Here is a 57,671-nt window from a genome sequence, read left to right as displayed (position 1 = left end):
GCCTTTGGCGGTGTTGTGGATTTCGCCCTGACGCGCTGAATCCATCGCGAACAGGTCACCACCTCTGAAGGCGCCGTATTCCTGCGCAAAAGTCTCACGCTGACGGCTTTCCTGCCCGGCGGCGATGATCACTTCATCCACCGCACTGGCATTAATATCGCCGCCCGCCTCAACCTCACTGGCGATCAGTTCGATTGTTTTACCCGACGTGATGTCAATATTGTCGCTGCTCATCATGCCGCTGGCATTGAGCAGCGTTGCAGAGTCCAGGTCGGATTTGTGAGAGCCCGAGAAACCGCCGAAACCTTTTTTGATTTTCTCGTCACGGCTGAAGGTGCGGTATTGCTGGGCATAAACGCCAACGCTGCCGTCAGCTGAAGCTTCAATGCCTTCACCGGCTTTGAAATTGGCACCAATCAGCGTGATATCGCTGTCGCCGCCACCCATCTGCACATCATCGAACTTCTGAGCCTTCACGATGATTTTGCCGCCAGCAGTGACATCGGCACCAACAACCGTTTCGGTCAGCGACTCCTGAATGTGGGTCTCTTTGCGGCCGAAAGATTTTTTCCGGGTGGTTTCGTCGTAGTGATATTCACTGTCATTCACCGCTTGGAAGGTCACATCACCTTTTGCCAGCGCGACCACATCACCATGTGTGATGACCTGGCTGCCGGTTGCTGTGATGTCGTTGCCCGACTGAATGAAAACACCCTCGTTGGCCGCCATCTGCGTCCGCTGATGCTTCTGAAGATGGCTCACAGATTTGCTGCTGCCGGAGGTCTCGCTGCTGAAGCTTTCATTCACCAGGGTATCCAGGGCAACATCCCAGCCCGCAACCATCGCCAGTTTGCCCCTGATTTCCATATCAGATGCGGTAACCGAAATATTCTCACCGGCATCAACACTCAGGTCACCACCTGAAAACACGCTGGATCCCAGCACGGCCACGTTCAGTTGTTCCTGATCGCGCGTTTTCATAGATTCGCGATCGGTTTCAGCGGCCAGAATGATGTCTTTTTCTGCGGTGAAGCTAAGGTCACTTCCGGCAGAGACGTTCGCGGCCGTATTGATAATCGAGCCACCAGCGTTCATCGTCACCTTGCCACGACCACTGATCGTAGCGGTATCGCCAACTCGGGTTCCGGTGTACACCACACCGCTGGCATTCTCTGCCGTGGTGACGGTGCCGTCCTGCGTGATACTGATGCGCTCAACCTCAGTCCGGTTGATGATGTCGCCGTTCTCCGTGGTCAGGGCGATATTTTCCCCGGAAATCGCTCCGCTGATATTCTGAATATCATTCACCGCAACCAGCGCAATATCATCGCCAGCCGTCATGCTGCCGCCCAGGTTGCTGATGCTGTCGTCACTCACCAGATGCAGTTTGCCCTGACTGTCCATCTGGCCGCTGTTGACGATATTACCCGCCTTGGTATACACCTCAGCACCGCTGATCAGTGCACCGCCATCCAGGTTATCCTGTGTCACTTTCGACAGATACAGCTTGGGTGCCAGCACCTGCTGGCCTTTTACCTCAACCGGTTCCCACCAGACAATATCCTGCGTCAGCCCGGCAACCTGCTCAGGTGTGAGCGCAATACCGGCTTGCAGGTTCAGACTGTGTTTCTGCTGACCTGCGTTATCCAGGAGTTGCTGCATCTGAGCGAGATCTGTCCCGACATCGTCATGGAGATAACGCTTGCCCGTTTGTTCGAAAATGGCCGTGGTGATGGTCCGGGTGTCATAGTACGCATCACCCAGCACCTTGAGATCTTTTTCCGGACTGAAGCCGATACTGTCGAAGAAATAATCTGAACCCAGGAACTGATCCAGATTCGTCAGCATCGGATTGGTCTCGATTAAATAGTGGCTGTCGGGACCATTGTTATAGATGAACAGCCCATTTGGCGTGGTTGGCAAACGGAAATCGGGGAAAGCAATCCCACTGCCTTCAGTGTTCAAAATATCTAACTGGCTGCCTGAAGCCGTTGTGTCTGTCAGCTGCTTCGACGGACGGCCAGCATTGGACGAGCCGGTATCAGACTGAATGTGTGAGTTGTTCAGCTTGTTTTTGACATTAAGAACGGTTTTACCACCGGATGAGATGGTGGCGTTAATGAAACCCTTATCATAGGTTTCTTTTTTTACATTAATCCTTTCAAAATCAAAATAAGATCTATTATTGCTGGGCACATAATTATAAGTTGATGTTTCTTTGTTCCCACCTGTTATATAACCAACATTATTTATTTTATTAGCGTTAATGACTGTATTTTGGGCAGAGTGAATCAGGCTTGCATTATTTTCAATTACATTTGATTGAATAAGAGAGTCACCACCTGAAATAATTTGAGAATGTGATGACGAATCAACTAACCGGATATAATTATCTTTTGTAACAAACGAATGAGTCGAATTACCAACAACCCTATAACCTTCTACTTCATTCCCATTATCTTTTCCACCTCCAGTTTTATAACGATAGTGCTCAAGAATAGGTGCATATTGACTACCCCTTCTCACTGTAAAATTTGCATTATTATTATGGGGGGAGACAGTGACATCATCGCCGGTCGAAGTCTTCAGTTCCAGCACCTTCCGTTTGTTAACGATATTCTCGGCCTTCATCTCCAGATCATCACCGGACTGAATCACACCGGACAGATTCTGAACCGACTTCGACAGGGCGCCGCTGGTATCGCCGGCGATCATCATGTTGCCGCCCGTCAGAACATCCCCTTCGGTGTTCACCAGATCGCCTTTCACATAGAAAGAACCGGTATTACCGGCATACAACAGACCTCTGTTCGAGAGATTGCCAGCGACATTCAGGGTTGTGTCCTGCATACCGAGTGTCGCGCCCTGATTGGTGAACTGCGTCAGGGTCGCCATCAGATTCGTCAGGGCCTGCAAGGTCCCCTGATTATTCAGTACATTGGCATTGAGTGTGGTGGAGTTGCCTGAAACCAGGCCCGATGCCTGGTTGGTCAAAGTCCCGCCCGAAGACAACTCGGTATGACCCTGTGCCACCAAGCTGCCTTTGTTGGTGAGCTGATCACCTGCAGTGATCCGGATATCCTTGAGTGACGTCAGAGTACCGTCGTTGATCATGCTTCCGGCATTGATCTGGATCTGACCATCGCCAGAGACATCGCCCTGCTGAGCAAAAACTTGCGCCGTAAGAGATTGATCCCCTGCCGCCTGAACATGACCGGTATTTAGCAGCTGTCCCGAGACTTTAATCTGCTGCGTTCCGACAGATGCCAGCGTCCCTGCGTTTTCAAACGTATCTGAAATGATCTGCTGGCTGCCGGCAGACATCAGCTTGCCATCGTTTGTCAGTGCATCCGCCTGTACCTTCATCTCCGACTGGGCTGTGAGCTGACTTTGATTGCTGATCTGGCTTGCCTGAATTGAAAGTGAGTCTGCACTCACTTTGCCCGATCCTGAAAGCGTCAGCGACTGATCTGAGGCGATTTGCAAGCTTTGCTTCGCGGCAATCTGGCCGTTGTTGATCAGGTTGTCAGCGTCTGTAAATTCCACCTGTTCAGCCGCAATCGTGCTGCCTGCATTCAGCGCCAGCTGGCTGACACCGCTATGAAACTGACCGGAGACCTGAACAGCACTGTCCGACAGGGTTGCCTCTGCCGCCTGAATGCTGACCGTACCAGTATTGGTCTCGCTGCCGTCAGAAGTCACGCCCGCGGTCAGGGTGCTTTGATTCAATGCCAGCGTATCGGCCTGAATCTCAATGTGCTGCGCAGCTGTTTCAGCCTGTGCCAGCGACACCGATTTCGCTTGAAACGATGCACTTTTCTCGGCATTTACCAGACCGTTCAGGTTGATCTGCTCACCAGCGGATGCCTGAAAACGGGTTGCGGAATTTTCACCGTTAAGATGCAGGCTGTCTGCAGCGGCGTATGCAATCTGCTGCCCGGCCTGTTGTGTTCCTGTCGTCGAAACCGACTGGTTCGAAATCACCTTGAGCGATTGCTGGCTGCGGACATCACCCAAGGTGATCTGTCCGTCCGCAGAAAGCTGAATATCCCCGACCGAGCTGAACAGCTTCCCGGTATTGACGCCAACCCCCTGTTCCGTGGCCACCAACGAAATTCGTCCGGCATACATGCCGCCGAGCGCCGAAGAATCAATCGCCAGTGCGGGCTGATCCGCACTGGTATGCGTAGCTGTGACTGTGTTGGTTTGGTAATCGATCTGATTTGGTCCGGTGACGACAGACAAATTGTTTGCATGAATATCCGCGTTGATTTTTGCTGTGCGGGAAAGAATATCGAAATAGTCCTGACCGGTACCGTCCAGCCCCAGTCCACTAATTGTCACATCCCCCTGCCGGATATCAAAACCACTCAGCAAACCATTCTGAAATTGCGGTACGCCAGTGGTTAAAGTTGCACGTGATGTATTGATAAAACCGCAGCCATCACAGGTAATACCGTATGGGTTGGCAACAATCACATTCGCCTGCTGGCCCAAAACTTCCGTATAGCCATTCAGCTGGCTTCGGTTAGCGCCCGTCACTTCATTAAGAATCACTGAAGCCGCCTGACCGTTCAGCTGGGTATTACCCGACAAATAACCGGCCAGCTGAGACTGAGCGAGTTTTTCGGTCGAGTTATTCAGGATCAGCCCGGCTTTACCCACGTCGTACTGATCAAACTGGTTATGAGACAGACCTTTGGCATTTGGGGCTGCAATATTCAGCACCGGCACACCGTTCGCCGCTGAAGTCAGGGTGGCATTATTTGGGCGATTTTGATCCACCTTAATACCGGCCCACACCGGCTGCGTTGCCAGTAACCAGCATAAAACGTAAGTGAAAACTCGCTTAAATCCTTGATGATGCATGCAGACCTCAGACACGGTTTCAAAACTTCAGTGACAAACGGTAATTCAGGCTGTAATCGTCCGCCTGCAACCAGGATGGATGCTCAATCGGCCAGCCAACGGAAACGGAACTCTGGTAAAACGCCGACTGGCTGCGAACCGCCAGTGCACCACCGGTAAGATGGCCGCGCTCAAATGAATCAGGATTATCCGGAGTGCTGTCCGGATGAATCGCTCCCGTATCCAGTGACAGGCCCAGATTGATCTGACCGAGCCAGGGGAACGTCCCCAGGGCATAATTCAGATCATTGCGCCAGTAATAACCCGCATCGCCCGACAGTGACTGGCCTTTAAATCCGCGCACCGAATATTCGCCACCCACACTCAGTCGCGCACTCCCCGGAAGCGAATTGGTTGCAATTTGAGCAAATGCGGTAGTGGACAGAGACCATTCAGGCGACAGCGGATAAGAAAAATTAAGCGTCAACGTGCTTTTATTGAATTCATCATCAGGCTGCCCGGTCGTTGCAGATGATTTTCCCGGCACAGCCAGTCCACGTTCGTATAAAGGAGAGAATGTCAGAAACCCACCCGCCAGACGCGTGCTGTATTCCACCGAAACACTGGCGGACATGCGTTTGTGGCTGCTGCCTTTGAGCTGTGTATCGTCGATGTAGTTTTTCACGCCGTCGTAGTTCAGTGCGAAGCGCAGTGAAGACTTACTGATACTGTCCCGGAAAAACAACCACTGACTATCCAGTCCGTGACTCTGGGTCTCACCACTGGACGCAAAAGAAAAACTCTGGCTTTCGACCGTTGTCAGGTAATCGCTGTAGGCATACCGGTAACCGAAGGTCCAGTAACCCGCAGGGATCCCAACACTGAATTGAAGGCTTTGACTGTCCCGGCCATTGGCAAAGGCTGCACTTTTCGAGCCCGACAAACTCCAGTTGTCATAAATTCCAAAGATATCTTCGGCCACCAGCGTGAGGGACAACTGCTGCTCGCCCGTACTTTCCTGACCGGCATTATTCAGCCCCAGCTCTCCCTGCCACCAGGGGCCGGACTGAGACTGAATGTTCACAATGCTGTCGCCCGGCTCGCTGCCCGGTAATAACTGAACCGTTGCGTTATATCGTGACAGGCGGTTGATCTGATCCAGTGTCTGCTCAATATCCCTTAAATTCAGGATGTTATCTGCTTCTGCAGGATACAGTCGCTGGATACGGGCTGAGGGTTGGCCGTTATTCTTAAGCGCTTGCATCCGGCCTTCCAGAATTTCAATTTCAAGATCACCATCTGATAAATCCTGCGGGAGCAATACGGCCCGGGAAGTCACATAGGCGTTTTCAACATACGTATTGGTGATCACCTTGAGCATATTGTTGATGGCGTGGATGCCAATACAATCGCCCGGGCGAAATGGCAGCGCCTGCAATAACGTTTCTGTTGTGATCACCCGGTTTCCTTTCAGGATCACGGTGTCGACCACAAAGCACTGCGCCTCATCCCCTTCAGACACAGGCAAGGCAGATGGCAGCGGTTGTAATTGTTCCAGCGCTTGTTGAGATGCCTGAATAGATTGCAGCCGTTCTGCCTGTTCCGATTCAATCCCGCTTTTAACGGCAGGCGAAAGTACCACCGCCTGTGCTGGCACACAGGCAGACATCCACAATAAAAATGCGAAGCAATAATGCATAACACCCAATTCGACAGCAATGTCCGGGAGAGACGGCTTCATTTACGGACAGATTCAATCATGTCGCGAAATAACAGAAAAAGCAGAAGCACATTGAGATCCTTTCTCAATATGCAATAAATAGTTCCCGGATGAGTTTGAATAAAAAATGAATTAGAAAATAATAATTTATCTAAATAAAAATTAAGGTTTACTTATTTATTTGGTAATGATGATTCATTACATAAAATTAAATTTATTTACATAGCCGATAAATTCTTGCGACCAGCATCACTTGGGTATGAAATTTAAAGTTAAAAAATGCTTGTAAAAAAACGGCCCCGAGTCAAACTCAAGGCCGTTGGTCAATTCAGAAAATCTTTTTGATTTGATGGACTCAGGCGTGCAGCAGCGCCATTGATTCTTTGGCAATCACCCACTCTTCGTTGGTTGGGATCACCATGGCAACCGGGGTATTCGGCTTGGTAATGATGCCTTTCTCGCCAAAGCGGGCTTGTTCATTCCCCGCGGTATCTTCACGGTAACCAAAAATCTTCAGGTGTTTCAGCACTGCACTGCGCACCGGTAATGAGTTCTCACCAATACCGCCGGTAAAGACGATCGCATCCAGCTCGTCCAGTGCCACCATGTAAGAGGCAATGTATTTCGCAACGCGGTAGGTGAAGATTTCAAAGGCCAGCGTTGCGCCTTCATGGCCCTGTTCCATGGCTTCAACAATACCTCGGCAGTCGCTGGTCAGGCCCGAGACTCCCAAAAAGCCCGCTTCTTTGTTCAGTGCCTGCTGCAAATCCCCCTGGCTCCAGCCTTTGCTCATCAGAAAATCAATGATACCCGGATCCAAATCGCCACAGCGTGTGCCCATCATCAGACCTGCTGTCGGCGTGAATCCCATGCTGGTGTCGACACTTTTGCCATTGCGCACAGCACAAATCGACGCGCCGTTGCCCAGGTGAACTGTGATCACATTGGTTTTTTCAGCCGGTTTACTCAGCTGTTTTGCCGCTTCCTGACTGACGAAATAATGGCTGGTGCCGTGGAAACCGTAACGGCGGATCCCATAGTCCTGATACAGTTTTTGCGGCAAAGCATAATGATAAGCTTTGGCTGGCATGCTCTGGTGGAAGGCGGTATCAAACACTGCATATTGAGGCAGGAACGGGAAGGCGCTCATCGCCGCACGAATGCCGATCACATGTGCCGGATTATGCAGCGGGGCCAGTTCACTCAGCGCATCAATCTGACTAAGTACGTTCTCATCAATTTTCACTGTTTCACTGAATCGCTCACCGCCGTGTACCACCCGATGGCCAATCGCAATGATGTCTTGTTTCAGACCCAGTTCCTCCAGGAGGGTCACCAAGCGTTCAATGGCCTGCTGGTGATGGTTTCCTGTGGCTTCCAGCGCACAGCTTGCTTTCTCACCGTCATATTTCCAGCTGACAGAAGCGTTGCTGAGACCAAAACACTCTCCCAGTCCGGTCAGACGGGCATCGCCGCTCACGGCATCGATCAGGGCAAATTTAAGCGAGGAGCTTCCGGAATTAATCACTAGTACTAAAGAATGGCTCATGGGGTTCCCACCAGAAGATTATCGGCTGATTTGGCACAGAGTGCCGCCTGACAACAAAGGTTGTCGAGCACAGATGCTCAGAAATTGATGTGGAGCAACAGGTTCAGAGCATCTTGTGCTGCCCCCATATTACTCAATTTTTTTTGATACATTCAACTCAACATTCAATTAAAGTGTAAAAAATTCAAACTTATTTGCAATGCATCAAAAAATATTGAGCAAAGCATCAACAAAATGTTGAGATGAGAAACAGTACCTGAAATAGCAAACAGGAATCGGGAGAGCCGCTTTCCGGCTACTCCGAAAAAGAAAGGAATCGCTGATACAAGGTATCCACGTCATGGCTGCACATAACATCCATATTGGCTTTCAGCGTCGATAACGGCCAGTCCCACCATTTCATTTCAAGCAGCTTGGCTACATCTTCCGCATTAAAGCGGGTTTTGACGACGCGCCCCGGGTTACCGACCACAACACTGTATGGCGGCACATCTTTCGTTACGACGGCTCTGGCCCCGATGACGGCACCATCGGCAATGTGAACGCCGGGCATGATCACACACTCAGAGCCGATCCAGACATCATTGCCAATGACCGTATCTCCGACCCGGGCAAAGCCCGTTTTCACCTTATCGCCAAATTCGCTGACATCAAACGGGTAAGAAGATATCCAGTCATGTCTGTGTCCCTGATTCCCCGCCAGCATAAACACAGCGCCAGAGGCAATGGAGCAGAATTTGCCGATAATCAGCTTATCCACATCCCCAAAGATACCTGAATCCCACACGGCCTTGGTGCAGTGATCCCCCATCAGATAACGGACACAATAATCCTCGAAATGTTTATCGTGGTAATAACCGGAATAATAAGTAAAGTCGCCGACAATGATGTTCGGGTTTGTAATTTTCTTATTGAGCTCGTATCCGCCGAGCCAGGAGGGAAAGATAGTTGCCATGGCTACCTCTAGACTATCTTGCGCCAAAGTACTGCATAAGTATAACGTAGCGGAATGAGCCAGCCGCGCTTTACTGTCCATCAACTAAGACAGACCTCTGGCGCGGCTGGAAAAAACGGGGTCAGGATGTGAAGGATTCTGTCGTCACCATGTCTCCGCTCCAGTTTGTCGGAGCAGAACCGGTTCCCCCAGACTGCGCAGGCGCAGCGGGTGCCGCGGTCTGATAATCCCCTTGATCTATATCTTCATTGATGCGGCCCAGTGCGCCGTCCAGCTCTGCGTCGGTCGGACGGTATTTAGAGCGGTCATACACTTTATCCAGCAAGTCCATAATGGCATGTTCAGGAACTGGCGGATTATGCACCAGCTTATAAATCTGCTTCGCCACTTTCTGTACATTCAGAATAGATTCGATCCCGACATGCTGTACCGCCATGTCCCGTTCTTTCTTGGCATCCTGATAGCCAGATGCAAAAGCAACGGAGAACCAGATATAAGCAACAGCCGCATCCGTCACATTGGTGACAGGCTGGTCATAGTTCAGATGCATTTTGCCCGCCAGGTATTGTGCTTCCACACTGCCCAGCTCTGTGGCTTTTTCCAGCCAGTAAATTGCACGGCGACGATCTTTGGCTACGCCAATTCCCGTCTGGTAACAATAGGCCACCTTAATACAGCCCTTCGGATCTCTGTTCACGGCTGATTTCAGCCGCCAGAAGAAGGCACTGCGGGGTGATGGAGACGGATTCGATTCCACCACATACCAGTCGCCGAGAAACAGCTGCGCCGGCACATAATCCATTTCTGCCGCCTGGATCAGATGTCCGACACCCGAAGCGGTATTGATGGCAGTGCCGTATCCCCGAATTTCATAACGGCCCAGCTCAAACAAGGCTTCCGGGTCATTATGATTTGCTTTGACAATACAAGTCCAATAGCGAGACCTGGCCTCACCATGCGGATCATCAACATCCTGACGGCATAATCTTGCCAGCGCATTCTGTCCAATTTCGTTACCAAGCTCAGCGGCTTTCTGGTACCAACTGACTGCTTCACGGAGATTGCCAATTTCATTTTCCTTCGCTAACGACAGAATGCTTGGAATATGACCTGACTGAGCCTTTCTGACTTTTTCTTCGTGTTCAACAGCCTTTGCCTGTTCTAATACCTGGCGGTATTTTTCGTCCCTGCGAGCCTGCTCTCTGGCTGCCTCGCGGACTTCTTTCATCAGAGCAAAATACCGGGAAACCGCCACAATCAGCAATACAATACCAAGGCAGACGCCTAAACCGAGTTGTGACATAACCCCTCTTGAGACAATTCTTTCTTCTTCTTAATAACGGCATCTTGAGAGAAATCTAAAGTTAAATTTTCTCTGATTTTGAATCTGGTCAGATCAGCGATTGAAAACAGGAGGGAATATCCCGGTTTCAACGTACCGGGATATGAACAGATGGCAAGGTCACCAGCCGTATTTAGTTCAGTGAAATACCATTCACTTTCAGGCCCACGGCAACGTTACCGCTGACAGCATTGGAATATGGACAAACCTGATGCGCCGCTTTCACCAGCGCAATCGCGGCCTCGTTTTCCATCGCCAGTTCCACCTCAAGATCGACGGCCAGAGCAAATCCACCGTCCTCTTTGGCCAGCAACTGCACCTGCGCCGTCGTGGGTGCTTCTTTCAGAGCCAACTTTTGCAGACGGGCAATGTGGAGCACAGCATTCGAAAAACAGGCCGAATAACCTGCAGCGAACAGCTGCTCAGGATTGGTCGCTTCACCGGTTCCGCCCAGTGCTTTCGGGTAACTCAGCGATACACTCAGTAATCCGTCATCGGTTGCTACCTGACCATTGCGACCCGCCAGTGCTTTTGCTGAAGTGGTATAAACTGTTTTCATCGTATTTCTCCCGGATTAATTAAATTGCACACAATTAAGTTGCGAGCAATATTAGATCGATCCAAATATTGAATGCAAGTATATTGTGCGCAATTTAATTGAAAGCGATCGATTCAAGGTGACCCACCATGTCTGATGCCCCGCAAATTCCAGCCAATATCACGCTGGATGACATGATCTGTTTCTCCCTTTACAGTGCTTCAAACGCCATGATCCGAGCCTACCGGCCGATGCTGGATGCACTGAACCTGACCTATCCGCAATACCTGGTCATGCTGGTCATGTGGGAAAGAAAATGTCTCAGCGTGAAAGCGCTGGGAGAAAAACTCCACCTGGATTCAGGCACATTAACGCCTTTACTGAAACGACTGGAGAGCAAAGGACTGGTCATTCGCCGGAGAAGCGAAACGGACGAAAGGGTTCGTGAAATCAGCCTGACGGACGAAGGAAAGGCAATGCAGCAGCAAGCCGCACAAGTCCCGGCGTCGCTGCTGTGTAAAGTCGACATGCCGCTGACATCACTCAAAACGCTGAAAGACACCTGCGATGCACTGTATGCGGCGCTGTCCGGGCTGGAGTAACCCAATAATCACTACCACAGGCGGTGGTTGAGGGATGACAATAAAAAATGCGCAGCCTGGGCTGCGCATTTCGTTCAGACAAATGAAAGCAGTAATTAATCGAACGCTTTCAGGTTTTTCTCGAACGTAGCATGCTGTTCGTGCAGGTCTGAAGACGCACCGCCAGTGGCCTTGCTGACAGCCACAATAGAAATCAGAGCGAAAATAAATCCGGGAACGATTTCGTACATATCGAAGATACCGCCGGTCAGCTGTTTCCAGATCACCACAGTCAGTGCACCCACAATGATACCTGCCAATGCACCATTCCGATTCATATCTTTCCAGAACAGGCTCAGCAGCAGCGCAGGACCGAATGCCGCACCGAATCCGGCCCAGGCATAAGAAACCAGACCCAGAACCGTACTGTCCGGATTCATCGCCAGAATCAGGGCAATCACTGACAGTACAATCACAGCCACACGGCCGACCATCACGATCTCTTCTGTTGAAGCATCTTTGCGGATCACTTGCTTATAAAAATCTTCTGCCAGTGCAGACGAAGAAACCAGCAGCTGAGAATCCGCCGTACTCATAATTGCTGCCAGAATAGCCGCCAGCAGAATACCAGCCATCACCGGGTGGAAGATGGAGTTCACCAGCAGCATGAAGATTTTTTCACCATCGGCCAGATCGCCGGCCAGCTGGTTATCCACATACAAAATGCCGACCAGACCAACCAGAATCGCCCCCGCCATGGACAGTGCAGTCCAGGTCACGGCGATACGGCGAGCCGTACCAATGTCTTTGTTGGAACGGGTCGCATTGAAACGCGCCAGGATGTGTGGCTGACCAAAATAGCCCAGGCCCCAGGCCGCCAGAGAAATAATACTGATTGCCGTCAGCGGCTGACCTTTCACGTCGTTGAAAATAGTCATCAGATCCGGGTTCTTCGCTTCCAGAGAAGCAGCCAGATCCCCGAAACCGCCCTGCATTGCAGCGATAGGTACAATCAACAGTGCAGCACTCATCAGCAGGCCCTGAACAAGGTCAGTCCAGGATACCGCCAGGAAGCCACCAAACAGCGTATAGGAAACGACGCAAAGCGTACCGACAACCACAGCAATTTTGTAGTCCAGACCAAATACGGTTTCGAACAGTTTACCGCCTGCGACCAAGCCGGAACTGGTATAGAAAAGGAAGAACATCAAAATGAAGAAGGCTGAAATTGTCTGGATTAACTTAGAGTTATCCTTGAATCGATTCGACAGATATTCAGGAATCGTGATCGAATTATCGGCAGTAATTGTGTAGGTACGCAGACGCTTGGCACAAATCAGCCAGTTTAGCCATGTACCCAGCAGCAAGCCACCAGCCAGCCACAGCGACTCCATACCGGCAGCAAAAGCATAGCCGGGCAGACCCAGCAGCAGCCAGCCACTCATATCAGATGCACCGGCAGACAATGCCGCAGGCCACGGGCCCAGTGAACGACCGCCCAGGAAGTAGTCTGATGAATCTGCTGTGCGTTTATAGGCGTAATACCCGATTGCCAGCATTACAATCAGATACACAATAAACGTACCTGTGATAGCAAAGCTATTTTCTATCATGATTGAGTTCCCTCATTTTGGTTGCTCCCGTCACAGCAGGAGCTTATTGAATGGTGCTGATCCTTTTCAGCCTTTTGGTCGTCTGCCCACTGCTCCACCACGTACAACGTACCTTCAGATTTGCCGTGTGCCAGCAAACCCTTATCCTGTTTAAAAAAACCGCCGGTCAACCGACCCGCGGTCTAGGTCACGAGTTACAGGTAACAGTATTCAGCGACTTAATGTACTTCTTCGCCGCTCCCCAACTCCAGCAGTGTCGCGTTACCGCCAACTGCCGTGATATTGATGGTTCGCGTTCTTTCTGTCACAAAACGCAGCGAATAAGTCGGGCTGCCAATCACCGGGTAAGACTCGAAGTCAGACTCAGCAATCAGCTGACCCAGCAGCCCGTCTCGGGCTGCCAAATCACGGGACAGCGACAGCGCTGCCTCGCGTTTTCCTGCATAAACCACACCGGCAACAGCGGTATGGCGTACAATGTCATCAAGTTTGTCGGCACTGACCGGCAGCACAACGCCCTTCGGCAGTTCAGCCTGCTCCAGTTCAGACACCATTTGTTGCGCTGATTTCGCAAAGCCTTCCGGCAGGCACAGCAACACGGTATTCCCGGTCACCAGCGCTGCCGTCAGCTGACCGGCAACCGCAACCAAAGGTGTATCTGCATCAGCAGTGACCACAAAAATGCCGCGGCCAGCACAGTACAGTTCATTGGTTTCACCCGTGGGTCCTGGCATCAGTTCCGTTTCAGCAACATGTGCATTGGCGTTCCGGCACTGAAATGCCACCATGGCCGCTACGTCAGATTCCAGCTTGCTGCTCCACTGAGTCAGCTGAGTGATCCGTTTTTCAAAACCCAGGTTATTCCAGTTTTCCCAGGCTGCATTGCTCTGATCGACCAGTGCTTGAATACTTGTTGTCATCTTTAATTCCTTCCCAATTCCGGCAGCCATTACGCAGTGAACACATCTTTTGTGAAACGATACAGGTAGTGCGGACCACCTGCTTTCGGGCCTGTACCAGACAGTCCCTGTCCACCGAACGGCTGAACACCGACCACAGCACCCACCTGATCACGGTTGATATAGCAGTTACCGACACGGGCACGACGCTCAATATGGCTGTAAGTACGCTCGTTACGGCTGTGAACACCCATCGTCAGGCCAAAGCCGGTCTGGTTGATCTGATCAATCACCTGATCCAGCTCACTGGCCTTGAAGCGCACGATATGCAGAATCGGACCAAAGTTCTCGTTTTGCAGCACATTGATACCGCGAATTTCAAACGCTGTCGGCAGTACGAAGTCACCATGGGCGCAATCCGCGCTGGCCGATGCCTGCGCAACCATTTTGGCCTGGTTCTTCAGGGCGCCAATGTGCGTCAGCAGCTTCTGTTTCGCAGTTGCGTCAATGACCGGACCAACATCTGTGCTGTGCAGCTCAGGACGGCCAACCTTCAGTTCCGCCATCGCTCCTTTGATCAGGCCGACCACGCGGTCTGCAACATCTTCCTGCACAAACAGAACGCGCAGCGCTGAACAACGCTGTCCGGCAGATGCAAAGGCAGAGCGAACAACATCACGGACGACCTGCTCCGGCAGCGCGGTACTGTCGACGATCATGGCGTTCTGGCCGCCGGTTTCTGCGATAAACGGCACCGGATCGCAATCACGCGCCGCCAATGTGCGGTTGATGCGCTGTGCAGTCTCTGTTGAACCGGTAAAGGCAACACCGGCGATTCGGGCATCTGAAGTCAGCACTGAACCCACTTCTGCACCGCGACCCGGAACAAACTGAATCGCACCCGCCGGAACACCGGCTTCCAGCATCATCTGAATAGCACGGAATGCAATCAGAGACGTTTGCTCTGCCGGTTTACAGACCACAGTGTTCCCTGCCGCCAGTGCCGCAGACACCTGACCGAGGAAAATGGCCAACGGGAAGTTCCATGGGCTGATACAGGCGAAGACGCCACGTCCCTGATAGGTCAGTGTGCGTTCCTGTCCGTCAAAGCCCACCACAGGTTTCCCTGCCGCAAATTCAGTGGCAGCCTGATACGAATAGAAGCGCAGGAAGTCCACCGCTTCACGGATCTCGTCAATACTGTCCTGAATTGTTTTACCGGCTTCACGATGACACAACGCAACCAGCTCACCGGTATTGGCTTCCAGCAGATCCGCCAGACGCTGCAGGCAGGCACCGCGCTCAGCAGCCGGGGTCGCCGACCATGCCGGGAAAGCTTCAGCAGCAACATCAATTGCTTTCGCCACCAGCTCGCTGCTGGCAAAGGCAACCTCACCGACCGATTCACGACGGTCATAAGGTGCAGTCACTTTGTAAATGTCACCGCTCTGCACTTCGCCGTTCACAATCGCGCCAGCAGTCCAGTGGTGCTCCGCATAAGCTTCAACGGATTCACGGAATGGCTGCCACTCAGAAGCGATATCAATATTGATACCGGCAGAGTTCTTGCGATCAGCACCAAAGATATCGTTTGGCAACGGGATCAGATGGTTATGCAGCGTCGGACGCGAACGCAGCATATCGACCGGATGCTGAACCAGATCCGAAATCGGACAACGGGCATCAACCAGACGGTGGACGAAAGAGCTGTTCGCACCATTTTCCAGCAGACGGCGAACCAGATACGGCAGCAGATCTTTGTGGCTGCCGACCGGCGCATAAATACGGACGTTCACGCCATAGAGCGCCATCACGTGGTTATACAGCGCATCACCCATGCCGTGCAGGCGCTGGAATTCAAAGTCACGGTGCTTGGCCATTGCCAGAATTGCAGTCACCGTGTGAGCGTTGTGGCTTGCAAACTGCGGGAAGATCAGGCCACGAATGTGTGGCGACAACAGGAAGCGCGCACAAGCCAGATAAGACGTATCTGTCGCTTCCTTGCGGGTATATACCGGATAACCCTGGTAACCGCTTTGCTGACACAGTTTCAGTTCGCTGTCCCAGTACGCACCTTTTACCAGACGCAGCGGGATCACATCCCCCTGTTCTTTACTCAGTGCTGCCAGCCAGGCCAGAACAGGCAGTGCACGCTTGGAGTATGCCTGAACGACCAGACCAAAACGGCCCCAGCCTTTCACTTCTTCTGAACGGTACAGTTTTTCAAACAGTTTCAGAGACAGTTCCAGACGATCGGCTTCTTCCGCATCGATCGTGATGCCAACGTTCAGTTCGCGGGCGCGTTTGAGCAGTTCCAGCACGGTGTCAAACATTTCTGTCAGGACACGGTCTTCGTTAGAAACATCGTAACGCGGGTGCAATGCAGACAGTTTGATCGAGACGGTCGGGCAAGGTGAATTGGAATGCTTTTTGTTGTTCAGGCCAACGGCTTCAATCGCTTCAATGTAATCGTTGAAGTATTTCTTGGCATCGTCCTGCGTCAGTGCCGCTTCACCCAGCATATCGAACGAATAGGTGAACCCTTTATCGCGCTTCGACTGACCATTTTTCATGGCTTCGCCAATGGTACGGCCCAGCACGAACTGGTGGCCCATGATTTTCATGGCCTGATGCATTGCTTTACGGATCACTGGCTCAGACATTTTATTCGTCAGGCGGTTGATCACACGTGCAGGGCTGCCATCTTGCTTGGCGTCCATGCTGATCACTTTACCGGTCAGCATCAGACCCCAGGTGGATGCATTCACAAACAGGGAATCGGAGTTTTTCAGGTGAGTCTTCCAGTCCGCAACGCTCAGCTTATCGCGGATCAGCGCATCTGCTGTCGCTGCGTCAGGAATCCGCAACAGGGCTTCGGCCAGACACATCAGCAAAATGCCTTCTTTTGTGTCCAGGCTGTATTCCAGCAACAGGGCATCAATCATCTGGATTGCACTGCGATCAGCACGCACCTGTTCGATCAGGCTGGTGGCCTTATCCGTGGTGTACTGACGCTCTTGTTCAGAAGGCTCAGCCAGAGGCAACAGTTGTTCCAGCCAGGCAGATTCATCAACCGAATAAAGCGGTGAGATCTGCTGCCATAGTGCATCTAAAGGTTGCTCAATAAAAGATGGCTGAAAGGCATCTGCCGCATTGAACATAGTCATTCCCTCAATATAGTGGACCTGAATAACCATCAACACAGTTTGACATGTGATTCAGGATAAATGTTACACCAGTGTTACTTTAACGGGGGATTTTATTTTGTACCTGTCGCAGAGTCTTACCAAAAACTCCGATCATTTGTCGAAAAAGTCCGCTTTATAACAAAATTAGACCCAAGTAATTAGCAAAAAATGCTGTTTTCACTTTTAATTGCTGTAAGAAACAGCAACCCGGGTGCCTGAAAAGATAATTCAGTGAAAAGTGACCTGTGAGAAAAGCAGCAGAAATAGCGGCAGAGAAATATAAAAGCGAATCGGTTTATGCTTTGGGAGAATAAAGAAAGTCAGGGCTGGCGGCCGTCAGATCCATTGACGGCGAAATTTGGCTGGTGAGACCCCAAAGTGACGGGAGAACGCCTGTGTAAAGTTACTCTGGCTGGCAAAACCGGATGACTGTGCGATTTGCGCCAGACTCAGCCTCGGCTCTTCCATCAGCTGGCGTGCAAACTCCAGACGCTTCAGCAGCACATACTGGTGCGGCGTCATCCCGGTTTGCTCTTTAAACACCACGTGGAACTGGCTCTCTCCAAGAAACACCAGTCCGGCCAGCTGCGCCACCGTGATCTTACGGGACAGATGCTGCTGAATGTAGTGATCGATGGCATCCATATTTAACCTTGGCAGATACCGCTCAGACGCCAGGGGTTTAAAGTGTCGCTGTAAGACGCACATTAATGTATCTGTGCAGGCTTTACTGAGCAGCCAGTCATCCGGATTGGCCTGCATTTCGGCCGTCAGTGCACGAATCAGGGTTTGCGCCTGATTATCCAGATGAAAATACGAAGACTGATCAAACAGCCTGTGCATACGCTCGACCGGATAGTCAGGTGCAGTTTCCGTAACCGGCACGTTCAGTACCAAAATCTCATTATGACCAATGCCGGAAAAACCGTGCTCTGAATCCGCCGTCACCAGACATCCCTGGCCGGGACACACCAGACTGCCGCATCCTTCAATATCAAATTCAGTCTGTCCTGCCAGTGCAATCACCACCTGGTTGTAACCATGATTGTGGTGATCCATATGCTCCGGCAGTTTCATGATCTCCGCAGGTTTGAACCCTGACAGAGGGGACATATCCTTCATCTGTTCTTCCTGCGTTATTCAAACGTCGCCCTGTATCAGGCGAAATGGATGCAGAATGATAATAGATAAGCATCAGCAAAGAAAAGAGACGTCTCAATTATTCGCTCGCATCAGTTCAACCTTGATCATCTTTCCTGTACCCCCCGGAAAAAGCGATCACGAGGCTTCGGAAGCGTGATCAAGACTCAACTTTTTACGGGCAGTGTCATTTCAATTTTATCCCGATGAATTTTCAGTCAGCCGCATTGGCAATCAACTGAAAAGATCCATCCGGGAATCACCCCGGATGCAACAAATGATAAATCAATAATTTAAATCAATTTGTCTTGATCATTGTTCCGTTCATGTTGAGCGTTATCCCTGTCAACGCTCCCGGAAGATCCAAAAGCCGTTTGATCTTCCCTTGATCATTGTTCTGTCACTTACTGAGACGCCGCCTGGCTCACACCAGATCCTGCAATAATGATCCTGCTTGATCATCTTTCCAGTCCAAATGACACAGCCCGTTAATTATCCCAGCTTGATCATTTTTCCAGAGTAAAAATCATGTGTTGCATGGCATTTGGCCGGATATCTTCCGGTTGAGAGAGACCAAAGACTGCCCGCCACGGGTAAAACATCGAAATTGACAAATAAATCGGTTGGTTACTGCCACTTTGCAGGCGTTGTGGTAAAACAGGATCGGTAATATTCGCTGAACTTCAGCCGCCTCCCAGACCTATTGAGATAAGGAAATGCAATGGGTGAGTTTCTGACACAGTTTTCTTTCTCTTTTACGGTCACCGGCCCGATTTTTTTGATGCTGGCGCTTGGTATCGCCCTGAAACACTGGGGAATTATCAATGAAGCCTTTATACAAAGCGGATCAAAACTGGTATTCACGGTCACTTTACCCACGCTTCTCTTTCTGAATCTGATCAATACCGACATTCACCGGCTGGGCAATGGATCCCTTTATCTGTTTGCCGCACTCGCAAATGTTATTATTTTTCTGTTGTTTGAAGCGCTGGCCGGAAAAATGATCAAGGATCCGAATGAACGTGGTGTTGTTGTCCAGGGCGCATTTCGGGCGAACACCGGCATTATTGGGCTGGCTTATGTTGCCAATGCTTACGGTGATGCCGGTATCGCTGTGGGAGCACTCTATGTTGCTGTGATCACTGTACTGTACAACATTATGGCCGTGATCACGCTCAGTCGCTCCAGCGCAGCCTCCGCTTCCCTTGATCATCGTTACGTCTTCAAAGCGATTCTGAAGAACCCCTTGATCATCGGCATTTGCAGTGCCCTGCCATTCACTGTCCTTGAAATCCGGCTCCCTGAAGTTCTGATGCAATCGGGCCGATACTTTGCTGACATGACCTTACCACTGGCATTGCTTTGTACCGGAGCCAGCCTGGATCTGCGTCAGCTGAAACAGGAATCATCCCATGCCAATCTTTCATCGATCGCACGCTTGATCATCGCTCCGGGATTGATCACGCTTGCCGGCTATATATACGGTTATCGCGGCAACGAATTAGGGATCATTTTTCTGATGAGTGCCGCGCCAACAGCGGCTGCAAGCTATGTCATGGCAAGAGCAATGGGCGCAAATGCCAATCTAGCCGCAAATATCATTGCCATGACGACAGTAGGCTCGATGTTCACTTGCAGTCTGGGGCTGACTCTTTTAAAGACACTGAATATCATCTGAGCATCCAGCGCCACAAATACAATTGATAACCACTCTCAATTAATATTAAATGAGGATAGTTCTTATTTATGAGTAGAGAGTGCCCATGGTATCCCAGATAAAATCTTTGCAGCTCCGGGAAACAAGACAACGCTGGCGATTGACCAACAAGCGGTTTCTTTTTCCGGTTTTTCTGTTTGCGATGCTGGTCAGCCCAGCAACCAGAGAAATGACCGTCACCGTTCTTGCGGATGCTTTCTGGCAAGTAGCTGCGTATGTCGCCGCAACATTGACCGTTTATCATGCAGTCTCAGCCAGAATGAGCCACAGCACCAAGCTCAGCGCGTATCTTCAGAGAAGCCAGCGATTTCAGGTCATCTTTGCGGCCTTCATGGGCGCCTTACCCGGCTGCGGCGGAGCAATTATCGTTATGACCCAGTTTGTCCGGGGCCGGCTCAGCTTTGGTTCTGTCGTGGCGGTACTGACCGCGACCATGGGTGATGCTGCTTTTCTGTTACTGGCAGCCAAACCGCTCACCGGATTATTCACCGTTGGCGTCGGACTGAGCGTCGGAATGATTTCAGGCTGGCTGGTCGATACCCTGCACGGCGGTACATTTATGCAACCGGTTCAAAGTGAAATGTCGGCTCCAGAGCATCACCATCCCCAGTCAGATACTCAAAGTACTTCCCTTCGCTGGCAAGGCTATTTCTGGCAATGGCTGCTGCTTCCAAGCGCTTTCGTTGCCGTCTCCGGCTCATTCCAGATCGATCTTGATACGGTTTTCCATTTTCCTCAGGGATCCACGTCAACGCTAGGGGCCATTTTTGCCTTGACCGCTATGGTGCTCTGGTCACTGAGCAGGGACATCAAAAATTATCAGGACGCCGTCTCCGAAGATCCAAAACCGGCCACAGCCAAACTCTTCCAGCGGGTTGCGCAAGATACCAATTTCGTCACAACTTGGGTCATCGGGGCATTTTTGTGTTTTGAAATCGTGATGCGAATAACGGGATGGGATTTAGCCACCATTTTCACGACCTGGTCGCCCGTCATGCCCCTGCTGGGTGTCATGATCGGTCTCATTCCAGGTTGTGGACCGCAAATTCTGGTGACCTCACTGTATATTCAGGGCGCGATCCCCCTGTCTGCACAGCTGGGTAACGCGATCAGCAACGATGGTGACGCACTCTTTCCGGCTATTGCGCTGGCGCCAAAAGCGGCCTTGCTGGCGACAGTCTACTCCGGTATCCCCGCACTTCTGATTTCTTATGGTTTTTACTGGCATTTTGAATGATGCACTCGTCGTTCTGGATTATCGTCAAAATAAATATGCAAAAAAAATCGACCTGAGGTCGATTTTTTAATATCTTAGACACCCACTCTCAGAGTTTAATAGCACTTAATCGCATATTGAGAATTACTATCAATTGCAAATCATACTTTCAGAGTATTGTCAATAGGTGATTTCCCCCCTTAACCTAATGAGCGTCATTCACTATAGTTGCATCTGTAGGCAGTGATAGAAACCCTCTCTTTCACTGACTGCAGTATCCGAATCTGGATACATGCCAATGAGGTTGCTTTGATATTTACCCTCATATCAAAGTCATGAACTTGATTGGATACCTCTTCTACACGTCGTACAGGATTGTACTCTTAGGAGTCAAACTCTTGTCTTTGCCGGCCAGTTTGGCCGGCTTTTTTTTCTAATTTATTTCAATAATGTCTAAGTTTTCAGCAAGCGTGTATTGTAACATTCCGCACATCTATTAAACTCAGAGCTAACCCGCCCATCAAAATAATAAAATCTGGCTAAAGCGTGAAAGACACACTCGATCCCAATTTATTGCATATGTTTAATCAGCTTCCTGGATGTTGGGGTTGTAAAGATAAAGATTCGGTTTTTGTTTATGCCAATGAGGAATATGGAAAAATCATTGGTGTCAACCATCACCTGGACTGTGTCGGTCGGACTGACTTTGACATGCCCAGTCCGACAATCGAATGCGCCGAAACATTCAGGGACCAAGACCATCAGGTTATTGTGAGTGAACAACGTATGCGCGTACTGGATATCCATCCCTATTCAGATGGAAACTGGCGTGCGCATATGTTCACGAAAATGCCGTGGCGAAATGAAGAAAACGAAGTGGTTGGCACTATTTTTTCCGGTATTGAACTGAAAGATACGGCCATTCTGGAAGTCGGGCATTGGATCTGCCGGGCCGCCGGACTGAACAACAATCAGCAAACCTCCTTCAACCTGGATCTTCATCGTCAAAAGGTGCAACTGAATACACGCGAATCTGAAGTACTGTTCCTGTTGTTATATGGTAAAAAACCACAATACATCGCTAAAGTGCTCAACGTTTCAGTGAAAACAGTTGAAAACTATGTGATCAAACTTCGCGAAAAGTTTAATGCCAACTCTAAAAACGAATTGCTGGATGTAGCGCTCGATCTTGGATTTGGTTCACATATCCCCGAAAGCATGCTGACCAGTCAGCTCTCGATTATCCTGAAAGAGTAAAATAAAAGGCCACCGCTCAGGTGGCCTTTTTGATGTTCAGGGTGCCAGGCGGTCAATGTGCCACGCTTCACCTTCTCTTTCATACAGAAAGCGGTCATGTAAGCGATGTTCACCGCCTTGCCAGAATTCCATTGATTTAACTTTCACCCGGTACCCACCCCAGAACGTCGGAAACGGAACTTCACCTGCGGAAAATTTCTTTTTCAGTTCCATGAACTTCCCTTCCAGAGCCTGACGAGCCGTCAGTCTGGCACTTTGTTTACTGGCCCAGGCTGCAATCTGGCTTTCTTTCGGACGGGAAGCAAAATATCTCATCACTTCCATCGTTGACAGCTTTTCCGCTTCACCTGTGATATGTACCTGACGTTCAATCGGGTGCCATGGAAAATGCAGACTGATTTTACTGTTATCCGCAAGTTGAGCGGCTTTGCGGCTGCCCAGATTGGTGTAGAACACAAAGCCCTGCGAATCAAAATGCTTCAGCAAGACAATCCGCTGATATGGCTGACCTGTGGCATCAACAGTTGCGACAGTCATAGCAGTCGGATCCGTCAATCCGGCATCAATCGCCTGCTGCAACCAGTGCTTAAACAAATCCAGCGGCTGCTCAGGTAAATCTCGGCGGCGCAAACCACCTTTGGTGTACTCGCGACGAATATCAGACAGCTCCATTGTATTCTCCGTTTTCTTTCTGCCGGGTGCTGAAATGCGCCACTGAGCAGGGATAAGTCTTGCCCTGAATTGTCCAATGTCGCCTCTTGAAAAACAAGCATCTCCTGCAAAGTCGCTGCCTTTTCCTGCCATAAACTGCACAGACAAAGATCGGGATCAATCTGAAGGACACAAGCTTTAGAGGCATCTGAAAAAAAGTGATAATTTGTCCTCTTCACTATGCACTGAGACAGGTCTGCCGCTTTGCCAAAAAAAACAACACTCGTACTGCTGACCGGACTGGGAATAATCCTGTCCATCATGATTGGCCTGATCACGCAGCAGCACTTTATTGATGAAAAATCCAGGCAGATCAAATATGACATCTCCTCTCTGGGGGAAAAGCTCGATCAACGTCTGAAACGTTACCAGCAGCTGCCACAACTGCTCGCCCATGATCCAAGGCTCCTGGACTCTTTGATGGCCGAGGCAGCCCCGAAGACAGAGCGTCAGGCGAAATTGTTGCAGACCAACCTGCTGCTAGCCTACTGGAGCAAGACCCTGCTTGCCGACACGATTTACCTGTTGAATGCAACCGGAGATACACTGGCTGCAAGTAACTGGCAGGCCGGCGACAGTTTTGTCGGCTCCAACTATGCCTATCGCCCTTATTTCAAAGACGCCATGAAAGGCCACCCAGGGCAGTTCTTTGCTTTAGGTATCAGTTCCGGGAAACGCGGCTACTTCTTTTCCGCTCCGGTTTACGGTCACGACCAGCATGTTCAAGGCGTGATCGTGATAAAAATCGATTTGGATCTGGTTGATGAAATCTGGCAGTACCAGGAGCTGGAGTATGTGATCAGCGATCCCTTCGGTGTGGTGTTTTACAGCTCCATCGACAGCTGGATTTATCACAGCCTGGTTCCCTTGACTGATGCCCAGCAGCAAAGTGTGCTGGAGAGCCGTCAATATGGCGATCCGCCGCTGACTGCTCTGACGGCAATCACAAGCCTGAACGAGCTCAACGCCAGTCGTCAAGCCATGATTCTGTTACCACAACAGAAAAAACGTCAGTCGTTTCTGTACGCCCATCATGAGATGAATACAGCTGGATGGGTCATCTACGGCTTCATGCCAACCTATCAGATCCTCAGTGAGGTGTTTGAAAGTGTTTTGCTCTTTGTCGCTTTTTATATCCTGCTGGTTCTGGTACTGATCTACTGGTGGCAGACGTTCAGTGCCAAAGAAGCACTGGCTAAATTAAATGACACCCTTGAAAAGCAGGTTGCTGACCGAACGGAACACCTGCATCAGGCGAACAGACAACTCTGGCATGCCATTGAGCAATATGAACTGACCCAGGCTGAATTAAAAGAAACCCGGACAGAGCTGATCCAGACCGCGAAACTGGCTATGCTGGGCGAACTGTCTGCCAGTATTAATCACGAAATCAATCAGCCTTTGGCTGCGATGCGCGCCTATTGCGAAAACAGCCTCAAGCTGCTGCACAAAGAACGCTATGAAGCCGTCGCCAGTAACCTGGAACAACTAAATGATCTGAATCAGCGAATCGCAGATATCATTGCCCGATTCAAAGTTTTTGCCCGCAAAGGGACACCGCAGGAAAGCTTTGTGGATGTCACAGGTTCAATCCGAAATGCCATTCAGCTGATGCAAGCTTCCCTGACCAAACATCAGGTCAAACTGATGCTCAGTCTTCACGAAGAGGTTCGGGTAAAGATTGATGCGGTCCAGTTTGAACAGATCATCATTAACCTGATCCAGAATGCCATTCAGGCGCAAGATGCCGCCCATGACAAGATAATTGGTATCAGTGTTCAGGCCGGTCGTCAGCGTGTGATCATTTCAATCTGGGATAATGGCCCCGGATTAGATAACACCCAAAAGCAAAGAATTTTTACCCCGTTTTTCAGCACCAAGCAGGACGGTCTGGGACTTGGCCTGACCATCTGCCGGCGTATTCTTGATTTATTTTCAGGGAGCCTGACGGTGCATGATCATGAAGGCGGGGGCGCTGAATTCCGAATCAGTCTGCCATTGGGCAAAGAGGAACAAGAATGAAACCACCAGTCATCTTCATTGATGATGAAAAGTCAGTCCGTGATTCACTGGGACAAACCCTGGAACTTGAAGATTATCAGGTTCAGTTGTTTGCCAGTGCCCGACAAGCGCTCAGCGCCTTTGACAACCAGTTCCCGGGCGTCATCATCTCCGATATCAATATGCCGGGTATGGATGGCATGACTTTTCTCAAACAGGCACTCAGTATTGATGACGAGCTTCCCGTAATTATGCTGACCGGCCATGGTGATATCTCTACGGCTGTGGATGCCATGAGAATAGGCGCGTACGATTTTCTGGAAAAACCCTTTTCCACCGAGCATCTGCTTGATGTCGTGAAACGTGCATGCGACAAGCGGGAACTGATCCTTGAGAACAGGGAATTGAAGCGGGAGCTGGAATCTCAAAGCAGTCCGGGCCCTCGTATCTTGGGCAACAACCTCGCGATGAAGCAACTCAGACGACGGTTATACCAGCTGAAAGATCACACTCAAAGTGTATTACTGCTGGGAGAATCCGGGACAGGAAAACGGATGATGGCTCAGTTTCTGCACGATCACAGCCCGCGTCAGCATCGGCCTATGATCACCTTGCAATGTCAGGATCTCACAGCGCAACAATTTGAAGATGAACTCACTTGTCAGGGCGGGAAATGGCAATCCGCTTCAGGCAGTAGTTTGTATCTGGAAAACATTGACCAGCTGCCGCTCCCGGCACAACAACTGTTGGTCACGGCTCTGCAGACACAATCGATACAAACCGAACCAGCTCACCGGATCAGACTGATTGCCAGCAGTGAGTCAGACCTGAAGCAACTGACCGGGCAAAACCAATTTACCGAAGAACTGTATCAAATCATTCGGGACTGCATTCTTGTTTTGCCGCCCCTTCGGGCACGTCAAGAAGATATCGAATTGCTCTTTCAAAACTTTATTCGCACGGTTGCTTCACGCTACAACATTGAAGCCCCGGTTCTGAGTACAGCACAAAAGGAAAAGCTACTCGCTCATCACTGGCCCGGCAACGTCCGTGAGTTAAGAAATCTGGCCGAACGTTTAGTGCTGCTAGGGGATCAATTTAATCAACAACAGCCTCTGAATATGGACAGTCCTCAGCCCACTCTGGCTGAGAAAGTACATCAGTTTGAATTCACATTATTGAGTGATGCGCTTCGCCGCCATCACGGCCGCTTGAAGGATGTGCAGGCCGAGTTGGGATTAGCAAGAAAAACGCTGTATGACAAAATGAAAAAGCACGGATTAGATAAGGAAGATTTTAAAGACTCTCTCTGAGAGCAATCCTCTGACAAAATTTACAGTGTAAATACTTCAGCCCCCATTGACGGTCACTAGATTTACACTGTAAATAATCCCCCAGAAACCAACTCAGTGAGACTTCAGTGGCTGACAAACAATCATCTGATCTTTCCAACAGATGAAACAAGCCGTCATGTCTTCTTCGACAATGAATTCTTTCTCTTCGATTCGAACATGGACGCCGGCATGAATCATATGACTCACTTCAACTCTCGCAGACGCCAGCTGAAGGTCATACTGTTCGCGAAGCTGCTGGTGGCGGGTTTTCATGTCAGCAAGACTAGACATAAAATGTGCTTTCCCAGTATTCACTTTCTCAACCAGTTCAGGCGAACGTTTGTCTCTGGGTTGTTTTGAAAGTTTTATCTGAAGCACCACCAACTGGTGTATCCGCTCCTCCGCTTCTTTCATTTCCGATTTCAGGGAGTCCATTTCAGCTTTCAGCTCCCGGAACTGTCCCATCAACTGAATTTGAGTCTCGACACCCGCCTCAGCGCCCAGTACCCGGGCATAAACACCGCCATCAGCAATGGTCACACCACCAGTCACGCTGCCATGACGCTGCGCTGCATCCGAGACCCGGACAGCTCCCTTCGCATGAACCAGGCTGTGCGCCAGATGAAGGTATAATTCTGTATCAGCCCCGGATTCAATCTGAGCATACTGCGCAAATTTGGCCGCCACTTTTCCCTGCGATTTCAAACCGCAGTAAACCAGCTTGCCTTCGTGCATTCTTCCGATTACCCCCCCTGCGACAATAATATCGCCACCGGCTTCCAGCTCAGCCAGTTCCACAACACCTGTGACGGTAATATTACCCGCAGCCTTAATTTTCATACCAGAACTGACATCGCCGTAAACCAGCACAGCCCCGTTGAAATCAACATGTCCGGTTGTCACATCAACTTTATCGACGGTGAGAATGTCATCAACGGCCATCCCGGTCTTCCCGTGACGTGGCATACCGTCTTTATCGGCTACAAGCACGTTGCTGTCATCATCGGAAAGACGGGTACCAACGCCAATCTGGAAAGGTATCTCTTTTCCTGGCGTCGGATGAACGACCCGGCCATGCACATCATATCCGGATTCACCATTCGTAGGCTGCAAGCGGCGCATCAGCGCCTGACCAGCCTGGACCGTGATCAGTTGCCCCAGGTCACGCATATCCACTTTCCCGTGATCACTGTCCTGAGGTGCGAGAATGCGTTCAGACGCATCAGGAACCAAGGCTTCGAACTGCGTATCCTGACCCTGTACGGCAGGGCGTCCAGCAGCAACCTTCAAAGAGAAAGTTTCACCAGGCGCTAATTCCCAGCTTTTTTGCAACAAATACTGAAGCCGCTTTTTACTCACGCCACGGACAATGGCCTGAGCTTTCAATGCCTCGATCAGAATCTGAGCCGTTAATTTTTCGCCGCCAAATGCACCTGTCAGAGCGACAAAGGCACACATGTGATCGTCAGAAAGAGATATATCAATCTGAACATCCTTGCGCTCTGCCACAACAAAGACAGATTCGCCGAAGGTGACCTTGCTATTCCAGTATTGAATGGCATCTTGAATTGCTGAATCCAGACGCAAATAATCATGAAATGGTGACGCAGCCAAAAATGCATCGATCGCATCGACATCAATTTCCTGCGAATCACCGTCTTCTGGTTTGCTCATGATTAAGCTCAGATGGACGCCTTGCGGTTCTAACGTAAGCAGTGTTTCCAGCATGGCGGTCTCCTCTTCCCTCATCGATTCCTCCTGTACCCTTCCCAATTGAGATATAAGATCGGGTGATAGGCTCTCCATGAGTTTCAAAGAAAACAAACCTGTGCTTAATCTCAATACGCTTTAAAATCTTACAGAAGTTTCAACAGAGTAGACATAGAAGACAGTCACACTTCGTGGAGCAGGTTCAAAAGAATAACAAAGAAGCGAGCAGGAAAAACCATGCTCGCTCGCCTGTTTGTGTCTCAGTGAGTCAATTAGTCGGCAATCAGCCAGTTCAAATCATCATCCGTCAGCCATTCATCCGGATGGAACTGGTAAATGCAAGGCAAATGAACGTCATTATCCCCAGAGGATTCTGCAGTCAGGTACCCTTCCAAGAGTCTCAGTCCCTGAACCTGAAGCTGGTAAGAGGCCGATAAATCCAGTGGCACCATCGCGATAAAATAGATGCAATTCTTGCTTAATTTGTTCAGCCGGACTTTCAATCCCAAATTATTACATTCATTTGAAGACAATGAGCCCACACTGCTGTTAGCTTTCTTCAGTAAGCGCGCGGCAAAGCCGCCGGACACAAGGCTGAACGTCATATTGGGTTTAATTGAACGCACTCCCGGCTCAATCAAGGTTCGCATTGCCTTGCTCTCTACCTTTACAAAACTCATATCCCACCCCTTAACGCTTCCTGATTATTATTTTGTGCTTCCAGACGTTTTGCCTGTTCCGCTCAGTTTCAGTACAAATCTTACGATCAGGTAAAATAACTCTAGTCTAGTTTTGCTGTTCTTGTGGTAGTACCTTGTACTTTTTTTAGCATGACCACTGACTTGGGTAAGTATTCGCTTACCTTGCAGCATCTGAAAAGAAAGGGAACGAATCGTCCAATCTCAACGCGTTGAATGAAGGTAAGAATCAAATATGAAAATTTACACTGTAAATCTGACCGATGAGCAATTTACAGTGTAAATAACACTTAAGCGGCGGGTAATGTGAGGGTCTTGGCGACAAAATCACGCAGAAACAGCTCAGCCTGTTTACGACCACTGAGGCTAAATTGTTGCTGAACCGATGACCAGGATTGACGCTGAATGATTTTCGCCACCATCACTTCGAGGCCGTGCTTATTCTCCGACCGACCCGATTTCATCTGATGTTGCAGCCATAGAGACAGTTGGCCAATGATCAAATCGTAACCGAGCCCACCCTGAGAAAAATTTCGTAACTGCTGCTCTGTTGTTTCAAGGAGTTCAGGGATTGATGACAATCGTAATGCATGGAGATACAAGGGGATGAACACGTCACTTTCAAGCGACTGAAACTGTTCACAAGCCTGCGCCATAAAATTCAGGGAAAACGAAACTTGTGCCGTTTCAAACCAATGTGTCGTTTGCACAGAAAGCGGGCGAACACTCAATAACGAATGACAGCCGCTCGCTGCATCTTTCGCAACGCCCAAACGAACAGGCAGATAACCGGCTTTTTGCCAAAATGGCAACAGCTCTCCACTGGCCGCAAAACTGGTCCCTAAATAGTCCAGCTTTTGTTGCCGCGCCCAATCGTAAATACATGCCAGTAAAGCCGAACCGACACCAAGTTGACGGGCATCGTCATGAACCGCAATTCTTAAGACTCGCCCGCAATGCTGACTGGCAGCCTCGGCCAGCCCAAGATGGGCCGCAACTGACTGAGCGAGTAAATGTCCTTTGGGACGCCGCTTTCCCTGACAAACGGCTTCAGCCAGCTCCGCTGAAAAACCGCCTTCCCGGGAAACCAGGGCACAACCACAAATCGTGTCCTGCTGTAAGGCCACAAAAACAGACACCGTTTCATCATCTAACAGTTGTCTGAGATCCGCCGGAGACGTCTGATAATGCGCGTGAATCAACAGCCCGAATAAACTGGATAACCTGTCCGGCCGTGCCAGTAACCACTGCGGTGAGACCTGACGATATTCAAGTGTCTCGCTTTGCAAAGGCAGAGCAACGGCGGATGGTTCGGCATCCAGCAACAGGGTCTGAAAAAGCCATTGTTCTAAGGGATCATTCTCAGCCCAGCGAATGGGATGATTCATTGACACCGCACGCCAGTTCGGCGTCATCACATCCAAAGCGGCTTTGAACTTAATGGCGAAACCACGTCCGGTGCCTTCATAACCATGGACGGTGGAGGCAAACACCACTCGGGAGTAAGACGCCAACATCTTCTGAAGCAAAGGCGCCGGTATTGCTGCCGCTTCATCAACAATCAGCAAATCCGTCTCAGGCAGTGCTTCCAGTAAACGATCTGGCGCCCAGAAACTGAGTGTGCTGTGTTCGCTGGCCAGCTGATAGCCGGGAAAACCGGAAGCTCCTAAAACTCGTGCGGCATGATGAAACAAGGTCTGGCAATGTCGCTGACGCGGCGCGGTCACCACAATCTGCCTTGCTTTCTCCTGCATCAGTGTGGCAGCGGCTATACCAAGGGCAGAAGATTTTCCCCGTCCCCGGTCTGCTGTGATCACCAAAGGGCGGCGGCGATGACCGGTCACCACTCGACGCACAGCCTCAACAGCCGTAACCTGCTCCTCACTGAGACATCCGTAAGGACGCACAGGTTGCGTCACCGGGACAATCGCATCATTTGGCAATGCAGGAATCATGATTTGTCCATCACTTTGCCGGGTCAGGAACAACACCTCAGGGGCTTGTAACCGGGTCAGGAAGCGCTGCATAAAAGGCGTTTGCCAGATCTCAGCGCGTACTCGCGGCAACAGCAGAATCATCAGACCGCCTCCGCGAATGGTTCCCGCAAGCGCCGCGAGGGCTTCAACATCGAATCCGCAATGCAAATCGACGACCAGGCAGTCACAATCCTGACCCAGCCAGGATTTTGCCTGACCGGGCAAAAGTGCATGGACGCCATCGGGCGCATGTTCGCCGAGCCATAAGCAAGAGGAATACAGAGGCAATGCCGATTGAGCGGCCTCAATTCCCCATGATTGATCACTCTCAATACATACGAAATCTCGGTGCCGGCTCGCTTGCGCACGATGGGCAAGCGCAGAAAAAAAATGGGACAGTTCAGACATACAGGCCTCTGAAGTCACAGAAAACAGATGGGGAAACAGGCCTGTATACTATCAAGAGGAATAAAAAAAGCCACGTCGTCTGACGTGGCTGAGATGATTCACCTGAAATGTTATTTCAGATAATCGGCCAGATAGGCAAGAATCTCATCTGCCTGCTGGTCGGAAAGCTGACTCAATTTCAGCTGAAGTTTGTCGCCATCACGGACATAAGTCGCCAGGCCCCGAACCAGCTCAACTGTCTGTGGCTTACTGTCGACCGGCGCTTTCGGACGTACCTGCTCACTCAACTGCTCGATATGGCTGGTCACTTCGCGAGTGATCCGGGTAATTCCCTGGGCATCGACGCTTTGCCATACCGGCTGCTCCTGCTGAGACAATGCGGCAACAAAGGATTTCTGCTGTTCATCATCCATCGAGGAATAGAGCTTGTGCAGCTTGACAATCGTCGGGCGGCCAAGCTCCCCGACACTAGGATAAGCCATCAAGAGTTCCATCGGCAGACTGGCTGCTTTCAGCGCACCACTCACCAGCGCTTCACTGCACTGACAGTACCGGGCCAAGGCTTTCTGATCAGCCACTTTACCGCCAGCCAGCAGCGCCTGCATTTCTTTTCCCCGCTCATACAGAGACAAAGGCTTGTGCGCGTTTGCAACATCAGACAGGAATTTCGCGTGGTGGCTATTGATTCCCTTGGCAACGTAAATCAGAAAATCCTGTTTCGCCAGCAAACACGCCATGCGGCGACGGCTGCCATCCAGAACTTCGATCCGGCCGTCATCCATCCAGCGTCCGACCGCCGGATACTGCTGGCCACGATCTTTCAGGGTCGTCAGAATATCGGCCAACGCATGTTCATTGAGAAATGCCTGCTCACGGGCATTCTGAGCAAATACCTGAGTTTTTGTGCCAATTTCATCCGCAATGACTTTGACCAGCTCAAAAGCAACCGTCGTTTCACCCGCAACGGCAAGCTCAATCACAGCCGCTTTATCTTTGACCGCACTTTGTACTTCGGCAACAGTCGTCGCGCGCCGTTTATCGGCTTTACCGAACAGACGGGCATTCAGATCATTCGTTTTTATTGCCACCTGTTATTTCTCCTGGTTCAAATTCGCCCAGTGACTGTGCATGACACGTTCCAGCTCAAGGCCAACCCGCTGAACCGCGTCCTGGGCAGTTGATAAGGTTTTCTTACCCCCTTCAAAATCTGACGTTGTCAGATCGAAGACGGTACTGTAAGTATCCGCGCAAGTCTCAAAAGCACGGCTGCGAGGCACAGTGGCCATCATCACCTGCTCCTGAAGCAGATAGTTCATTTCAGTCAGAACAGAAACCTGTTTTTTATTGTCATCTTCAAACATGGTCGGGACCAGGCGAATAAACTCCAGTCCGTGCCAGTCTTCCGGGAACATTTCGTACACCGTAGGCAGATGCTGGAAGAAATTCACCGTAGATGCCCAGTCCAGACGCTTCGCCGCACAAGGGATCAGCAAAGCATTGGATGCATACATCGCGTTCCAGACCAAAGGATCGATGTGCGGGCCGGTATCAATCATAATGATGTCGAATTCATCCTCGATCTGATCAATCACACGCTCTTTCAGCAGGCGGACAATATCCAGATTCTGATTTACCGCCAGATCCTGCCACGCATCAGCATTGAACATCGCATCTTCAGGAAAAGCGGCAATCGTTTTCAGATTCGGATACTGAGTCGGCATCACCACGTTATTCATCAGAAAGGTTTTATCTGTTGCCAGCTCTTCCGGAATATTCCCCAGCATCACATCCACTGCCGAGTAAATATTTTCCTGATCACCGATGCTGATTTGCGGGTTCAGAAATAAACGGAGAGAGCCTTGGGGATCCAGGTCAATCAGGCAGATACGGTAACGCTTTTCCAGATCTAGCGCCAAACAGGCCGCCAGGTGAACTGCGGTCATCGATTTACCGGTTCCGCCTTTCTGGTTTTGCACGTTCACAACCCAGGGCTTACGTTTGCCATTCTGCCGTTCATGGAAAGCCGGACGCTCAGCGGCATCCATCAGCATGTGCGCTTCACTCAGGGTGATCGAGTAATGATTGGCATTATTTTTCGTGAACTGATGACCGGCTTCTTCCATCCGGGCAATCGCTTCATCCAGTTTACGACGGGTCAGACCGGAACGGGTTTCCATCAAAGCTTTCGACATGGATGGGAAATGATCATCCCTGCGTTCTTCCAACACAATCTCAATTCGGTCCGCCTGGACCTGTTTGGTCTGCTCTGCAATATTGAGCAAGTTTTCAATTGTTTCTAACCGATTCATGTTGTTCTTTCACCCTACAGTGTGTTTGGCAAAATTGTACAACATAAATATACAAAAACAACAAAAAGCTGAACGTATAACTGTGACAAACACCTCAAGTCAAATTTATGTCAAACTTGATAAAAGGCGTATTTTTCGACAAAAACGATACAAAATAAGCCTAAACTTTATGTGAAGCAGGTGACTCAACAGCCTGAAATTTAAAATGTCACAGTGTCACAAATTTACAATGTAAAGCAATTTTAGCCTGATTCTCTGGAAGCCTGATCAATCACGGCTAAAGTACGAGCATTGTCGTTTCAACTAAAATCGCTTACCGATTTCAGCATGAAAGGCAACAACAGCCGTACTGAAGGTGCCCTAGCAATCGTCTGCAGACCCCAATCCGGTCCCCTCCAACATCCATTCGCTATTTACCTTGATCATGCTTCGGAACAGATCGAGGGAAAACGAAACGATGATCAAGGGAATATTTGTGCAGGACTTCAGCGAAAAAACAGCTGAAATTACAAAGACAAGATCGGATCAATGATCAAGGTTTGATCCTGTCATTCGTCTGGTTTCGGATCCCACCGGAAGCATCCTTATCAGCCACTAAATTACGGTCAGTGCTTGATGTACTTGAATCCAGAGTAAAGAAAACAGACTGAAAGAGAAGAAATCCAGGCTCCTTGGCTCTATAGGTGGCAATTGAAATGACACGGTTCCTGTCTTGATCATCTTTCCTTTACCGGACACATATAAAACCTCGCTGCAATTACGGGCAGTGTCATTTTGAAAATGACGAAAAAAACATCAGCGGGAGCGGCGGATACAATGAAACGGTCGCCAGAGAGTCAAAATAGCACTCACTTGATCATCGTTCTGACTGTAAAAACACATCCATTTCCCCATCCTGATGCTTTTTCAGCCTGAACCGTACAGGGAAAATCAAAACGCCCTGAACAACCCTGTGGATAACCTGTAAAAATTCATTGATCATGTTTCTGTCACAATAATGATCATGCTTTCAAATCCTTGTTGATCATGAATCCAGAAACAGTATGATCATGCTTGCCGAACGATGTTGATCACCGATCCGAAACATCATTGATCATACTTCCAGTACGCTGATAAATTTAGCTTTTAATTATCATGGGCTTAGCTTAACTTTTTCGCCCGGATCATAAGATCAGTTCATCAGATAGATCATTCAAATCAAAAAGATCATGATTAAAAAGCCACTGTAAAAAAAGCTTTCATTCTTAGTATTTTTTTATTATTCTTTCCGGAAAGATGATCAATTTACGGCCTTTGACAGATGAAGTCCTCCGCGACACGTGATGAGAAATACGACGAAAAGATCCTGATCTCCGCACCTCGATCCCACAAGGACGGGCATTTATTTTCAATTCCTCAGGCGTTGATCGACTGGCTGCCTCAATATCAGCATTTTAAAGGTGTGACGAAAAGCATCATTGAATTGCTGAATCTGATTTCCCTGCGAGGCCTTTCAAGCCAGGACGGCATGGTGTCGACAACGGAACTGGTTGAAGCGACAGAAGGTCAGTTAACACGTGCCGCGATACAGCAACGTCTGCGGGCTGCCGTCAGTATTGGACTGTTTATTCAGCAGCCTGTGCGGTTTGAGGAAGGGCTGGCCGGAAAAACCATGCTGCACCACTTCATCAATCCGGCGTTGCTGATTTCTCAGCTGGGCACTGCCGGTTTACAGTCAGATCAGAGCAAGGAAAAAGAAAAGCAGAAGCGCTCAAAGGCCCTGGCACAGAATGTCGTGAATAAACGACTGCTCAATGAGCATGGACTGGGAACCCCACCCATGATGCCGGATGAAGCCGATCAAATTGTTGTATCTCCGACCAGCTGGGCCGGGATCATTGATCAGGCACTGGCGCCGCCGCGAACCAAGAAAAGCTATCAGAAATCGATGGTTGCGATTTCCGGCACCCGGGCGATTATTGAGACACGATCCTCGAAGGCGATCATGACGGTAGACGACATGATGACCCTGTTTGCCCTGTTCACTCTGACCGTGCAGTACCATGATCATCATTTGCCGGAATATGAGCTGCAATCGCGGCACATGAGCAATAAAACGCCCATCTATATCACCGATATTCTCGCGCTGCGCGGGAAGAAGGACAGCGGTCCGGCCCGGGATTCAATCCGTGAAAGTATCGACCGGATCGAGTTTACGGACTTTCAGCTGCATGAGCTGACAGGGCGCTGGCTGAGTGAAAATATGCCGGAAGGTTTCAAAAGTGATCGCTTCCGTTTTCTGGCCCGTACCATCACCGCGTCTGAAGAAGCACCGCAGGAAGGCGAAGACGGTGAAATCCGGATCAAGCCGAATCTGTATATTCTGGTGTGGGAACCCTCGTTTTTTGAAGAACTGCTGACACGCGATTATTTCTTCCTGTTCCCGCCGGAGATCCTCCGTCAGCATACGTTGATCTTCCAGCTGTATACCTTCTTCCGGAGCCGGATGACCCGGCGCGGGCACGACAGCATGCTGCTGAGTGAACTGAATCAGAAGCTGGCCCGTAACATCGAATGGCGTCGTTTTTCGACTGATTTGATCCGTGAACTGAAAAAGCTCGCGGAAGGGAAGGTGACTGAGTCGTTGTTTGCGGTGAACCTGTGGGGCTATCACCTGACCATCAGTCCGGCAGAAGGGAAAGCATCCCGTTATCAGGACTATCAGATTGAGATCAAGTGTGATGCCGAAGAGGTCATTCGTTTCTCTCGTGCGAAGATGCACAACGAAGGCAAACGCTCGCTGGCACCCACGATGCCCAACCCGCTGCGAAACGAAATCCTGCCGCGTCAGGAGCTCGAACAGCTGTCTTCTATCATTGACGGTGAGTTCGAGCCGATACAACGCAAGGAAGGGCGCCCGAAGGGCCGTTTGGGGCGTCGTGTGAAGCTCAGAAAGCATCTGGTTGAGATTAATGCCGATGAGCTGACCATTGTCCTGTCAAAATATACCTCTCAGGAGGCCCTGCAACGCAGTATCACGGCGCTTTCTGCCATGTCTGGACATGCGGCCAGCGTGATCACGGAAGAATGTCAGGGCTATCTGGATAAGCTGGACTGGTTGCGTGTGGGCAGCGAAGTCGTGGCTTATGAGACGCTGAGTAAAATGGTCGAGTTGTTTAACAATCAACATGATGAGCGACATCTGTCGATTGAACGACTGATTTCAGGGCTGGCTGTGCGGCGCAAAGTGTGCAAGTTGGTGCATGAGGGGCACATCAATGATCAGGTCCTGACGGCACTGGATGATATTGCGAACGGCAGATAGGAAGAAACATCAAAGATTTTCCGTCAAATCAAAGAGTTTTGACATTGCGATGACATTAGGAACAGAAAAAAAGCCAAAATAAACCTCGATATAACCTTTGTCCCTTTCGATGAGAAAGGTAACACCTGGCAAGGATGGCGGGTCAGTTATCTTGTGAGTCTCTCGAAAATGCAATATGTGAGTTTGTTGCGAGCCCGTCCCGGCTCGCTTTTTTTTTTGCCTGTTTTTTGCTGTGCCCTGAAGGCGTCATCCTGCGCTCTTTTGGATACTGCCAGTTCTTCGCCAGCCTGTATCAGCCATTCACTCTTTTTCCCCTTGATCATCTTTCCGTTGCTGTTCATTGAAGCCTGTTTCTGAAACACCGTTTTTCTTCGCTCTGTCGCCCGACGAATTCAAGATGCCGGTGCGGTTTACACTGTAAACTCGTCGGATTGGCGTTTTTCATTTTCTTGTCCATCGCACAGCCGTGGGCCGTTCTCAATTGACGTGACGTCAATAAATAGCGGCTGGCTATACTTACTGAGATTGGCGTAAGTTCCTATTTTCTTCACTTCTGGCTCGGTTTACAGGAGCACATGGATGAAAGTCACCCTGGCCGTTGGCATGCTTTTCTTGCTGGCGCTGGTGTTGGGGATCGGGTACACCGAATACCAACGCAATGCACTGACCCAGATCAGGTCGTCGCGGCCCGCGCCCAATGTCGTGGTAAAGCCGGTTGTACGACAAAATGTCGCCCGCCAGGTCGAAGCGCTGGGAACCGTGAAATCCCGGGAGTCTGTTCAAATCACAGCGAAAGTCACCGAAAAAGTTGAGCAGGTCCATTTTGAAGATGGTGAGCAGGTGAAAGCCGGGGCTCTGCTGGTGACGCTGACTTCCGGTGAGCAACAGGCCAAAGTCCGGGCTGCGCTGGCCAATCTGAATGAGCAGCAACGGGAGTATCACCGGATCGAGGGACTGGTAAGGCAAAATACCATGGCCCGCTCGGAGCTGGATAAGCTCAGAACCGGCATTGAGGTCGCAAGAGCCATTCTGGCACAGAATCAGGCCGAGCTGGATGCCCGCACGATTGTGGCGCCTTTTACCGGCGTATTGGGATTTCGTCAGATCAGCCAGGGAGCGCTGGTGACACCTGGTATGGTGGTGACGACGCTGGATGCCCTGGATACGGTCAAACTCGACTTTTCGGTCCCGGAACGTTTTTTGGGGCAAATCCGCCCCGGTGCACTGGTTAACGGTCAGGTTGCTGCGTTTCCTGATCAGCTCTTTTCCGGCAAGGTGACGGGGATTAACAGCCGGGTCGATCCGCAGACCCGCGCTGTTGAAATCCGGGCGAGAGTGGATAATCCGCAATTATTGCTCCGTCCCGGGATGCTGATGACGCTGGCACTGACCGTGGAAGCCCGTGACGGGCTGGTCGTCCCGGAAGAAGCGATTGTGCCGCGTCAGGCCGATCATTTCCTGATGGTTGTGAACGGCGAAAACGTGGTGGAGCAGCGGCTGGTTCAATTGGGTATCCGCAGCCGCGGTGCGGTGGAGATCCTCAGTGGAGTCTCTGAAGGTGAACGGGTGATTACCCGGGGGATGGAGAAAGTGCGCCCGGGACAGAAGGTGACCCCCCAGTCTGAGGAGCATTTTACTTACCGGGGAGCGGGCTGATGTTCCTGACTGATCTGGCTGTCCGGCGTCCTGTTTTTGGTTCGGTGATCAGTTTACTGCTGATCACCTTTGGTCTGGTCGCGTACGACCGGTTGCCGCTGCGTGAATATCCGGATATTGATCCACCGATAGTGACGATCTCGACCAATTACCGGGGCGCTTCGGCAGCGATTGTCGAAAGCCGGATCACCCGGATTGTGGAAGATCGGGTTTCCGGCATTGAAGGGATCCGCAACATCAGTTCCACCAGCAGTGACGGCCGTTCTGATGTCACGCTGGAATTCAGTATTGGCCGGGACATTGATGCTGCGGCCAATGATGTCCGCGACCGGATTTCCGGGATTCTGAATAATCTGCCTGATGAGGCCGACCCGCCGGAAGTCCAGAAAGCGGAAGGCAATTCGGAAGTGATCATGTGGCTCAATCTGGTTTCCGACCGGATGGATACACTTGAGCTGACCGATTACGCAAACCGGTATCTGGTCGATCGCTTTTCGGTGCTTGATGGCGTGGCGGCTGTCCGGATCGGAGGCGGGAAAGAGTATGCCATGCGGATCTGGATCGACCGGCAGAAACTGGCATCACGTCAGCTCACCGTGACGGATGTTGAGAATGCACTCCGAGCCGATAACGTTGAGCTCCCGGCCGGTTCGATTGAATCGGCGCAGCGACAGTTTTCGATTCGGACACAGCGCAGTTTTCTGGCGCCGGACGATTTTTCCCGGCTGGTCATTGGCGTCGGGGATGACGGCTATCTGATCCGGCTGGGGGATGTTGCCCGGGTTGAACTGGCTGCAGAGGAAGAGAAAATCATGTTCCGCGGTAACACGCAGGACATGATCGGACTGGGGATTAACCGGCAGTCGACGGCCAATACCCTGGCTGTGGCGCGATCGGTGAATGCGCTGGTGGCTCAGCTGAACCCGACTTTGCCGGAAGGAATGGAAATTAAGGAGTCTTATGATTCCTCGGTGTTTATCCAGGCCTCAATTGATGAAGTCTACAAAACCCTTTTTATTGCGCTGCTGCTGGTGATCATCACGATTTATCTGTTTCTGGGCAGCATCCGGGCGATGCTGATTCCGGCGCTGACCGTGCCGGTGTCGCTGATCGGGACCTTTATTATCCTCTATGCGCTGGGCTACACCATCAACCTGCTGACGCTGCTGGCACTGATTCTGGCAATCGGGATTGTGGTCGATGATGCCATCGTCATGCTGGAGAACATTCACCGCCGGATCGAGCTGGGAGAATCACCGCTGAAGGCCGCCTTTCTCGGGGCCCGGCAGGTCGGGTTTGCTATCGTTGCGACGACGGTTGTACTGATTTCCGTCTTTCTGCCGATCGGTTTTCTCGAAGGCGATCTGGGCAAATTGTTCCGGGAGTTCTCAGTAGCCATGAGTACCGCGGTTTTGCTGTCTTCGCTGGTTGCACTGACCCTGACGCCCATGATGGGGTCGAAAATCATGCAGCCGGTTGACCGGGAACCCTGGCTGGTCCGAAAGGTCAGTGCCGTGCTGGCGGCCGTGACCGTATTTTACCGCACCACCCTGATTCATGGCCTGAAACGACCTGCGCTGACTCTCATCATGCTGGGACTGATGCTGGCCGGCAGCGTGTGGCTGGCAACCCGGATTCCGAGTGAATTTGCGCCGCGAGAGGATCGGGGAGCAATGTTTATTCTGATCAACGGACCGCAGGGTGCCAGCTATGAATACATGCAGCCCTACATGAATGAAATTGAGCACCGGCTGATGCCTCTGGTGGACAGCGGTGAAATTATGCGGCTGCTGGTCAGGGCCCCCCGGGGCTGGGGACTTCTGGAAGATTTTTCCAACGGATTCGCGATTGTGGTGCTGGAAGACTGGGCGGAACGTCGCAATGCATTTGTAATTATTCGGGATATTCAGCAGCGGCTTCATGATCTGGCTGGCGTTTCTGCTTTTGCGGTGATGCGACAGCCGTTCGGCCGCGGGGTCAATAAGCCGGTCCAATTTGTGATTGGCGGCGGTACGTATGCGCAGCTGGCCGAATGGCGGGACATCATCATGGAAAAAGCGGCGCAGAATCCGGGCCTGGAAGGACTGGATCATGATTACAAGGAAACCAAGCCGTTGCTGGGAGTAAACATCAATATCGAGCGGGCCGGGGATCTGGGGGTTTCAGTGACAGAAATCGGCCAGACGCTGGAATCTATGCTCGGCTCCCGTGTGGTGACTCGGTACGAATGGCGGGGTGAGGAATATGATGTCCTGATTGAAGGTCAGCCTGAGCGGCAGAATACGCCACAGGATCTGAGCAACCTTTATGTACGCTCCCGTCACCATGGCGAATTGATCCCGCTGTCCAATCTGGTCACGGTGACTGAATATGCCGATGCCCCGACCCTGAACCGGTTTAACCGGATCAGGGCGGTCACGATTGAGGCGAATCTTGCCGACAATTACACACTGGGCGAAGCGTTGACCTATCTGAACGGGCTGGTGAAACAGTATCTGCCCGTGGATGCCGTTGTGAACTACAAAGGTCCGTCGCAGGATTTTCAGACTGCCAGCCATTCGATTCTATTTGTGTTTGCGCTGGCGCTGGCTGTGGTCTTTCTGGTGCTGGCCGCGCAGTTTGAAAGTTATATCCATCCCTTCGTGATTATGCTGACGGTGCCTCTGGCGACTTTTGGGGCCTTGCTGGGGCTGTATTTTACCGGGCAGACCCTCAATATTTACTCCGAAATCGGCATCATCATGCTGGTCGGGCTGGCGGCAAAAAACGGGATTTTGATTGTGGAATTTGCCAATCAGCTGCGCGATCAGGGCATCGCTTATGAAGCGGCTGTGATAGACGCCGCCTGTATCCGTTTTCGCCCGATTCTGATGACGGCGATCACGACAGCGGCCGGTTCGGTGCCGCTGATTCTCGCAACTGGTGCTGGTGCAGAAACCCGGCTGGTGATCGGGATTGTGGTCTTGTGCGGGATTCTGGTGGCCACCTGTTTTACCCTGCTGGTCATCCCTGTGGTGTACCACCTGTTGGCGCGTCACACCAATAGTCCGGAATTTGTGACCCGCCAGCTGGAGAAAGAACTGGCCGAGGACAATACGGTACTGCTCAGGAAAAAGCGACGGGGGTGAGTGGTGTGAACCTGCAACAGTAGGAACTGTTGCAGGTTGACGTCTTCTTATTGAGCCGGCTGGGAACCTGATTCGTTGCCATCCTGCCCGGTCCAGGACCACCCCGGATAAAGGATGCCATTCACGGTGGCATTGTTGCCTGAAATAATTGAGTGAGGTTGATTCACTGCTTTCCAGTTCTCTGCCGTGGCGTGTTCTAATTCAAATACCACATTCCCCCAGAGATCATAAGGGCCTGTGATTGAGGAATTTTTGAATGCTGCAAAATACGTCTGTCCCCCCATCATTAAATGTCCGACTGAACTTTGTTGATTGATATCCACGGCTGCCTTACTCCAGATCATCAGGGTTTGGATGCGTGTGCCCTGATCCGCCAGAAAATAGCCGTTGCCCGAGACTTGTACCGCTGTAAATTGGTTTGGCGTGCTGGACTGGGCGGAAGAAGTGTCCGTCACATTCAAAGTTAAATCCTGATTCTCTTGCTGAAAATCAGCAAATGAATTTTTCGACACCCGGATATGACTGCCTGACATTCTGGTCAGATAGAGAGTGCTGTTTTCACTGACGGTAAACTGCTCCAAAGGTGTGTCTGTCGAGCTGATGGCATTGGTGGTGATCTGATCCAAAGCGACATTACTATTGGCTTTTACCAGTAAGGCCGGGACGTCAATCGGGACGTTGATATGGACATTTCGTAGTGTGACAACAGCCGACTGAATCACGATGGCACTGGTGTCTTGCGGCTGATCCACCACAATCGACGCTCCGTGAACGGCATCGCCGGAGATGCTGAGATGAGTTTGAGCAATCTTCAATGGCCCACGACATTGGCCGGAGATGGTGAGATTGAGCTGATCGATCGGCCAGAATTTGTTTTCGATGATGTGTTTCAAGGCTTCGGGCCTTTTGGAGCAATCAAGGGTCAGTTTCTTGGCTTTTTTTTCCTTCAGGGCTTTTCCGGTTTGGGTCAGGTTCTGTTCAGAGCTGAAGACGGTATCCTCAAAAACAGGGTTCGCCTGAGCAGTTGATATCAGAATGATGAAGGCGGTACTCACGATTGAGCGGAGAATACGCGGATGCTTCGGTTGGTTAAAATGAGTCATCGGGATTCCTTTCAAAGATGTGGGTGGCTCGTATTCAAAAACAGAAGTATGGATCTGTATTCATATGCTTTGTCAGCATGATTGGGAATGCTTTTTTGCTTCATTCAACAGAGCTTCTGATTATTCCGAGATAAATTTGTCGAATGAATGCTTCTGAGGACGGGCGAGATGTAATGTCGGACACATTTATTCCGCAGGCAGTGATGCATGGTTGCGGGGATATGAATCAGATTTAATCTTTTCGCATGAAAGCCGCCATGCCATTGGGTAATAGAGCGCATGTCAGTTTTACTGTGTCTGGGAGAGTATGTGTGAAAATCAATCAAAATTTGTTGGTCTTGATTGGGAGTCTTTGCGTCTTATATGGGATAGATAGCCTTTTGGGGGACAAGCTGGAATTATCTCGTTTTATGATGAATCAATCGCCCTTGATCAGCGCAACGCCACTTGATCAGAATGATTTTCAGATTGTGCACCAACCGGAAAGTGATGCAGAGTATTCTGCCCGGTTGGAAAAAATCGATCGTGTATTCAAAAACTATGATTTGATTCGTGAGCGCCCCTATTTGTATATTGGGGAAGAGAAATCAGTGAAGCAAAGTTCAAAACAGGTAGGCAATCATGTGATGACGGTATCCTGGCCAACCACCCCTTCTTTTTATTCGGCAGTTTATCTGGCCGGAGAAGACAGCGCGTTTGCCGGAGACTACATCTATGTGGATAAAAGTACTGGCCACAGCAAGGTGTATACGCTCCCCGCATCTGATGTGAAGCTTGTCTCTGACTTCCCGGATATGAAAGCAAGAATCAGGTATCAGAATATCAGGGCCATGGATGATGCTGAACAGCAACTGATTGAGACATTCGCAGAGCGTCTGGTCGCCCGAAAAATATGTCCGAGTGTCCGCTCTGCGGCCAGATATGAAGGGTGGAACATTACGGCATTTTGTGGTGATGGCATGGAATACAAAATGAGCTTACAAGACATTCAGGCGGATGCACCGATCCAAACTCGAATCGTACGGGAATATGCGCAGTTCAAGCGCCCTTCAGGGGGATCTGTCCAATAAAACGAATCTGGTATCTTTCGGTAAAAGGGGCTGCTTTTACACTGTAAATCCGTTTGCCGCCGTCCACAGATGAACCTCATACTGTTTGCAGAGCGCTTCAATGGCCGCATCGGGCTGATCAATGAACATGGCGTCCATTTCATGAAGTTGGCCGCTGATCACTGGCGCATAGCGACCCAGTTTGCTGGTATCGGCAACCAGCCAGCATTGTTCGCTCTGGCTGATGATGGCGCGGGAGAGGGCGGCTTCTTCCGGGCTGAAGTCCAGCAGTTCCCCCTGTTGTCCTAGCCCGCCAACGCCAAAGATTCCGTACTGAATCTGGAAGCTGCGGTAAAAGTCAGTGGTCACTTCCCCGACCGTATCTTTGTCTTTCGCTCTGAGCATGCCTCCGGCCAGGTGAATGGTGGCGTTAGGGTTGAGGCTGAGTGTCAGGGCCGCCTGAATATTGTTGGTGACCAGCGTGAGGCCCGGATGGTCGAGCAGGGCCTGCGCGACATATTTGGGGGTGGTACCAATGCCGAGAAACAGGCTGCATCCTTCGGGTAAGCAGCTGGCCACCAGCCGTGCAATGGCTTGTTTGGCACCGGAATGCAAGGTGTCACGATTGGCAAATGACAGATTATCCTGGCTGCCGGGCAGCAGAATGCCACCGTGGACCCGACGAACCAGCCCTAACGCATCAAGTTCATTGAAATCTTTACGCAGGGTCTGAACTGAGACCTGAAATTGATCCACCAGGGTGTTGCTGGAAAGCACCCCCGGATGCTGTTGCAGATGGTCGAGAATTGCCTGCTGGCGGGAAGATAGTTTCACTTGAACTCCAGGGCCAGCCTGATGGCTGGCCAACACGCTGACTTAACTGGCGATTGCTTGTGGTGTTGCAGGTAACAGGCGTTGCCCCTGACTGTCGAACAGATGCAGTTTGTCCGGATCGACATAAATTGCCAGCGACTGATGTAAGGCCAGCGGCTGTTCCGGTGTCACTGCCGTGAACATCTGGCCAAGTAACTGACCGTGGACCAGCTGATTCGGACCCAGCGGTTCGACAACCTGAACGTCCAGCTCTAACCGAAGCGGGTGTGTATCGGTTGCCAGACTGAGCTGCTCCGGACGGATCCCGACTTTGATGCTTTGGTCCGGCAGGTGGGCATACGCCGGCAGGCTGTAAATCTGACCGTTGGTCAGAACCAGCTGACCGCCTGAAAGGGTTGCCGGTAACAGGTTGATGGCCGGGCTGCCGATAAAACCGGCGACAAATTCGCTTTGTGGCTGGTGGTAGATTTCGGAAGGGGTACCCACCTGTTCGATGTTGCCCTGATTTAAGACCACAATGCGATCCGCCAGGGTCATGGCTTCGACCTGATCATGGGTGACATATACACTGGTGACCCCGAGTTCGCGCTGCAGTTTCTTGATTTCCAGCCGCATATGGGCGCGCAGGGCGGCATCCAGATTCGACAACGGTTCGTCGAACAGAAACAGCTTGGGGTCACGAACTATCGCACGTCCCATCGCCACCCGCTGGCGCTGGCCGCCGGACAGTTTGGCGGGTTTCCGGTCGAGGTAATCTTCAATTTTCAGCGTGTTTGCCACGCGGCGGATTTTGCTGTCAATCAGGCTTTTCTCGACACCCCGGTTTTTCAGGCCGTAGGCCAGATTGTCGTAAACCGTCATGTGCGGATAGAGCGCATAGTTCTGGAATACCATCGCGATATCCCGTGCGGCCGGTTTGATCGGATCGACCCGGCGACCGTCGAGTTCAATACTGCCGCTGGTGATGGCTTCCAGCCCGGCAATGGAACGCAGAATGGAGGATTTTCCGCAGCCGGACGGCCCGACCAGCACGATAAACTCACCGGCCTTCACATCCAGGTTGATCCCTTTGACTGCCTGATGGCCATTCTCGTAAGTTTTGATTAATTGATTCAGTTTCAGCATGCTTTTCTCGTGCTCATATCTTGTGAACATGTCTTGTGATCATGTTTTTCGTGATTGGCAGGGCAGGAGACACTGTCTCCCGCCGGTTATTTCTCGGATTCCACCAGCCCTTTGACGAACCAGCGCTGAAAAATGACAACCACCAGTACCGGGGGCAGCATGGCAAGGATGGCCATGGCGAAGGCGTAGTCGTAACGCGGCTGGCGGGACTCGGTAATGTTGCTCAGGATCTGTTTGATCCCCATGACGATGGTGTTGTAGGCCTCATCCGTGGTGATCATGATCGGCCACAGATACTGGTTCCAGCCCACCACAAACATGATGATAAAAATGGCCGCCATCATGGTTTTAGACAGGGGCAGCAGAATGTCTACCAGAAAACGCCAGGGACCGGCATTGTCGAGCTGGGCGGCTTCCAGCAGTTCATCCGGGATTGTTTTAAAAAACTGACGGAAGAAAAATGTTGCGGTTGCAGAAGCAATCAGCGGCAGAATCAGTCCGGTATAGGAGTTCAGCATGCCAAGGTTCGCCACCACTTCATAAGACGGGATAATCCGGACTTCCAGCGGCAGTAACAGGGTGATGAAGATCAGCCCGAACCAGAGGCTGGCATAAGGCAGCCGGAAAAAAACCAGTGCGTAGGCTGCCAGCATGGAGATGATAATTTTACCGATGGCAAACCCCAGTCCCATGATCATGGAGTTCATAATCATGGTGCTGGCATTGACGTCCTGGCTGAATCCGATACTGCTTTGCCAGGCTTCCTGATAGACAGAGAGAAAGCGGTCTCCCGGCAGCCATTGCAGACCATCACTGATGATGGTGTTCGGATCGTGGGTTGAGCTGGCGAAGATCAGCCAGACCGGCACCAGCATGAACGCCATGCCGGCCAGCAGGATCAGGTGATCCAGCCATTGACTGCGGTGCAGGGAAACCGAACGATTCTCGTGTTGTTTCTTTGTCGGAATTGCCGGAATCCGGCTTGTCTGAGTCGTGTGCATCAGTAATGTACCTTTCGTTCTATGACACGGAACTGGAAGTAAGTCAGTGCTAACACCAGCAGCAACAGGACGACGGACTGGGCTGAGCTGCCGCCTAAGTCGGCGCCGATGAAACCATCCTGAAAGACTTTGTAGACCATGGTGGTGGTACTGCCGCCTGGGCCGCCTGAGGTCATGGTGTCGATGATGCCGAAGGTGTCGAAGAAGGCATAAGTCAGATTGATCACCAGCAGGAAGAAACCGGTGGGTGCCAGCAATGGGAACGTAATGGTCCAGAACCGGCGCCGGTCGGACGGGCAGTCCAGTTCCGCAGCTTCGCGGACGGAATGCGAGATCGACTGCAGACCCGCCAGAAAGTAGACGAAATTCACGGATACCTGCTTCCAGACCGAAACAATGATCAAGGCGAAGCTGGCATCAAATGCACTGGTCTGGTAACTGAAATCCCAGCCAAAAATTGCGAACATGTCGGTAAAGGTACCGAAGTGCGGGTTAAACAGAAAACTGCCCATGATACCGGCGACTGCGGGAGCGACTGCGTAAACCCAGGTCAGTGTCACTTTGTAACCGCTCTGCCCGCGTCGGATGTTGTTGGCTTTCACAGCCAGCAAGAGTGCCAGGGCCAGCGACAGCAGGGCAACGGTGAATGAAAACAGCAGCGTAAATCCGATGGATTTCAGGTATTCCGCTGAGCTGAACAGCATCTGGTAGTTTTCGAATCCGATGAAGGTACTGGACAGTCCCCAGGGGTCTTCCAGCATGAACGACAGATATACCGCCTGCGCTGCCGGATAGAAAAAGAAGATGGTAATGATCAGGATCTGGGGAGCCAGCATCAGATACGGCACACCCGAGTGATGGAATTGTTGTCGGCGTTCCACGGTCGTCTCAATGAAGGTGAAGAAATCAGTACACAGCGCGGTCAGTCACCGCGCTGCGGGGAGGGCACGTTATTTCACGGTGCGGGCAAAACGTTTCAGCAGCACCTGACTTTCTTTTTCAACTTTGTCGAAACTGTCTTCGACGGTGCTGGTGCCCGCGAAAATGTTGTCGAACTCGCGATGCATGATTTGCTGAATCTGTGGGTAGAAACCTAAACGGTAGCCTCGGGTCCAGTCGCCACCAGGCAGGCTGAGCTGTTTCACGCCGATTTCGGCATCCGGCTGCTTCTTGTAATAGCCCGATGCTTTGGCCTGCTCGTAAGCGGCTTCAGTGACCGGTACATAGCCTGTCGCTTCGTGCCAGAACACCTGAGTGTCGGCTTTGGTCAGGTAATGGAAGAAGCTGGCGACGCCTTTTTCTTCCACTTTGCTGTGTCCGTTCAGGGCGAACAGGGCGGCACCGCCAATGAAAGTACGGCCGGCATTGTGATTGATGGAATCCCAGTAGGGCAGATAGGTGGTTCCCAGGTTAAACTTCACGCGGTTACGCAGGCCGCCGAAAGAACCGGAAGAACCCATCCACATGGCCACTTCCTGGCGTTCAAACGGGGTCTGGTTAGCATCCCAGTCTGAACCGTAATATTTGTAATAGCCTTTGTCTTCCCACTCTTTGAGTTTGTGGAAATGCATGCGCATGTCCGGCGTGTTGAACATCAGCTTGGTCGCCGGACCTTCATAGCCGTTGTTTCTGTCGGCCAGCGGCAGGTTATGACGGGACTTGAAGTTTTCAAACATAATCCAGGGGGTCAGCGACTGAGAGAAACCGGCATAGCCTTTGTCTTTCAGCCTGGCAGCAACCTTTTCCAGATCTTCATAGGTCTTGGGCGGCTGAACGCCGACTTTATTCAGAATGTCTTTGTTGTAGTACAGCACCGGGGTCGAGCTGTTGAAAGGCATGCCAATCATCTTGCCCTGATTATCGGCGTAAAAGTTGCGTACCCCGGCGATGTAATCCTTGCTGTTAAAGTCGTATCCGGCACTGACAAGAATATCCTGGACGGGTTTGGCGACGCCCGGTGCGTTCATGATGGTGGCGGCACCCACATCTGCGACCTGCAGGATATTCGGCGCTTCTCCGGCGCGGAAGGCGGCGATCCCTGCAGTCAGGGTTTCAACATAAGTACCTTTGTAAACCGGTACGATTTTGTATTCATCCTGTGAGGCATTGTACTCCTTCGCCAGATGGTTCACGGTCTCGCCAAGTTCTCCGCCCATGGCATGCCACCAGGTAATTTCGGTCGTTGCCCATGCTGAGCCGGCAAAACTGGCACCTGCAACGGCCATGACCAGTGCGCGCACAGTCTTTAACTTATTCATGCTGTTTCCCTGTTAATCAGTGTGAATGGAAGCTTACTCGGGTATCTCTGGGTTTCGTTCGAAAGTCAGTTGCTTTCGTTGGCTGTATAGTGAGTGAGTTTTATTGCAGAGATGTTGATGGCAGATGTCAGTTTGATGACGCGTGAAAAGCTTTTGAATTGACGAAGTTTTCTCGGTCTGCCTGTCCTCCGGAAAAGTGATACCTATCTGGCATAAATGAAATTCTAATCACGCTATTTTGGAAATCATCAACAGCTTGAACTAGGTTAGATTTACCGCCAGCAGGAAAATCTGATTGCCCATCGAGTGAAAGCGGCCGGAAAGAGCCGATTAAGCGTGATGTGTCTGGATCCCTGCGAAATAGCATCAGATACAAATGGAAGTGTACGACGATCATGAAGTTGTTGAAGTTGAATCTGGAATCCTTCTTTGATCAGGTTGGCAGCCTTGCTGGCCTCAAGGATTCATGGCTGGAGGTGTTCTCACTTCACGTATCATTCCCTGTCATCTGGCTGGTCCTGGCCGTGCTGGTTCTGGCGTCTTTGGGCTTGTCTGTGATCAGTCTCGTCTGGAAACAAAGATACCGTCGTTCCCGTATTCATCGTGAGCTTGCGCGTGCCAACCAGAGAATGAGTCTGGCGACGTCTGTGGCCGGGATTGGCGTCTGGGAGTGGGATGTCAGCAATGACACGCTTCAGTGGAGTCCCTATCTTTATGATCTTTACGGCATTCGTGTCGGCAGCCGGTTGTCGCTGAAAGACTGGATTATCCGGCTGAAAGACGGCGACGATGAGAAAGTCTTCCGGCTCAAGCAGCTGGCCGGCAAAAATAAACAGCAGACTTTACTCATTGATATGATCGATCCGATAGACGGTCAGCCCCGAGTACTGGAGCTGGTGGTACAGGGACTCATCAATGATGCATCCCGCTTAATCGGAACGCAGCGCGATATTTCTGATGTGATCGAACGACAGCGCAAAATGGAACAGGCTGCGCTGCAGGATAAACTGACGGGTTTACCAAATACTCGTGCTCTGAACCGGGTGCTGAAAGCGGCTTTTTCTGCCCCGGACATGAGCAACAAAGTTTTTGGCCTGATGTTTATCGATCTCGATGGCTTCAAACAGGTCAACGACACGCTGGGGCACGATGTGGGCGATGCCTTGCTGCTTCATGCGTCAAAACGAATGCGGGGTTGTTTGCGGGTTGAAGACGAAGTCTTCCGGCTGGGCGGTGATGAGTTTGTGGTTTGGGTGCCGCTGGGCGAGTACGCAGTCAAAATCAATCAGATCAGCAAAGAGAAGATTTTTGAGGATGAGCCGGACAGACGGGCGCCCCTGATTCTCCCCTGGGGAGATCACGATGAAGAGCTGACTTACCGGATGGAGGCCATTGCAGAGAAACTGCTGCATACGCTGACAGAACCCTTCAACTTCGGAGAAAACCAGTGTCGGGTGTCGGCCAGTATCGGGATTGCCCGTTATCCGTTTAACGCGAAAGATGCACAGACTTTACTGAAGCTGGCCGATTCGGCGATGTATCAGGCGAAACGTAAAGGAAAGCGCCAGTTTGCCCATTATGATCCCCAGTTGGACGAGATCAGTCAGAGTGCAGACAGACTGAACTTGGTGGTCGATCTGCAGGCGAAACGGGCCGTTGGACTCAAATGAATCGTCAAAAAGATGACGATCTGATGGTTTTAAGTGCCCCGGATGATAAAAAAGCACGACTTATGAAAAAAAAGTCCTACCAAAACAGATATTTTTTTCACAGATTTTTTTTTAGATTCTAAAATTTTAGACAGAGAGACGTAAAAATTGCGGCCACGCAATGGTGAATTGAAGAGAGGGAATTCACATGAAATATATGACTTTGGGTTGGATTCATGTCAGTAACTTTATTCATCGGCTGATTCATGAAGAAAAAGGGGCATCTGCAATCGAATATGTATTAATTGCTGCGGTGGTTGCTGGGGCCATAATAGCACTAGATTTACCAGGGGTAATATCTCAAGCCGGTACTAAATTATCTACAACTGTGAGTAGTGCTAGTCAGTAGTTCTGGTTAATTTATCGTTAGAGTATGTGGTTTGATATTACAAAGCATATTAGTTATTTTACTTATATTGTGCTCAGTGCAAGATTTAAAGGAGCATCGTGTTCATAATTTCTTGGTTGTTTTATTCATTTTTGGCGTTTTGTTTTTTTTACTGAGCAAGGTTGATATTCAACTCGCAGATTGGAGAATAACGAACTTAGTTTCATTTTTTTTCGTGTGCTTCCTGACTTTTCCTTTCTTTTATAAAGGATTGTTCGGAGCCGCAGATGTGAAAATATTACTGGCTTTATCCGTGATCAGCTCGTTTGATGTTATGCTGAACATCCTGCTTTATAGTTTTCTCTGCTTCGCTGTATTCTGGTGGCTGTTTGCACGGGACCAGAAAGAAGCCCCCTTTGTACCAAGTTTATTGGTTGGAGTGGTGGTGTCGCTATGGATTGTGTAAAGAACAGAGCCAGAAAAACAAAGCAACATCAACAAGGTGCCGCAGCATTAGAAGCGATTCTGCTGACACCTTTAATCCTCATGATTCTTTATGCCATTGCACAATACAGCCTGATATTTGTTTCGGTTCAGATGTTTAATTACGCAGCGGAAGAATCACTGAGAAGCAGTATTTCTTATGTCGACTCAAACTGCTACTACGGCGGGTCCTGTGATACTGCAACCCTGAAGTCACAAATAGAACAGTCTGCGAAAGAAGTGGTTCAACGCTATACCGATGCGGATTCTGGATTAGGTCAATTATTTGGTCAAAGTCTGGATACGACCTGGGCTGAAAATGATACGACTGTTTCATTATTCAATGTGGATGTAACCGAGCCGGGAAATGTTTGCTGTAAAGTCACCATCACCTATAACTATAAAAAATATCCTTTCTTACCGTCTTTTGGCCTGCCAGTTCCGGATGAGCTGAAATCAACGGCAACACTGAGCCTGTAATTCTGAAAGGAAGCTGTAATTCGGCGCTAATGTTGTTTTAGTTTGGATTCAGTTGTTTCAGTTCGGATTCAGTTATGTCAGTCAGTTACAGTGAGGGAAACATGCAAGGACGCACATTAAAAATTGCTGCCGCCGTGTTGTTAGTGCTGGCATTACTCATTGGATGGTATGGCGTCAGTCTGAGCGGTCGTTCTTCGACCCAGACCGCTGCTTCGGTAACGAAGGTCGACAAACCTGCGGTCACGGTGTGGACTTTTGCCCGGGATGTTCCGCAGAACGCAGTCCTGCACGAGGACATGCTGGTTGCAACGGCGGTGACGGATGCAACGGCACTGGACATTCGTGAGATCACCCCGTTTCTCGGCCGGCAACTGAAACTGCCTGTTGTTCAAGGCGCCCGTCTCCAGTCAGCTTTATTGCAGGGGCACCTGCCGGTTGCCCAGTCTCTGCCGCAGGGGTATCGCGCGATTGCCATTCAGGCAAGTGAGCTGACTGCTGTTGGCGGCCATCTTCATCCGGGTTACCGGGTGGATGTGATTTTTTTGCTGCGCGCGAATAAAGAGTCCGGAATCAACAGTACCGCCCGCCGGATCCTCAGCAACGTTGAAGTGCTGGCAGTCGGAGATGAGCTGAGTTTTGACGGGAAAAAGCCCGACAAAAAAACTTCCGTGAATGATAAGGCCAGAACTGTCGTTCTAGCCGTCCCTGCCAGCGATACACCGCAGTTACTGCTGGCAGAAAATACAGGTCAGCTGCGTCTTGCTGTGGTCGGTACCCAGGACCAGGCCATCCCTGTCGTGGCATCAGAAACCTCTGAAAGCCAGATTGCACACTCCCCGGTTCCTGTGCTGGGACCCAAAGTCAGTGTCTCTTCTCAGAAAACAGCCAGTATCACACCCGTGATTCCCACTGCGCTATTCACCGCGCCCAGCCATTCGACAGTCCGGGAAGTTGAAACCGGGAAACCGGATGACAGCTATGTTATTTCGCTGAAAACATTGGGCGGATACCGGGAAGCTGAAGTGGAAGTCAAGAAACCGGCGCCTGTGAAATACCGTTATGCAGCTCCCCGGGTAGAAATCTATCAGGGAGAAAACCGAACACTGGTTCGCACCAGTCACTGACAGGGAGAAAGTGAATGCTGCGCTTTACAAAAGGAATTTGTTTTTTGGCTGCTTTGTGTGTGGTTTCAGCGGGCCAGGCCCGGGATTTTCAGATGGATGTCGGTCAGCAGGTCACCGTGCAGGCGGGTAAGCGTATTCAGCGGGCGGCTGTTGGTGAGCCTGCTGTTGCGGGTGTGAAGGTGCTCAGTACGACCGAGCTGCTGGTCACCGGAAAAAAAACGGGCACCACGTCACTGCTGATCTGGGAACGCGGGTCGGATCAGCCGGTCCGCCATCGGATTGCGGTGAATCCGGGCGGAGTCGCGACCTCGAATGTTCAGGTTCAGACTGACATTAAAGTGGTCGAAGTCAGTAAAAGTGCGCTCAAAGAAGCGGGTTTCTTCTTCGGTAAGCAGGGATCCGGCGGTACGTTTTGGGGGATCGGAAATGCCAGTGCAATCTCCAGCGCCAATTTCAACGGGTTTCGCGGCAGTTTTCTGTCCAGCGGGGATTCGTTCAATCTGGTAATCGGTAATGTTGCGGATCATTTTCTGGGAACCGTGAGTGCGCTGGACAGCAACGGATTCGCTTATACGCTGGCTGAACCCAGTCTGGTGACCATGTCCGGGCACACCGCAACTTTTCTGGCGGGAGGTGAGTTTCCTTATCCGAAAAGCACCAAAGATGATGATGTCACCATTGAGTTTAAGGAATTCGGGGTCAGACTGAATCTGACGCCAACGGTTATGTCGGGTGACCGCATTATGCTGAAAGTGGCGCCTGAAGTCAGTGAACTGAATTACTCACAAGGTGTGCAGGCCGCTGGTGTAGTGGTGCCGGGCCTGACGGTGAGACGGACGGATACCACGGTGCAGCTGGGGAACGGTGAAAGTTTTGTCATCAGTGGTTTAGTCAGCAGAAATACGGTCAAGAATGCCAATCGGTTTCCGGGATTGGGGGATATTCCGATTCTGGGTGCATTTTTCCGTTCAACCCGGCTCGATGAAAATGATAAAGAACTCATGATGGTGGTCACGCCGCATCTGGTGAAGCCTTTCGCCAGTAACGCACCCCTGCCGCCGCTGCCTGGCGAGATGTACCGCCAGTTCCGCCCTAACTTTTTTGAACTGATTTTTCTGGATGCAGAACCCAAAGATCTTCCTGTGAAGATGGGCTTTGCCGGGGAGGGTTAAGATGCAGTTAATGGCTTATACAGCAGATCATCAGGCGAAGCTGGATGTGACTGAAGCAATCCCGGAGGGAAGTACACTCACCTGGATCGAAACCCCTGAGCATCTGAATTCCAATCTGGCGTGGCAGCAGACCCGTATTCTGATTCTGGTGGCTTCTGACTGGCCGATGCCGGACATTGACAGTTTGATGGACCATTTTGCACCCCGGCATGTCATTCTGGTGGATCTGACACCGGAAGCGCACTGGCACGGCATTCAGCAAAGTCAGACCATTCGTGAGCATTTGCACTGGTGTGAACTCGAAGGGCTGACCGACGCGATTAACCGTCTGATACAGATGGAATCCGTGAATGCGGAATCTCGTCTGGCGCTGCTGTCGCCGCGAAATGATTGCGATGGCGCATTATTGTCAATAGCCGCCGCCTGGCAGCTACAGCACCGGAATAAGCAGGATGTTCTGCTGCTGGATTTGGGACGGCCTTACAGCGATGTGCCCGAGTATCTGGGAAGCAGTTGTGAGCTTGATTTTTTGGCGCTGCTGGAAAAGAGAGACTATCTCAACCCGGAATGGCTGGCAGAACAGGCGCTGGATATTGCCCCCGGCATTCATGTCATCGGTATGCCTTCTTCCGATCACTACGGCGCCGTGACCATGGAAGCTTTGGTTGAAGTCATGGAGATGCTTGAAGACCACTACTGCAATATCGTGATCAATCTGACCGGTATGCCGCCCAGTCCTTTGCTGTTTTTCATGCTCAGCCGCTGCAACCAGCACTGGCTGCTTGCTGATCAGAAAAATGTCAGCCTGAAAAGCAGCTGCGAACTGGCAGAAGCGCTTTACCAGCAGGGGATCCGGCCGGGGAGTGTGAATCTGGTGTTGTCGCCGTTTTCCACGGAAGTGATGCCGGATCGGGAGATGATCGAGAAGCAGTTGCCGTTCCCGGTTCGGGGGGAACTGCCTTGTTCCCGGACGATCATCACGGATATTAATGCCAACACCCTGCTTCCCCCCAGCGGGGAGTTCAAGCTGTACGTCAAGGCCGTGGAAAAGTTGCTCTGGCTGTCGACGGAGAAATCCCGCTGGCAGTTTTCATTTGGCTGGTAGCCCGTTTGTATCCCCTCGAATGAAGGAGTGAGTATGGGAAATGACATGTTGTGGCCAAGCCGGGAAGTGATGATTCAGCATGAGGAATCATCACTGGCGCTGAAAGCGGAATTACACCGCTACATCATTGAGCAACTGGAAGAAGACGGGCTGATGTTTGAAATGGAGCGGCAGGAAATGCAGCCCCATGTTCATGACTATGTACGCCAGTACTTTCAACTGCATAAAGAACTCAATCAGCGTCAGAATATGCAGGCGCTGGTGGCAGAGCTTCTGGATGAAATTGTCGGATTTGGCCCGTTGCAGAATTTGCTGGATGACCCGCAAATCGACGATATCCTCATCAACGGTCCGAAGCAGATTTATGTTGAACGCAGTGGTCAGTTAAGCCGCGTGCCTCTGCGGTTTATGAATGATCAACATGTGTTACGGGTGATTCGCCGCATGATCGCCCCTATTGGCCGCCGGATCGATGAGTCGAATCCCATGGTCGACGCCCGCTTGCCGGACGGCAGCCGGATCAACGCGGTGATCCCGCCTTTATCTATTGACGGGCCATGCCTGTCGGTCCGGAAATTCAAGAAAGAAGGCCTCACCGCAGACGTTTTGATCCAGAACGGCGCGATGAGCCTTGCCATGCATCAGCTGCTGAAAAAATGTGCCCAGTCCCGTTTTAATATCCTGATCAGTGGTTCAACCGGTTCGGGAAAAACCACCTTGCTGAATATTCTCAGCCATTACATCAACAGCGGCGAGCGTGTGGTCACGATTGAAGATGCGGCAGAACTGCAGCTGCGCAACGGACACGTGGTCCGGCTGGAAACCCGCCCGCCAAATTCTGAGGGGAAAGGCGAGGTGACGGCGCGGGACTTGCTCAAAAATGCGCTGAGGATGCGGCCGGACCGGATCATTCTGGGGGAAAGCCGCGGGGCTGAAGTGCTGGATGTGCTTCAGGCCATGAACACCGGCCATCAGGGGTCAATGAGTACTCTGCATGCCAACTCCCCCCGCGACGCTCTGGTGCGGCTGGAAATGATGGTGACACTGGCTGGTTTTACGTCGACGGAGTCTTTAATCAAACAGATTATTGCAACGGCAATCGACATGATTGTTCAGGTTTCCCGGTTGCCAAACGGGAAGCGGGTCATCACTCACATTGTTGAAGTCCAGGATGTTGCCGATGAAAAAATCCGGATTCAGGAGCTGTATCAATATCACCCGCAGACGGATGATTTCATGACAGTTGATGCCATGTCGGTGCATCTGCGCAAGAAGCTGGGAGAAGACAGATGAACAGCCTGATCGTGATTGCGATGCTGCTGTTGCTGATCAGCTGTGGGCTCATGATCATCGCTACCCGCCAGAGTAACTCTGGCGAGAAGCCAGTGAATCTGGTTGATCCGCGTGAGCCAAAGGCACGGAGCCGGGATCGCATGCTGGAAGGCTGGCAGCGACTGGGTCTGAGTACGTCTCCGATCAATCTGATGTTTTATGCCGCCTGTATTTTATTCGGCCCTTTTTTGCTGGCGCGGATGACAGGCGTGAGCGGGCTGGGCATGGGACTGGCCAGCTCGGTGGGTCTGATTCTGTTGTTGGGACAAATCAAAAAAAGTAATACACGGCGGAAGATTCTCCAGCAGCTGCCAGGCTTTATCGACCATATCAACCGGCGGGTTCATGTGGGGATGTCGCTCAATAAAGCGGTTGAACATGTATTGCAGGCCATGAATGACCCGTTACACGCTGTGGCGGAGCGCGCGGTTCAGCGGATGTCTCTGGGAACGGAGCTGTACGATTCTTTTCACAAAGAGGCAAGGATTACCGGCGTGAAAGAGTTTGCGCTGCTGGCTTCTGTGTTCAAGGTCAATCATCAGTTCGGCGGCAGTGTGACCGCAGCGCTCACAAATCTTGTCGAGTTACTGCATCAGCAGGAACGCAGTCAGCGGGAGCTGAAATCAATGACAGGGGAAACCCGGATTACGGCCTGGATTATGGGTCTGGCACCCACGGCGATGGCGATTTATATGCTGGTGACGAATCCGCAGCAGTTGTTGTCGATGTGGGCCGATGAAACGGGCCGTCAGGCGCTGATTGCAGGGCTT

General features: G+C 50.9%; 41 protein-coding genes (2 of these 41 cut by a window edge). 19 read left to right on the top strand and 22 right to left on the bottom strand.

What is annotated here, in order from left to right; genetic code table 11:
• The 6 genes from ACYP03_RS06265 to ACYP03_RS06240 all read right to left on the bottom strand — a co-directional run.
• On the bottom strand, window positions 1–4,785 hold the 5' portion of the coding sequence (locus ACYP03_RS06265; RefSeq protein WP_459778897.1) for a two-partner secretion domain-containing protein. The gene continues 3,759 nt to the left of window position 1, outside the view; the window shows 4,785 of its 8,544 coding nt (coding positions 1–4,785); it begins with the start codon at window positions 4,783–4,785; its stop codon lies beyond the left edge, outside the window.
• Window positions 4,786–4,888: 103 nt separating this feature from the next.
• Window positions 4,889–6,589 carry a ShlB/FhaC/HecB family hemolysin secretion/activation protein gene (locus tag ACYP03_RS06260; RefSeq protein WP_459778896.1) on the bottom strand — a complete coding sequence of 567 codons (1,701 nt, stop codon included), beginning with the start codon at window positions 6,587–6,589 and terminating at the stop codon, window positions 4,889–4,891.
• 334 nt (window positions 6,590–6,923) lie between these two features.
• Entirely contained in the window at window positions 6,924–8,117 is a 1,194-nt protein-coding gene (locus ACYP03_RS06255) for an acetate/propionate family kinase (protein WP_248143055.1), read from the bottom strand.
• A 295-nt stretch (window positions 8,118–8,412) separates the two neighbouring features.
• A complete protein-coding gene (locus ACYP03_RS06250) occupies window positions 8,413–9,072 on the bottom strand; it encodes a CatB-related O-acetyltransferase (RefSeq protein ID WP_248143054.1) in 660 nt (219 codons plus the stop codon).
• Between the two features lie 121 nt (window positions 9,073–9,193).
• On the bottom strand, window positions 9,194–10,375 hold the full coding sequence (locus ACYP03_RS06245) for a tetratricopeptide repeat protein (RefSeq protein WP_330960850.1): 1,182 nt from the start codon (window positions 10,373–10,375) through the stop codon (window positions 9,194–9,196).
• Window positions 10,376–10,547: 172 nt separating this feature from the next.
• Complete coding sequence (locus ACYP03_RS06240) at window positions 10,548–10,973, bottom strand: organic hydroperoxide resistance protein (RefSeq protein ID WP_248143052.1); 426 nt, start codon at window positions 10,971–10,973, stop codon at window positions 10,548–10,550.
• A 128-nt stretch (window positions 10,974–11,101) separates the two neighbouring features.
• Here ACYP03_RS06240 and ohrR point away from each other — a divergent pair, with 128 nt between their 5' ends.
• Window positions 11,102–11,554, top strand: a complete 453-nt coding sequence (gene ohrR / locus ACYP03_RS06235; protein WP_248143050.1) for a transcriptional regulator OhrR — start codon at window positions 11,102–11,104, stop codon at window positions 11,552–11,554.
• Window positions 11,555–11,649: 95 nt separating this feature from the next.
• On the opposite strand, the gene putP is transcribed toward ohrR, so the two are convergent.
• From putP to ACYP03_RS06215, 4 genes are all read right to left on the bottom strand, one after another.
• Complete coding sequence (gene putP, locus ACYP03_RS06230; RefSeq protein ID WP_459778893.1) at window positions 11,650–13,146, bottom strand: sodium/proline symporter PutP; 1,497 nt, start codon at window positions 13,144–13,146, stop codon at window positions 11,650–11,652.
• A gap of 218 nt (window positions 13,147–13,364) precedes the next feature.
• On the bottom strand, window positions 13,365–14,066 hold the full coding sequence (locus ACYP03_RS06225; RefSeq protein WP_459778891.1) for an aldehyde dehydrogenase family protein: 702 nt from the start codon (window positions 14,064–14,066) through the stop codon (window positions 13,365–13,367).
• A 29-nt stretch (window positions 14,067–14,095) separates the two neighbouring features.
• Window positions 14,096–17,206 carry a bifunctional proline dehydrogenase/L-glutamate gamma-semialdehyde dehydrogenase PutA gene (putA, locus tag ACYP03_RS06220; RefSeq protein WP_459778890.1) on the bottom strand — a complete coding sequence of 1,037 codons (3,111 nt, stop codon included), beginning with the start codon at window positions 17,204–17,206 and terminating at the stop codon, window positions 14,096–14,098.
• A 363-nt stretch (window positions 17,207–17,569) separates the two neighbouring features.
• Window positions 17,570–18,355 (bottom strand): AraC family transcriptional regulator, encoded by a 786-nt coding sequence (locus ACYP03_RS06215; RefSeq protein ID WP_330960853.1) that lies wholly within the window; start codon window positions 18,353–18,355, stop codon window positions 17,570–17,572.
• 739 nt (window positions 18,356–19,094) lie between these two features.
• Between ACYP03_RS06215 and ACYP03_RS06210 the strand changes: the two genes are divergently transcribed.
• The 3 genes from ACYP03_RS06210 (at window position 19,095) to ACYP03_RS06200 (ending at window position 22,563) form a co-directional block, all read left to right on the top strand.
• The gene (locus tag ACYP03_RS06210) at window positions 19,095–20,051 is read left to right on the top strand and encodes an AEC family transporter (RefSeq protein ID WP_459778889.1); all 957 of its coding nucleotides are present in this window, start codon (window positions 19,095–19,097) and stop codon (window positions 20,049–20,051) included.
• An 85-nt stretch (window positions 20,052–20,136) separates the two neighbouring features.
• Window positions 20,137–21,327 (top strand): putative manganese transporter, encoded by a 1,191-nt coding sequence (locus tag ACYP03_RS06205; protein ID WP_459778888.1) that lies wholly within the window; start codon window positions 20,137–20,139, stop codon window positions 21,325–21,327.
• Window positions 21,328–21,885: 558 nt separating this feature from the next.
• On the top strand, window positions 21,886–22,563 hold the full coding sequence (locus ACYP03_RS06200; protein ID WP_248143362.1) for a helix-turn-helix transcriptional regulator: 678 nt from the start codon (window positions 21,886–21,888) through the stop codon (window positions 22,561–22,563).
• 36 nt (window positions 22,564–22,599) lie between these two features.
• Here the strand turns inward: ACYP03_RS06200 and pdxH are convergent, their stop codons facing one another.
• The gene (gene pdxH / locus ACYP03_RS06195; RefSeq protein ID WP_248143042.1) at window positions 22,600–23,235 is read right to left on the bottom strand and encodes a pyridoxamine 5'-phosphate oxidase; all 636 of its coding nucleotides are present in this window, start codon (window positions 23,233–23,235) and stop codon (window positions 22,600–22,602) included.
• Between the two features lie 243 nt (window positions 23,236–23,478).
• On the opposite strand from pdxH, the gene ACYP03_RS06190 reads away from it, so the two are divergent.
• Entirely contained in the window at window positions 23,479–25,296 is a 1,818-nt protein-coding gene (locus ACYP03_RS06190) for a sensor histidine kinase (RefSeq protein WP_459778887.1), read from the top strand.
• Window positions 25,293–26,588: a sigma-54-dependent transcriptional regulator gene (locus ACYP03_RS06185; RefSeq protein ID WP_459778886.1), complete on the top strand. Its 1,296-nt coding sequence runs from the start codon at window positions 25,293–25,295 to the stop codon at window positions 26,586–26,588. The genes ACYP03_RS06190 and ACYP03_RS06185 overlap by 4 nt, the downstream gene beginning before the upstream one ends.
• Before the next feature lie 93 nt (window positions 26,589–26,681).
• On the opposite strand, the gene ACYP03_RS06180 is transcribed toward ACYP03_RS06185, so the two are convergent.
• From ACYP03_RS06180 to ACYP03_RS06160, 5 genes are all read right to left on the bottom strand, one after another.
• Window positions 26,682–28,358, bottom strand: a complete 1,677-nt coding sequence (locus ACYP03_RS06180) for a DUF342 domain-containing protein (RefSeq protein WP_459778885.1) — start codon at window positions 28,356–28,358, stop codon at window positions 26,682–26,684.
• A 233-nt stretch (window positions 28,359–28,591) separates the two neighbouring features.
• On the bottom strand, window positions 28,592–28,999 hold the full coding sequence (locus tag ACYP03_RS06175; protein ID WP_248143038.1) for a hypothetical protein: 408 nt from the start codon (window positions 28,997–28,999) through the stop codon (window positions 28,592–28,594).
• A gap of 308 nt (window positions 29,000–29,307) precedes the next feature.
• Window positions 29,308–31,401 (bottom strand): tRNA(Met) cytidine acetyltransferase TmcA, encoded by a 2,094-nt coding sequence (locus tag ACYP03_RS06170; protein WP_459778884.1) that lies wholly within the window; start codon window positions 31,399–31,401, stop codon window positions 29,308–29,310.
• A gap of 110 nt (window positions 31,402–31,511) precedes the next feature.
• On the bottom strand, window positions 31,512–32,489 hold the full coding sequence (locus tag ACYP03_RS06165; protein ID WP_459778883.1) for a ParB/RepB/Spo0J family partition protein: 978 nt from the start codon (window positions 32,487–32,489) through the stop codon (window positions 31,512–31,514).
• Between the two features lie 3 nt (window positions 32,490–32,492).
• Window positions 32,493–33,710, bottom strand: a complete 1,218-nt coding sequence (locus tag ACYP03_RS06160) for an AAA family ATPase (protein ID WP_248143034.1) — start codon at window positions 33,708–33,710, stop codon at window positions 32,493–32,495.
• A 1,300-nt stretch (window positions 33,711–35,010) separates the two neighbouring features.
• Here ACYP03_RS06160 and ACYP03_RS06155 point away from each other — a divergent pair.
• The 3 genes from ACYP03_RS06155 to ACYP03_RS06145 all read left to right on the top strand — a co-directional run bounded on the left by ACYP03_RS06155 (window position 35,011) and on the right by ACYP03_RS06145 (window position 41,798).
• Window positions 35,011–37,014 (top strand): replication initiator protein RctB domain-containing protein, encoded by a 2,004-nt coding sequence (locus ACYP03_RS06155; protein WP_248143032.1) that lies wholly within the window; start codon window positions 35,011–35,013, stop codon window positions 37,012–37,014.
• A gap of 579 nt (window positions 37,015–37,593) precedes the next feature.
• Complete coding sequence (locus tag ACYP03_RS06150; RefSeq protein WP_459778881.1) at window positions 37,594–38,670, top strand: efflux RND transporter periplasmic adaptor subunit; 1,077 nt, start codon at window positions 37,594–37,596, stop codon at window positions 38,668–38,670.
• Window positions 38,670–41,798, top strand: a complete 3,129-nt coding sequence (locus ACYP03_RS06145) for an efflux RND transporter permease subunit (RefSeq protein ID WP_459778879.1) — start codon at window positions 38,670–38,672, stop codon at window positions 41,796–41,798. Before ACYP03_RS06150 ends, ACYP03_RS06145 begins: the two co-directional genes overlap by 1 nt.
• 47 nt (window positions 41,799–41,845) lie before the next feature.
• Here ACYP03_RS06145 and ACYP03_RS06140 read toward each other — a convergent pair whose 3' ends face one another.
• The gene (locus ACYP03_RS06140; protein ID WP_459778878.1) at window positions 41,846–42,901 is read right to left on the bottom strand and encodes a hypothetical protein; all 1,056 of its coding nucleotides are present in this window, start codon (window positions 42,899–42,901) and stop codon (window positions 41,846–41,848) included.
• A 311-nt stretch (window positions 42,902–43,212) separates the two neighbouring features.
• On the opposite strand from ACYP03_RS06140, the gene ACYP03_RS06135 reads away from it, so the two are divergent.
• Window positions 43,213–43,971 (top strand): hypothetical protein, encoded by a 759-nt coding sequence (locus ACYP03_RS06135; RefSeq protein ID WP_330960866.1) that lies wholly within the window; start codon window positions 43,213–43,215, stop codon window positions 43,969–43,971.
• A gap of 36 nt (window positions 43,972–44,007) precedes the next feature.
• On the opposite strand, the gene ACYP03_RS06130 is transcribed toward ACYP03_RS06135, so the two are convergent.
• The 5 genes from ACYP03_RS06130 to ugpB all read right to left on the bottom strand — a co-directional run bounded on the left by ACYP03_RS06130 (window position 44,008) and on the right by ugpB (window position 49,168).
• Window positions 44,008–44,784, bottom strand: a complete 777-nt coding sequence (locus ACYP03_RS06130) for a DeoR/GlpR family DNA-binding transcription regulator (protein ID WP_248143021.1) — start codon at window positions 44,782–44,784, stop codon at window positions 44,008–44,010.
• 42 nt (window positions 44,785–44,826) lie between these two features.
• Entirely contained in the window at window positions 44,827–45,909 is a 1,083-nt protein-coding gene (ugpC, locus tag ACYP03_RS06125; RefSeq protein WP_330960867.1) for a sn-glycerol-3-phosphate ABC transporter ATP-binding protein UgpC, read from the bottom strand.
• Between the two features lie 86 nt (window positions 45,910–45,995).
• Window positions 45,996–46,910 carry a sn-glycerol-3-phosphate ABC transporter permease UgpE gene (gene ugpE / locus ACYP03_RS06120; RefSeq protein ID WP_459778877.1) on the bottom strand — a complete coding sequence of 305 codons (915 nt, stop codon included), beginning with the start codon at window positions 46,908–46,910 and terminating at the stop codon, window positions 45,996–45,998.
• Window positions 46,910–47,791, bottom strand: coding sequence for an ABC transporter permease subunit (locus ACYP03_RS06115; protein WP_459778876.1), 882 nt, complete (start codon window positions 47,789–47,791; stop codon window positions 46,910–46,912). Before ACYP03_RS06115 ends, ugpE begins: the two co-directional genes overlap by 1 nt.
• Before the next feature lie 69 nt (window positions 47,792–47,860).
• Complete coding sequence (gene ugpB, locus ACYP03_RS06110; RefSeq protein ID WP_459778875.1) at window positions 47,861–49,168, bottom strand: sn-glycerol-3-phosphate ABC transporter substrate-binding protein UgpB; 1,308 nt, start codon at window positions 49,166–49,168, stop codon at window positions 47,861–47,863.
• A 395-nt stretch (window positions 49,169–49,563) separates the two neighbouring features.
• Between ugpB and ACYP03_RS06105 the strand changes: the two genes are divergently transcribed.
• The 9 genes from ACYP03_RS06105 to ACYP03_RS06065 form a co-directional block, all read left to right on the top strand.
• A complete protein-coding gene (locus tag ACYP03_RS06105; protein WP_248143017.1) occupies window positions 49,564–50,838 on the top strand; it encodes a sensor domain-containing diguanylate cyclase in 1,275 nt (424 codons plus the stop codon).
• A gap of 187 nt (window positions 50,839–51,025) precedes the next feature.
• Window positions 51,026–51,226, top strand: coding sequence for a Flp family type IVb pilin (locus tag ACYP03_RS06100; protein WP_248143016.1), 201 nt, complete (start codon window positions 51,026–51,028; stop codon window positions 51,224–51,226).
• Window positions 51,227–51,257: 31 nt separating this feature from the next.
• A complete protein-coding gene (locus ACYP03_RS06095; RefSeq protein ID WP_459778874.1) occupies window positions 51,258–51,671 on the top strand; it encodes a prepilin peptidase in 414 nt (137 codons plus the stop codon).
• Window positions 51,659–52,168 (top strand): TadE/TadG family type IV pilus assembly protein, encoded by a 510-nt coding sequence (locus tag ACYP03_RS06090; RefSeq protein ID WP_248143013.1) that lies wholly within the window; start codon window positions 51,659–51,661, stop codon window positions 52,166–52,168. The genes ACYP03_RS06095 and ACYP03_RS06090 overlap by 13 nt, the downstream gene beginning before the upstream one ends.
• 101 nt (window positions 52,169–52,269) lie before the next feature.
• Window positions 52,270–53,292: a Flp pilus assembly protein CpaB gene (gene cpaB, locus ACYP03_RS06085; RefSeq protein WP_248143011.1), complete on the top strand. Its 1,023-nt coding sequence runs from the start codon at window positions 52,270–52,272 to the stop codon at window positions 53,290–53,292.
• A gap of 44 nt (window positions 53,293–53,336) precedes the next feature.
• Complete coding sequence (locus tag ACYP03_RS06080; protein WP_459778873.1) at window positions 53,337–54,464, top strand: type II and III secretion system protein family protein; 1,128 nt, start codon at window positions 53,337–53,339, stop codon at window positions 54,462–54,464.
• A gap of 1 nt (window position 54,465) precedes the next feature.
• Window positions 54,466–55,569 (top strand): AAA family ATPase, encoded by a 1,104-nt coding sequence (locus tag ACYP03_RS06075; protein WP_248143007.1) that lies wholly within the window; start codon window positions 54,466–54,468, stop codon window positions 55,567–55,569.
• Between the two features lie 33 nt (window positions 55,570–55,602).
• Window positions 55,603–56,862: a CpaF family protein gene (locus tag ACYP03_RS06070; RefSeq protein ID WP_459778872.1), complete on the top strand. Its 1,260-nt coding sequence runs from the start codon at window positions 55,603–55,605 to the stop codon at window positions 56,860–56,862.
• Window positions 56,859–57,671 carry the 5' portion of a type II secretion system F family protein gene (locus ACYP03_RS06065; RefSeq protein WP_459778871.1) on the top strand. The gene runs 54 nt beyond the window's last position, so only the first 813 of its 867 coding nucleotides appear in the window; the start codon lies at window positions 56,859–56,861; its stop codon lies beyond the right edge, outside the window. The genes ACYP03_RS06070 and ACYP03_RS06065 overlap by 4 nt, the downstream gene beginning before the upstream one ends.

It is taken from the genome of Photobacterium sp. R1, from assembly GCF_054600795.1.
Note: the sequence above shows the minus strand (reverse complement) of the source record. Positions and strands in the feature narration are given on the sequence as shown.

What these genes read in the sequence shown, in the direction of transcription:
- ACYP03_RS06260 (WP_459778896.1), bottom strand. Translation starts at nt 6,589, where the DNA reads ATGAAGCCGTCTCTCCCGGACATTGCTGTCGAATTGGGTGTTATGCAT.
- ACYP03_RS06255 (WP_248143055.1), bottom strand. Translation starts at nt 8,117, where the DNA reads ATGAGCCATTCTTTAGTACTAGTGATTAATTCCGGAAGCTCCTCGCTT.
- ACYP03_RS06250 (WP_248143054.1), bottom strand. Translation starts at nt 9,072, where the DNA reads ATGGCAACTATCTTTCCCTCCTGGCTCGGCGGATACGAGCTCAATAAG.
- ACYP03_RS06245 (WP_330960850.1), bottom strand. Translation starts at nt 10,375, where the DNA reads ATGTCACAACTCGGTTTAGGCGTCTGCCTTGGTATTGTATTGCTGATT.
- ACYP03_RS06240 (WP_248143052.1), bottom strand. Translation starts at nt 10,973, where the DNA reads ATGAAAACAGTTTATACCACTTCAGCAAAAGCACTGGCGGGTCGCAAT.
- ohrR (WP_248143050.1), top strand. Translation starts at nt 11,102, where the DNA reads ATGTCTGATGCCCCGCAAATTCCAGCCAATATCACGCTGGATGACATG.
- putP (WP_459778893.1), bottom strand. Translation starts at nt 13,146, where the DNA reads ATGATAGAAAATAGCTTTGCTATCACAGGTACGTTTATTGTGTATCTG.
- ACYP03_RS06225 (WP_459778891.1), bottom strand. Translation starts at nt 14,066, where the DNA reads ATGACAACAAGTATTCAAGCACTGGTCGATCAGAGCAATGCAGCCTGG.
- putA (WP_459778890.1), bottom strand. Translation starts at nt 17,206, where the DNA reads ATGTTCAATGCGGCAGATGCCTTTCAGCCATCTTTTATTGAGCAACCT.
- ACYP03_RS06215 (WP_330960853.1), bottom strand. Translation starts at nt 18,355, where the DNA reads ATGAAGGATATGTCCCCTCTGTCAGGGTTCAAACCTGCGGAGATCATG.
- ACYP03_RS06210 (WP_459778889.1), top strand. Translation starts at nt 19,095, where the DNA reads ATGGGTGAGTTTCTGACACAGTTTTCTTTCTCTTTTACGGTCACCGGC.
- ACYP03_RS06205 (WP_459778888.1), top strand. Translation starts at nt 20,137, where the DNA reads ATGGTATCCCAGATAAAATCTTTGCAGCTCCGGGAAACAAGACAACGC.
- ACYP03_RS06200 (WP_248143362.1), top strand. Translation starts at nt 21,886, where the DNA reads ATGTTTAATCAGCTTCCTGGATGTTGGGGTTGTAAAGATAAAGATTCG.
- pdxH (WP_248143042.1), bottom strand. Translation starts at nt 23,235, where the DNA reads ATGGAGCTGTCTGATATTCGTCGCGAGTACACCAAAGGTGGTTTGCGC.
- ACYP03_RS06185 (WP_459778886.1), top strand. Translation starts at nt 25,293, where the DNA reads ATGAAACCACCAGTCATCTTCATTGATGATGAAAAGTCAGTCCGTGAT.
- ACYP03_RS06180 (WP_459778885.1), bottom strand. Translation starts at nt 28,358, where the DNA reads ATGAGGGAAGAGGAGACCGCCATGCTGGAAACACTGCTTACGTTAGAA.
- ACYP03_RS06175 (WP_248143038.1), bottom strand. Translation starts at nt 28,999, where the DNA reads ATGAGTTTTGTAAAGGTAGAGAGCAAGGCAATGCGAACCTTGATTGAG.
- ACYP03_RS06170 (WP_459778884.1), bottom strand. Translation starts at nt 31,401, where the DNA reads ATGTCTGAACTGTCCCATTTTTTTTCTGCGCTTGCCCATCGTGCGCAA.
- ACYP03_RS06160 (WP_248143034.1), bottom strand. Translation starts at nt 33,710, where the DNA reads ATGAATCGGTTAGAAACAATTGAAAACTTGCTCAATATTGCAGAGCAG.
- ACYP03_RS06155 (WP_248143032.1), top strand. Translation starts at nt 35,011, where the DNA reads ATGAAGTCCTCCGCGACACGTGATGAGAAATACGACGAAAAGATCCTG.
- ACYP03_RS06150 (WP_459778881.1), top strand. Translation starts at nt 37,594, where the DNA reads ATGAAAGTCACCCTGGCCGTTGGCATGCTTTTCTTGCTGGCGCTGGTG.
- ACYP03_RS06145 (WP_459778879.1), top strand. Translation starts at nt 38,670, where the DNA reads ATGTTCCTGACTGATCTGGCTGTCCGGCGTCCTGTTTTTGGTTCGGTG.
- ACYP03_RS06140 (WP_459778878.1), bottom strand. Translation starts at nt 42,901, where the DNA reads ATGACTCATTTTAACCAACCGAAGCATCCGCGTATTCTCCGCTCAATC.
- ugpC (WP_330960867.1), bottom strand. Translation starts at nt 45,909, where the DNA reads ATGCTGAAACTGAATCAATTAATCAAAACTTACGAGAATGGCCATCAG.
- ugpE (WP_459778877.1), bottom strand. Translation starts at nt 46,910, where the DNA reads ATGCACACGACTCAGACAAGCCGGATTCCGGCAATTCCGACAAAGAAA.
- ugpB (WP_459778875.1), bottom strand. Translation starts at nt 49,168, where the DNA reads ATGAATAAGTTAAAGACTGTGCGCGCACTGGTCATGGCCGTTGCAGGT.
- ACYP03_RS06105 (WP_248143017.1), top strand. Translation starts at nt 49,564, where the DNA reads ATGAAGTTGTTGAAGTTGAATCTGGAATCCTTCTTTGATCAGGTTGGC.
- ACYP03_RS06100 (WP_248143016.1), top strand. Translation starts at nt 51,026, where the DNA reads ATGAAATATATGACTTTGGGTTGGATTCATGTCAGTAACTTTATTCAT.
- ACYP03_RS06090 (WP_248143013.1), top strand. Translation starts at nt 51,659, where the DNA reads ATGGATTGTGTAAAGAACAGAGCCAGAAAAACAAAGCAACATCAACAA.
- cpaB (WP_248143011.1), top strand. Translation starts at nt 52,270, where the DNA reads ATGCAAGGACGCACATTAAAAATTGCTGCCGCCGTGTTGTTAGTGCTG.
- ACYP03_RS06075 (WP_248143007.1), top strand. Translation starts at nt 54,466, where the DNA reads ATGCAGTTAATGGCTTATACAGCAGATCATCAGGCGAAGCTGGATGTG.
- ACYP03_RS06070 (WP_459778872.1), top strand. Translation starts at nt 55,603, where the DNA reads ATGGGAAATGACATGTTGTGGCCAAGCCGGGAAGTGATGATTCAGCAT.